The 57,671-nt window shown below is 45.7% G+C and carries 51 protein-coding genes and 1 other annotated feature (1 of these 52 running past the window's edge); of the genes, 50 read left to right on the top strand and 1 reads right to left on the bottom strand.

The window, feature by feature from the left end:
• The 36 genes from VN447_RS09565 to VN447_RS09390 all read left to right on the top strand — a co-directional run.
• A protein-coding gene (locus VN447_RS09565) for a FadR/GntR family transcriptional regulator (protein WP_325525026.1) crosses the window boundary here: on the top strand, positions 1-199 show its 3' end. The gene continues 587 nt to the left of window position 1, outside the view; 199 of the gene's 786 nt are visible here — the last part of the coding sequence; its start codon lies off the left edge, out of view; the stop codon is at positions 197-199.
• Between the two features lie 120 nt (positions 200-319).
• Complete coding sequence (locus VN447_RS09560; protein WP_325525024.1) at positions 320-529, top strand: twin-arginine translocase TatA/TatE family subunit; 210 nt, start codon at positions 320-322, stop codon at positions 527-529.
• Between the two features lie 9 nt (positions 530-538).
• Entirely contained in the window at positions 539-1,375 is an 837-nt protein-coding gene (gene tatC, locus VN447_RS09555) for a twin-arginine translocase subunit TatC (protein WP_325525022.1), read from the top strand.
• Between the two features lie 32 nt (positions 1,376-1,407).
• Positions 1,408-2,868 (top strand): menaquinone biosynthesis decarboxylase, encoded by a 1,461-nt coding sequence (locus VN447_RS09550; RefSeq protein ID WP_325525021.1) that lies wholly within the window; start codon positions 1,408-1,410, stop codon positions 2,866-2,868.
• Entirely contained in the window at positions 2,861-3,718 is an 858-nt protein-coding gene (locus VN447_RS09545) for a UbiA-like polyprenyltransferase (RefSeq protein WP_325525020.1), read from the top strand. The genes VN447_RS09550 and VN447_RS09545 overlap by 8 nt, the downstream gene beginning before the upstream one ends.
• Positions 3,719-4,004: 286 nt before the next feature.
• A complete protein-coding gene (locus VN447_RS09540) occupies positions 4,005-4,637 on the top strand; it encodes a cyclodeaminase/cyclohydrolase family protein (RefSeq protein WP_325525018.1) in 633 nt (210 codons plus the stop codon).
• A 15-nt stretch (positions 4,638-4,652) separates the two neighbouring features.
• Positions 4,653-5,516 (top strand): bifunctional 5,10-methylenetetrahydrofolate dehydrogenase/5,10-methenyltetrahydrofolate cyclohydrolase, encoded by an 864-nt coding sequence (locus tag VN447_RS09535; RefSeq protein ID WP_325525017.1) that lies wholly within the window; start codon positions 4,653-4,655, stop codon positions 5,514-5,516.
• A gap of 48 nt (positions 5,517-5,564) precedes the next feature.
• Positions 5,565-6,212: a DUF3786 domain-containing protein gene (locus VN447_RS09530; RefSeq protein WP_325525015.1), complete on the top strand. Its 648-nt coding sequence runs from the start codon at positions 5,565-5,567 to the stop codon at positions 6,210-6,212.
• A gap of 103 nt (positions 6,213-6,315) precedes the next feature.
• On the top strand, positions 6,316-7,080 hold the full coding sequence (locus VN447_RS09525; RefSeq protein ID WP_325525013.1) for a P-loop NTPase: 765 nt from the start codon (positions 6,316-6,318) through the stop codon (positions 7,078-7,080).
• 45 nt (positions 7,081-7,125) lie between these two features.
• Positions 7,126-8,799 carry a formate--tetrahydrofolate ligase gene (locus VN447_RS09520; protein WP_325525011.1) on the top strand — a complete coding sequence of 558 codons (1,674 nt, stop codon included), beginning with the start codon at positions 7,126-7,128 and terminating at the stop codon, positions 8,797-8,799.
• A gap of 192 nt (positions 8,800-8,991) precedes the next feature.
• A complete protein-coding gene (cooS, locus tag VN447_RS09515) occupies positions 8,992-10,929 on the top strand; it encodes an anaerobic carbon-monoxide dehydrogenase catalytic subunit (RefSeq protein WP_325525009.1) in 1,938 nt (645 codons plus the stop codon).
• A gap of 72 nt (positions 10,930-11,001) precedes the next feature.
• A complete protein-coding gene (gene acsB / locus VN447_RS09510) occupies positions 11,002-13,131 on the top strand; it encodes an acetyl-CoA decarbonylase/synthase complex subunit alpha/beta (protein ID WP_325525007.1) in 2,130 nt (709 codons plus the stop codon).
• 126 nt (positions 13,132-13,257) lie between these two features.
• Positions 13,258-14,604 (top strand): acetyl-CoA decarbonylase/synthase complex subunit gamma, encoded by a 1,347-nt coding sequence (gene acsC, locus VN447_RS09505; RefSeq protein WP_325525006.1) that lies wholly within the window; start codon positions 13,258-13,260, stop codon positions 14,602-14,604.
• Between the two features lie 71 nt (positions 14,605-14,675).
• Positions 14,676-16,646 (top strand): ASKHA domain-containing protein, encoded by a 1,971-nt coding sequence (locus VN447_RS09500; protein WP_325525004.1) that lies wholly within the window; start codon positions 14,676-14,678, stop codon positions 16,644-16,646.
• 46 nt (positions 16,647-16,692) lie between these two features.
• Positions 16,693-17,448: an AAA family ATPase gene (locus VN447_RS09495; protein WP_325525002.1), complete on the top strand. Its 756-nt coding sequence runs from the start codon at positions 16,693-16,695 to the stop codon at positions 17,446-17,448.
• A gap of 21 nt (positions 17,449-17,469) precedes the next feature.
• A complete protein-coding gene (cdhD, locus tag VN447_RS09490; RefSeq protein ID WP_325525000.1) occupies positions 17,470-18,438 on the top strand; it encodes a CO dehydrogenase/acetyl-CoA synthase subunit delta in 969 nt (322 codons plus the stop codon).
• A 100-nt stretch (positions 18,439-18,538) separates the two neighbouring features.
• Positions 18,539-19,330 (top strand): methyltetrahydrofolate cobalamin methyltransferase, encoded by a 792-nt coding sequence (locus VN447_RS09485; RefSeq protein ID WP_325524999.1) that lies wholly within the window; start codon positions 18,539-18,541, stop codon positions 19,328-19,330.
• A gap of 32 nt (positions 19,331-19,362) precedes the next feature.
• Positions 19,363-19,956, top strand: a complete 594-nt coding sequence (locus VN447_RS09480; protein WP_325524998.1) for a 4Fe-4S dicluster domain-containing protein — start codon at positions 19,363-19,365, stop codon at positions 19,954-19,956.
• Positions 19,953-20,816 (top strand): CoB--CoM heterodisulfide reductase iron-sulfur subunit B family protein, encoded by an 864-nt coding sequence (locus VN447_RS09475; protein WP_325524996.1) that lies wholly within the window; start codon positions 19,953-19,955, stop codon positions 20,814-20,816. Before VN447_RS09480 ends, VN447_RS09475 begins: the two co-directional genes overlap by 4 nt.
• A 118-nt stretch (positions 20,817-20,934) precedes the next feature.
• On the top strand, positions 20,935-23,778 hold the full coding sequence (locus tag VN447_RS09470) for an FAD-dependent oxidoreductase (RefSeq protein WP_325524994.1): 2,844 nt from the start codon (positions 20,935-20,937) through the stop codon (positions 23,776-23,778).
• Between the two features lie 2 nt (positions 23,779-23,780).
• Positions 23,781-24,188: a hydrogenase iron-sulfur subunit gene (locus VN447_RS09465; protein WP_325524992.1), complete on the top strand. Its 408-nt coding sequence runs from the start codon at positions 23,781-23,783 to the stop codon at positions 24,186-24,188.
• A 21-nt stretch (positions 24,189-24,209) separates the two neighbouring features.
• Complete coding sequence (locus tag VN447_RS09460; RefSeq protein ID WP_325524990.1) at positions 24,210-24,878, top strand: methylenetetrahydrofolate reductase C-terminal domain-containing protein; 669 nt, start codon at positions 24,210-24,212, stop codon at positions 24,876-24,878.
• Complete coding sequence (locus VN447_RS09455) at positions 24,875-25,831, top strand: methylenetetrahydrofolate reductase (protein WP_084576227.1); 957 nt, start codon at positions 24,875-24,877, stop codon at positions 25,829-25,831. Before VN447_RS09460 ends, VN447_RS09455 begins: the two co-directional genes overlap by 4 nt.
• Before the next feature lie 169 nt (positions 25,832-26,000).
• Positions 26,001-26,522: an NAD(P)H-dependent oxidoreductase subunit E gene (locus VN447_RS09450; protein WP_325524987.1), complete on the top strand. Its 522-nt coding sequence runs from the start codon at positions 26,001-26,003 to the stop codon at positions 26,520-26,522.
• Positions 26,510-27,811 (top strand): complex I 51 kDa subunit family protein, encoded by a 1,302-nt coding sequence (locus tag VN447_RS09445; protein ID WP_325524985.1) that lies wholly within the window; start codon positions 26,510-26,512, stop codon positions 27,809-27,811. Before VN447_RS09450 ends, VN447_RS09445 begins: the two co-directional genes overlap by 13 nt.
• Before the next feature lie 2 nt (positions 27,812-27,813).
• Positions 27,814-29,559, top strand: coding sequence for an NADH-dependent [FeFe] hydrogenase, group A6 (locus VN447_RS09440; protein WP_325524983.1), 1,746 nt, complete (start codon positions 27,814-27,816; stop codon positions 29,557-29,559).
• A 149-nt stretch (positions 29,560-29,708) separates the two neighbouring features.
• The gene (pabA, locus tag VN447_RS09435) at positions 29,709-30,311 is read left to right on the top strand and encodes an aminodeoxychorismate/anthranilate synthase component II (RefSeq protein ID WP_325524981.1); all 603 of its coding nucleotides are present in this window, start codon (positions 29,709-29,711) and stop codon (positions 30,309-30,311) included.
• Positions 30,312-31,718, top strand: a complete 1,407-nt coding sequence (pabB, locus tag VN447_RS09430) for an aminodeoxychorismate synthase component I (protein WP_325524979.1) — start codon at positions 30,312-30,314, stop codon at positions 31,716-31,718.
• Between the two features lie 17 nt (positions 31,719-31,735).
• Positions 31,736-32,581 (top strand): aminotransferase class IV, encoded by an 846-nt coding sequence (locus VN447_RS09425; protein WP_325524977.1) that lies wholly within the window; start codon positions 31,736-31,738, stop codon positions 32,579-32,581.
• Between the two features lie 63 nt (positions 32,582-32,644).
• Positions 32,645-33,385, top strand: coding sequence for a formate dehydrogenase accessory sulfurtransferase FdhD (gene fdhD, locus VN447_RS09420; RefSeq protein ID WP_325525035.1), 741 nt, complete (start codon positions 32,645-32,647; stop codon positions 33,383-33,385).
• A 274-nt stretch (positions 33,386-33,659) separates the two neighbouring features.
• Complete coding sequence (locus tag VN447_RS09415) at positions 33,660-33,986, top strand: 4Fe-4S dicluster domain-containing protein (RefSeq protein ID WP_325524975.1); 327 nt, start codon at positions 33,660-33,662, stop codon at positions 33,984-33,986.
• Positions 33,983-36,022, top strand: coding sequence for a formate dehydrogenase subunit alpha (gene fdhF, locus VN447_RS09410; protein WP_325524973.1), 2,040 nt, complete (start codon positions 33,983-33,985; stop codon positions 36,020-36,022). The genes VN447_RS09415 and fdhF (VN447_RS09410) overlap by 4 nt, the downstream gene beginning before the upstream one ends.
• 83 nt (positions 36,023-36,105) lie before the next feature.
• Positions 36,106-36,714, top strand: a complete 609-nt coding sequence (mobA, locus tag VN447_RS09405) for a molybdenum cofactor guanylyltransferase (RefSeq protein ID WP_325524971.1) — start codon at positions 36,106-36,108, stop codon at positions 36,712-36,714.
• Positions 36,715-36,730: 16 nt separating this feature from the next.
• Entirely contained in the window at positions 36,731-37,318 is a 588-nt protein-coding gene (locus VN447_RS09400; RefSeq protein ID WP_325524969.1) for a 4Fe-4S dicluster domain-containing protein, read from the top strand.
• A 38-nt stretch (positions 37,319-37,356) separates the two neighbouring features.
• A complete protein-coding gene (locus VN447_RS09395) occupies positions 37,357-38,739 on the top strand; it encodes a [FeFe] hydrogenase, group A (RefSeq protein ID WP_325524968.1) in 1,383 nt (460 codons plus the stop codon).
• Between the two features lie 5 nt (positions 38,740-38,744).
• Positions 38,745-39,326, top strand: a complete 582-nt coding sequence (locus VN447_RS09390) for a 4Fe-4S dicluster domain-containing protein (protein ID WP_325524966.1) — start codon at positions 38,745-38,747, stop codon at positions 39,324-39,326.
• 80 nt (positions 39,327-39,406) lie between these two features.
• Here VN447_RS09390 and fdhF (VN447_RS09385) read toward each other — a convergent pair whose 3' ends face one another.
• On the bottom strand, positions 39,407-42,091 hold the full coding sequence (fdhF, locus tag VN447_RS09385; RefSeq protein ID WP_325524964.1) for a formate dehydrogenase subunit alpha: 2,685 nt from the start codon (positions 42,089-42,091) through the stop codon (positions 39,407-39,409).
• A 303-nt stretch (positions 42,092-42,394) separates the two neighbouring features.
• Positions 42,395-42,621 (top strand) — a binding site (T-box leader).
• Between the two features lie 50 nt (positions 42,622-42,671).
• On the opposite strand from fdhF (VN447_RS09385), the gene VN447_RS09380 reads away from it, so the two are divergent.
• From VN447_RS09380 to VN447_RS09315, 14 genes are all read left to right on the top strand, one after another.
• Positions 42,672-45,332, top strand: coding sequence for a valine--tRNA ligase (locus VN447_RS09380; RefSeq protein ID WP_325524963.1), 2,661 nt, complete (start codon positions 42,672-42,674; stop codon positions 45,330-45,332).
• 61 nt (positions 45,333-45,393) lie between these two features.
• Positions 45,394-46,677 carry a folylpolyglutamate synthase/dihydrofolate synthase family protein gene (locus VN447_RS09375; RefSeq protein ID WP_325524961.1) on the top strand — a complete coding sequence of 428 codons (1,284 nt, stop codon included), beginning with the start codon at positions 45,394-45,396 and terminating at the stop codon, positions 46,675-46,677.
• Positions 46,678-46,992: 315 nt separating this feature from the next.
• Positions 46,993-48,078, top strand: coding sequence for an O-antigen ligase family protein (locus tag VN447_RS09370; protein ID WP_325524959.1), 1,086 nt, complete (start codon positions 46,993-46,995; stop codon positions 48,076-48,078).
• 243 nt (positions 48,079-48,321) lie between these two features.
• The gene (locus VN447_RS09365; protein ID WP_325524957.1) at positions 48,322-48,684 is read left to right on the top strand and encodes a DRTGG domain-containing protein; all 363 of its coding nucleotides are present in this window, start codon (positions 48,322-48,324) and stop codon (positions 48,682-48,684) included.
• The gene (locus tag VN447_RS09360) at positions 48,681-49,109 is read left to right on the top strand and encodes an anti-sigma regulatory factor (protein WP_325524955.1); all 429 of its coding nucleotides are present in this window, start codon (positions 48,681-48,683) and stop codon (positions 49,107-49,109) included. Before VN447_RS09365 ends, VN447_RS09360 begins: the two co-directional genes overlap by 4 nt.
• Positions 49,110-49,163: 54 nt before the next feature.
• Positions 49,164-50,489, top strand: a complete 1,326-nt coding sequence (locus VN447_RS09355; protein WP_325524953.1) for a [Fe-Fe] hydrogenase large subunit C-terminal domain-containing protein — start codon at positions 49,164-49,166, stop codon at positions 50,487-50,489.
• Between the two features lie 39 nt (positions 50,490-50,528).
• Positions 50,529-50,870 (top strand): DRTGG domain-containing protein, encoded by a 342-nt coding sequence (locus tag VN447_RS09350; RefSeq protein ID WP_325524952.1) that lies wholly within the window; start codon positions 50,529-50,531, stop codon positions 50,868-50,870.
• Complete coding sequence (locus VN447_RS09345) at positions 50,867-51,610, top strand: PHP domain-containing protein (RefSeq protein WP_325524950.1); 744 nt, start codon at positions 50,867-50,869, stop codon at positions 51,608-51,610. The genes VN447_RS09350 and VN447_RS09345 overlap by 4 nt, the downstream gene beginning before the upstream one ends.
• Positions 51,611-51,668: 58 nt before the next feature.
• The gene (nuoE, locus tag VN447_RS09340) at positions 51,669-52,178 is read left to right on the top strand and encodes an NADH-quinone oxidoreductase subunit NuoE (protein WP_325524948.1); all 510 of its coding nucleotides are present in this window, start codon (positions 51,669-51,671) and stop codon (positions 52,176-52,178) included.
• Positions 52,179-52,189: 11 nt separating this feature from the next.
• The gene (locus VN447_RS09335; protein ID WP_325524946.1) at positions 52,190-52,744 is read left to right on the top strand and encodes an ATP-binding protein; all 555 of its coding nucleotides are present in this window, start codon (positions 52,190-52,192) and stop codon (positions 52,742-52,744) included.
• A complete protein-coding gene (locus tag VN447_RS09330) occupies positions 52,741-53,106 on the top strand; it encodes a (2Fe-2S) ferredoxin domain-containing protein (protein WP_325524944.1) in 366 nt (121 codons plus the stop codon). Before VN447_RS09335 ends, VN447_RS09330 begins: the two co-directional genes overlap by 4 nt.
• A gap of 36 nt (positions 53,107-53,142) precedes the next feature.
• A complete protein-coding gene (gene nuoF / locus VN447_RS09325) occupies positions 53,143-54,933 on the top strand; it encodes an NADH-quinone oxidoreductase subunit NuoF (protein ID WP_325524942.1) in 1,791 nt (596 codons plus the stop codon).
• Positions 54,934-55,002: 69 nt separating this feature from the next.
• The gene (locus VN447_RS09320; protein ID WP_325524940.1) at positions 55,003-56,730 is read left to right on the top strand and encodes an NADH-dependent [FeFe] hydrogenase, group A6; all 1,728 of its coding nucleotides are present in this window, start codon (positions 55,003-55,005) and stop codon (positions 56,728-56,730) included.
• 206 nt (positions 56,731-56,936) lie between these two features.
• Positions 56,937-57,575: a redox-sensing transcriptional repressor Rex gene (locus VN447_RS09315; protein ID WP_325524939.1), complete on the top strand. Its 639-nt coding sequence runs from the start codon at positions 56,937-56,939 to the stop codon at positions 57,573-57,575.
• The last annotated feature ends 96 nt before the right edge of the window (positions 57,576-57,671 follow it).

Below are 57,671 nucleotides of genomic sequence, written 5' to 3'. Positions count from 1 at the left end.
TCAATCACATTATGAAATATATGAAGCGATTGCTGCCCGTAATCCACGTTTGGCTAAGCGGAAGATGCAGGAACACCTTAATTTGGTCGAAGATGTACTCATTAAAATTAAAACAGGTAAAATCCATACATTTAATAAAAAGAAAGGAACCAAAGAAATATTGCAGATTCCTAACGAAGATTACGGCTTTCCTTCGTAATATGTCATAACAGGACATAACAGGGGCAGCCGTATTTTGCTATTCATTTTGCTGCATTGTGTTTTTGTGGACTGACAGGTATAATATATCTGTGTAAATATGCAAAGGGGGATGGTATTGATGTTTAGTTTCAGCATGCCGGAATTAGTGTTAATATTGGTCATCGCACTCGTAGTTTTCGGTCCAGGGAAACTGCCTGAAGTCGGAAAAGCGATTGGCAAAGGAATTCAAGAATTTCGTCGGGCCAGCACCGATATTGTAAATACTAAAGAAGAACCGGCAAAAGTTGAGGCCACACCCGACAGCAAGCACTCTGACGAGAAAAAGTGAGGGTGTTTGATGCCAGAGAACACGCAAGATGAAAATAGTAAGTTAACAGAGCAGGAAACAAAAGAGACTACTGGCATAATATACAGCGATAAAGTCATCAGAGAAGATCAGAAAGAAAAGGAAGAACAGGAAGAAGCTCAGGAGGAGCAACCTCAGAGTGGGATGTCTCTAATAGGACATCTTGAGGAGCTTCGCCGCAGAATAATTGTGATGATTGCTGCCATTGCTGTTGGTAGTCTTATCTGCTACTTTTATGCTGCTGAAATTACTGGATTGATTACAGCGCCGGCAGGAAAACTTTATTATATGAATCCGGCTGAAGCTTTTTTCACCTATCTAAAAGTTTCGTTTTTTGCTGGATTTTTGTTAGCACTTCCCGTAGTTATGTATCAGTTGTGGGCATTTATTATGCCGGCTATGACCAACAACGAACGCACGGCAGGAATCTTTCTGGTGCCTGCCTCGATTGTCTTGTTTTTTATTGGGTTAGTGTTTTCCTATTATCTGGTTTTACCAGCAGGAATCAAATTCTTTATGGGATTTGCGACCGAAAACCTTCAACCAATGTTTTCGATTAGCCAGTACTTATCCTTTGTCATCTCCTTTTTATTACCCTTCGGATTTATCTTTGAATTACCGTTATTTATTTTAGTCATGGCCAGAGTGGGCATTATCGGTTCGGCCTTCTTGGCAGCAAAGCGAAAAATGGTGTTTGTTATGTCTTTTGTAATTGGGGCCGTTATTTCGCCAACGCCTGATGTTTTTTCTCAGACCATGGTGGCTGTACCTATGATTTTGTTATACGAGATAAGTCTCTTAATTGTAAAATACATACTCCGGAAATAGAGTCCCTATTTCTTGAAAGGAGCATTTAAACTTTGGCCTACAACGACCTGCGGGAATTTATCGCGGCGCTAGAGTCGCGCGGGTGGCTTAAACGTATCAGCCAACCTGTCGACTGTGAACTTGAAATTACTGAGATAACCGACCGTGTTTCGAAAATGCAAGGAGCTAAGAATGTTGCCCTGCTATTTGAGAATGTTAAAGGGTATGATGTACCTGTACTTATGAACGCTTTCGGCAGCATGGATCGTATGGCCTTGGCGCTGGGTGTTGATAGCATTGATGATATTGCCCAGGAAATACGGCAAATTCTGAAATTACCATATATCTCGCTGCAGAATAAGCTGGATTTGGTTAAGCTTATTCCATCTGCTAAGCGAGCTATTAACTTTCCCAAATACGTTAAAAATGCCCCTTGTAAAGAAGTAATTATTAAGGACAAGCCTTCGCTTGATAAGTTTCCTATCTTAAAATGCTGGCCAGGAGATGCCGGGCGCTTTATTACACTGCCGCTGGTATTTACTAAAAATCCGCTTAATGGTAAGCGCAATGTCGGTATGTATCGACTGCAGGTATTTGATAATCAGACTACCGGTATGCACTGGCATATACACAAAAACGGGGCCGAAAACTACCGGGCCCACCGGGAGCTAGGTAAAGATAAGATCGAAGTTGCCGTTGCCATTGGTGGCGATCCCGCGATAACTTATTCTGCTACTGCGCCGTTGCCCCGCGATATTGATGAAATGGTTTTTGCAGGTTTCTTGCGAAAGAAATCGGTTGAAATGGTTAAATGTGAAACCGTTGATGTTGAAGTGCCGGCCGGTTCAGAGATTGTGCTTGAGGGCTATGTGAATATGGATGAAATTAGGATGGAAGGACCATTCGGTGACCATACCGGCTATTATTCATTAGCTGATAACTATCCTGTTTTCCATATAACCTGTATCACGCATCGTAAAAATCCCATTTATCCAGCGACAATTGTCGGTAAACCGCCAATGGAAGACTGCTTTATGGCTAAAGCCACTGAACGCATTTTTCTGCCTGTATTGCAGACCCATTTACCGGAGATTGTTGACATCAACCTGCCGCTCGAAGGCGTTTTTCATAATTGTGCAGTGGTGTCAATTAAAAAAAGTTACCCTCAGCATGCCAAAAAAGTAATGCATGCTATGTGGGGTATGGGACAAATGATGTTTACCAAGATGATCATTGTTGTGGATGCTCATGTTAACGTTCAGGATATGAACGAGGTTTGGTGGCGGGTATTCAATAATATTGATGCCCGGCGCGATATAGTTATGGTGGATGGGCCGCTTGATGTTCTCGATCATTCTTCACCTATGCCCAATTGGGGAACCAAGGTAGGCATTGATGCGACCAAAACATGGCGGGAAGAAGGGCAAACCCGCGAGTGGCCAGATGAAATCGCTATGTCAGACGATGTAAAACAAATGGTTGACGCCAAATGGAAGGACTTAGGGCTTGAGTAAGTTAAAAGCCCATCTTGACAATATTGCTTTGTCCCACTCAGTGTTTGCTTTGCCATTTGCCTATATGGGGGCATTCTTAGCTGCTGGCGGCGTTCCCAGTGGTCATGACCTCTTATGGATTACGTTAGCCATGGTTGGAGCACGTAGCGCCGCTCTGGCACTAAATAATTTCATAGACTTAAAGTACGACCGGCTGCACCCACGTTTTACCCAAAGACCTATGGTCACCGGGGTAGTTAAGCCCTGGGAAGCCGTTCTCCTCATTGCGGGAAGTTTATTGCTATTTTTACTGGCTGCTGCTCAGCTCCATCCGCTGTGTTTGAAGCTCTGGCCAGTGGCTCTCATTCCACTAGTAGTTTATCCTTATATGAAACGGTTTTCCTGGGCATGCCACCTGGTTTTAGGATTAGCGCTATCGGCAGCGCCTGTCGGGGCTTGGATTGCCGTCAGGGGGGATGTGCCGCCTGCTGTTCTAATCTTGGGATTGGCAGTTGGAGTATGGATTGCAGCCTTTGATGTCATTTATGGTTGTCAGGATGTGGCGTTTGATAAGGCCCATGGCTTGAACTCTATGCCTGTCCGTTTTGGCTTAGAGGGAGCTCTTAGATTATCTAAGCTCATGCATGTAGTAAGCATTGCAGGATTTATCCTAGTAGGCAATTTTTTGAATTTGCATAGTGTTTATTATGTGGGAGTAGTGATGGCTGCAGCTGTTCTTATCTATCAGCATTCGATTGTGAGTCCAACAGATTTAAGCCGGGTAACGCAGCAATATTTTATGCGTAACGGATTAGTGGGAATTGTACTGTTCATCTTTACCGTTGTTGCCTTGCTTTCTCGTAATTATTAATATTTTTGAGGCTATAATTAAATAATTTATCCCAATAATTACTAGTCTTTCTGTGTTTAATACAGGAAGGCTAGTAATTATTTTTTATGCGGAATTTTCGACAAAATATGACAATAATATTTTTTTTGAATAATGAAAAACTAGCAGGAATTTCAGAATAAAAAGCGAATTTTTCCCATTGGAATGTATGTGAAATAACAAACTATTTACCTAGCTATGAGTGGCGTGTTATTTTACATAGTGATTTGTATAGCAAATTATGAAGCAGATGGGAGGATAAAAGATAATGAGTATGCTGGATAAGTCCTGCTCGGATTTTCTGGAAGTGCTGGCCTCCAAGGCTCCGGTACCAGGCGGCGGCGGCGCGGCAGCCCTTGGCGGTGCCATCGGAATGGCTCTTTCCAACATGGTAGGAAACCTGACCGTAGGCAAAAAGAAATATGCTGAAGTTGAGGATGAAGTCAAAGAGCTAATTGCTAAAGGGGATAAGGTAATCACCGAATTGAAAGATTTGGTGGATGAAGATGCCGCGGTTTTTGAACCTCTTTCCAAGGCCTATGGCTTGCCCAAAGACACTCCGGAACAGATCGCTTATAAAGAAGAAGTTATGGAAAAATGCTCCAAGGATGCCTGTGAAGGCCCTATGCAAATTATGCGTAAATGCTACGAAGGCATCAAAATTCATGAGCGCATGGGTCAGATTGGCACCAATTTGGCGATTTCGGATGTCGGTTGCGGGGTAGTATTCCTAAAATCTGCGCTGATCAGTGGGATGCTCAATGTTGTGATTAATCTTAATACCATTAAGGATCAGGAGTATGTCAGTAAAAACCGGGCGGAAATGGAACAGTTACTGGCTGATGGTTCCAAGATTGCCGACGCTACACTGGAATTGGTTCTGAACAAAATTAAGAAATAGGAGGGATTTTGGACAATGGCCGAAAGATTAGCCGGTAAAGCGGTTGCCGATGCCATGAAGGAGGAGCTTTCCCAAAAGGTAGAAGCAATTAAAGCCAAAGGGATTACCCCGAAATTAGGAATTATCCGGGTTGGAGCCCGTCCTGATGACCTTTTTTATGAAGGCGGTGCCAAGAAAACCTGTGAATCCATCGGAATGTCTTACCAAGTTTTCGAGTATCCTGCCGATATAGATCAGGCTACTTTTGAACAAGCGGTGACTGATGTTGGTGCTAATAAAGAGATCAATGGCATCCTGATGTTTGCTCCTTTGCCCAAGCAATTGGACGAGAAGAAAATCCGGAACCTGATCCCTGTGGAAAAAGACGTGGATTGCATGACCATTGGTAGTGCTGCGAAAGTGTATACTGATGATCCCACTGGCTTCCCACCCTGTACTCCAACTGCCTGTATGGACATCCTCAAATTCTATAATATCCCTTTAAAAGGCAAGAAAGCAGTTGTATTGGGCCGTTCCCAGGTAGTTGGCAAGCCTGTTGCGATGTTACTGCTTAGAGAACACGCTACTGTGACCATCTGTCATTCACGGACTGATAATTTGCCAGCGGTTTGTGCTGATGCTGACGTTCTTATCGCAGCGGTTGGACGGGCCAAGATGGTTAAGGCCAATTTTGTTAAACCAGGTCAAGTGGTCATCGACGTGGGAATCAACGAAGATCCCGACAATCCTGGTAAATACTGCGGTGATGTAGATTACGCCGAAGTCGAGTCAATTGTCGAAAAAATTACTCCGGTTCCTGGTGGTGTTGGCTCTGTAACTACTGTAGTTCTTTGCAAGCAGACCATTCAGGCCTGTGAAATGCAAAATGGATTAGCATAATCTATAGTACTCTTTAATTCTCACTTATTGCACTAGGAGGCACGTCTGATGCAAACTGATAACATTATTCCGCAGCATCTGCAGAACGGCTATCAGCTGGCTTATGAAAAAGCTTGTGCAGGCCTATCTGCTAAAAATCCGGAAGAAATGGCCGCAAACAGTGGCGCTGGATTTGATAGTGCCAAGAATCTTTTTACACTCAAATACATAAACGAAGTTTACACTGTAAGTTATCCGGGAGGGGAAGTAAGTTTCGCCGGTCGTCAGGATCAAGTTCCTATGGCCGTAAAAGTGGTTCTGCTGCACTATTTGCTTACCGCAGGCGGACAGCCTCTAACCGGACAATTGATATCTTTTAAAGAGATACCGGGAGGCATGATTTACCTACAGCCTTTTAATGGCCGGGTTCTCGGCGGTTTTAAAGCAGTATTTGGGAAAAAATCTAATCTCTTAGTCAAAGCTGGAGAAAAACTGGGCGGTCGGATTGCGAAATTTGGCGATGCTGCTGTTACGGTGGATGTTTTGCCTCAGATTCCCGTGACTTACGTTATCTGGGAAGGGGACGAAGAGTTTCCTGCCAATGCTACAGCGTTATTTGATGCTACGGCACAGTATTACTTACCTACCGAAGATTTAGTGGTAGCTGCCGCTGCGGGCGCCAGTTTGCTCAGTAAGACGGCCCGGACACTTAGCTAGGCTTAGAACAAAACTCCTGACTTGATTTTCCAGATAATTTAGGGAATATAAAATATTGTAGTTAATTTAATCCAAATTGTATTCTGGTAAAGGAGGTGAAATTGTGAAAATCGCAGTCTCCGGCAAAGGCGGCGTCGGGAAAACGTCTGTCTCTGCTAGTTTAGCCAAATTATTTGCCCGTGAAGGCCGCCGCGTATATGCAGTGGATGCTGATCCGGATGCAAGTTTAGGTCTTGCTCTGGGAATTTCTGATGATATCTTGGCTAAAGTAATTCCGCTAATTGACATGGAAGAAGTGATTAAGAAGAAAAGCGCCGGTGGTGGCCTATTCTATAGCCTTAATCCTGATGTCGATGACATTTTAGATGAGTATTCCATTAGCGTGGGTAACATCAGATTTTTAAGAATGGGTGCAGTGAAACCAGGTGGTTCGGCATGTTATTGCCGTGAAAACGCGTTTCTATTTTCAGTAGTAGATTCTTTAATCCTTGATAAAGATGACGTAGTTATTCTTGATATGGGAGCAGGAATCGAACACTTAACCCGTGGTACATCAAAGGGTGTAGACCTTATGATTGTAGTGACTGAACCTAGTAAGACCAGTGTTCAAACTGCAAGAGTGGTAATGCAACTGGCTAAAGATTTGGGCATTGAAGTTGCAAAAGTAATTGCTAATAAAATACGCTCTCCTAAAGAAGAAGCATTCATCCAGGAACAGTTTGCTGCTCATGAACTGTTAGGCGTCATTCGTTTTGATGACGAACTGCTGGATGTTGCTCTCGGAAACGGAGCGGACATACTTACCGGAGCCTTCAAAGTAACAATGGAGGAAATTTATGCGCGGATAGCCGCAAACTCCAAACCCTAGGTTTTAAAGAGCAAAAGCTCAAAGAATATTAGGAGGTAAGTCTGAATGTCTTTTAAAAGTGACGTAGAAATCGCTCAAGAAGCGAAGATGTCCAAAATCGTTGATGTTGCGAACGAACTCGAGATCCCTGCAGAAGAGCTTGAACTCTATGGTAGTTACAAAGCCAAAGTTTCCCTGAAAACCTGGGAACGTATTAAAGGCCGTCCGGATGCTAAGTTAATCCTGGTAACCGCCATCAACCCTACTCCTGCCGGCGAAGGCAAAACCACTACTACAGTTGGTCTTGGTGATGCTCTGCGGAAAAAAGGTAAGAAAGTAGTTATTGCTTTGCGCGAACCATCCCTCGGACCTTGCTTTGGCGTTAAAGGCGGCGCTGCAGGCGGCGGTTATGCCCAAGTAGTTCCAATGGAAGACATCAACCTTCACTTTACGGGCGATTTCCATGCGATTACCACTGCCCATAACCTCCTGGCAGCAATTATTGACAATCACCTGCACCATGGCAATGCTCTTGGTATCGATCCCCGCCGTGTAACTTGGCGCCGGGTGCTGGACCTCAACGAGCGTGCCCTCCGTTTCATCGTTTGCGGCCTTGGCGGCAAAGCCAACGGCGTGCCACGTGAAAACGGCTTTGATATTACAGTTGCTTCTGAAATGATGGCCATTCTGTGCTTGGCTAAAGACCTTGACGACATGAAAGAACGCATTGGCCGCATTATCGTAGCCTATACCCTTGACGGCAAACCTGTAACTCCAAACGACCTTAAAGTAACTGGCGCTCTTACTCTGCTGTTCAAAGACGCCATTAAACCGAATCTGGTTCAAACTCTCGAAAATACACCAGCATTCGTACATGGTGGCCCGTTTGCTAATATCGCTCACGGCTGTAACAGTGTATCTGCTACCAAATATGCCATGAAGCTTGCTGATGTTGTTGTAACTGAAGCCGGTTTCGGTGCCGACCTTGGCGCAGAAAAATTCCTTGATATCAAGTGTCGTTTTGCTGGCTTCAAGCCTGCAGCAGTAGTTATCGTTGCTACAGTTCGCGCTCTCAAGATGCATGGTGGAGTGCCTAAGACCGAGCTTGTTGGCGAAAACATGGCTGCACTTGAAAAAGGGCTTGCTAATCTTACTAAACACATTGAAAACATGCAAAAGTACGGTCTGCCAGCTGTTGTTGCTATCAACGCCTTCCCCACTGACACTGATAACGAACTCAAATTCGTTGAAGAAAAATGCAATGCTATGGGCGCAGAAGTTGCATTGTCTGAAGTTTGGGCTAAGGGCGGCGAGGGTGGCCTAGTGCTTGCAGATAAAGTTCTGGCAGCTTGCGAAAAACCCAGCAATTTTAAATTCATCTATGATGAAAAAGCTCCGATTAAAGACAAAATCGCTGCTATCGCTACAGAAATCTATGGCGCTGACGGCGTAAACTATACTCCTGCTGTTGAAAAGACCATTCAAGAGCTGACTGCCCTCGGCTATGACAAAACTCCGATTTGCATGGCTAAAACTCAGTACTCCCTGAGCGATGACATGTCTAAGCTTGGTCGCCCGTCTGGCTTTAGAATCACCGTTCGCGAACTGCGGGTTGCAGCTGGTGCTGGCTTCCTGGTGGCTATCACTGGTGAAATTATGACCATGCCTGGTCTGCCGAAGGCTCCTGCCGCAGAAAGAATGGATATAGATAACTCCGGCAAAATTGTTGGTTTGTTCTAATTCTACAAAAAATTACTAATATACGGAAAATTTTTCATAAAGCTTGCAGGTATTCGCCCGCCTAAGGGCGAATACCCGTAAATAGAGTTTGTGAAAAAATCCTCATATTATCATGACCCTGAGTAGCTAAGCTCCTTGGTAAGTGGACTCACTTGAAAAACAACTATGATGAACATAGGGAGGAAAAGAAGAATGTCCGACAAAAGAACAATCGACGTGGCAGCCACCCAGATGCTGGATAAAGCTAAAGAAATTGGCTTTTTAACAACATTTGATCGCGCCAAAGCTCAAGAGCCTCGTTGTACCTTCGGTAACACTGGTATTTGCTGCCGTATCTGTCTGCAAGGTCCTTGCCGTATTCTGCCCAAGAAACCGGGTGGTAACAAAGGTATTTGCGGCGCTATGGACTACACGATCGTTGCCCGTAATACCGTTCGTTATATCGCCGGTGGTTCAGCTGCTCACTCCGACCACGGCCGCCACATCGCTGAAACAGTTCTTCATGTTGCCGAAGGCAAACTGAAAGATTACCAAATAACTGACGCCGTGAAACTTATGGCTGTTGCTAAAAAAATCGGTGTTGAAACTGAAGGCCGCGACGTGATGGCAGTAGCTAAAGATGTTGCAACTGCTGCTCTGAACGAGTTTGGCCGCGTTAACGAAGATGAAATTACTTGGCTCACATGTAATTCCAACGAAAGCACTCTGGAAGTTCTCCGTAAAACCAACATTATGCCTAGCGGTATCAATCTGAGCCTTGCCCAATTACTGCATCAAACCCATGCTGGTAACGATGCCGACCCTATTAACATTATTTTCGGCGGTCTGAAGGCTGCACTGTGCGATTATGACGGTATGGCTCTAGCTACCGATTTGTCCGACATTCTGTTTGGTACCGGTGTACCTGTAGTAACCGAAGCAAACCTTGGTGCTATTAAAGCTGAGAAAATTAATATCGCTCTTCACGGCCATAACCCACTGCTGTCGCAAATGGTTGTTAAAGCCGCAAAAGAGATGCAAGAAGAGGCAAAAGCTGCTGGCGCCGCAGGCATCAACCTTGTTGGTATCTGCTGTACTGGTAACGAAGTCTTGACTCGTGAAGGTGTTGCTATAGCAACTAACTTTGCAACTCAAGAATTGGCTATCCTTACTGGAGCTATGGATGCAATGGTTGTCGACGTTCAGTGTATTATGCCTAGCTTGCGCAGCCTTGCTGAGTGCTATCACACCAAGATTATTACTACTATGCCCATCATGAAGATTCCTGGTTCCTACCATTTGGCTTTTGATGAGCACCGCGCCCTTGATAGCGCGAAAGAGATTATCCGTTTGGCTATCGATGCTTACAAAACTCGTGATGCTGCGAAAGTATGCATTCCAGACGTTAGAAACACTGTTGTTGCCGGTTTCACTCTGGAATCAATTCTCAACATCTTTAAGAAAATTAATGCCGATGCTCCTATAAAAGTTCTAACCGATGCCATCGAAGCTGGCGAAATTAAGGGTGTTGCGTTGTTCGCTGGTTGTAACAACCTTAAAGGCACCCATGATGAAAACCATTTCACCATAGCCACAGAGTTAGCTAAGAACGACGTATTCATTGTTGCTACTGGTTGCGCCGCTCAAGCATTTGCTAAAGAAGGCCTCTTGAATGGCGAAGGTGTTCAAAAATATGCAGGCGAAGGACTTAAGAAACTCTTTGCCCGCCTTAATGCAGCTGCTGGCCTAACCGCAGAACTGCCACTGGTATTTCATATGGGTTCTTGCGTTGATAACAGCCGCGCCCAAGACCTGGCCAACATGATGGCTAAAGAAATGGGTCTTGACAACCGTGATGTTCCTTATGTTGCATCAGCTCCTGAAGCTATGTCAGAAAAAGCTGTTGCTATCGGTTCCTGGAATGTTGCTCTTGGCAACCCTGTACATGTTGGTGTTGTTGCTCCGACAGTTGGCAGCCAACTTGTCAATGATGTTGTTACTAAGATTGCTGAAGACGTATTTGGCGGCTTCTTCTTCTGGGAAACTGATCCGGTTAAAGCATCTGCAAGACTGGTAGACATCCTTGAAGAGCGGAACTGGAAGAACGCTATGCGTAAAAAAGCTATCAAAGCAAAAGAAGAAGCTAACTAATAGTAATTTCTATGGATATAGCCACCTTTTGATATTGAGAAATTGACTCTATGAAGGAGGACGAAAAATAATATGTCAATGGAGCTTTTTAAAGGCGCCTACGAAGGTGCTGTTACAGCTACCAGCTACGCGGAAATTCTACTGGCAAAAGCCATTAAGGAATACGGTGCTGATTGCCCTGTTAAATATCCTGATACTGCCTACAGACTACCGGTAATTACTGCCCTTAGCGGTGAAGAAGTAAATACTATTGGTGATCTTGCTCCTATTCTTAACCGGGTTCGTACTACTAACATCCGGGAAGAACTGAATTTCGAAAACGCTAAACTGAACGGTGAAGCAACCCTTTATGCTGCTGAAGTTATTGAAGCTTTACGCTACCTTAAAGGTGCAAAACCTGATAAATTCCCATACTGCGGCTTCATCTCTGACCCTATCCTCCGTAAATTCGGCGTACCCTTGGTTGACCAAACCATCCCAGGTGTTGCCGTTATCGTTGGTAAGGGTAAAGACAGCAAATCAACTGCCAAACTGGTAAAAGACCTCCAGTCCAAAGGCATCATGATTTTCTTGGCCAACGAAGTCATTGAGCAATGTATTGAAGAAAACGTTAAAATCGGCGCTGACTTCATTACATTCCCTGTTGGTAACTTCACCCAAGTTATCCATGCTGTTAACTTTGCTTTCCGTGCCGGTCTTGCCTTCGGTGGTATCCCGGCCGGTCAACGTCAACGCGCTATTGAATATCAAGCAAAACGCGTTCTTGCGTTTGTTGTTCAGCTTGGACCTAATGACATTGTTAAATTTGCTGCCGAATTTGGCGCCATCTTCATGGGCTTCCCAATTGTTACCGATCAGCCGGTAGCCGAAGAAATTCCTGACTGGTATCAATCTGAGCCAGATTATGAAAAAATCGGCAAACTTGGTCTTGAGATGCGCGGCATTAAAATCAAGATCGTTGATATCCCTGTACCTATCACTATTGGACCTGCTTTCGAAGGCGAAACCATCCGTAAAAAAGATGCACACGTTGAGTTCGGCGGCGGTCGTTCCACTAGCTTCGAGCTTGTCCGTATGTGTGAAGCCGATGAGGTTGAAGACGGCAAAATCCAAGTTATTGGACCAGAAATTGATGAAATGCCAGAAGGCAGCGTCTTCCCGCTTGGCGTCATGGTTGATGTCTATGGCCGTAAGATGCAAGAAGACTTCGAAGGCGTGCTTGAGCGCCGTATCCACTACTTCGTTAACTATGGCGAAGGTCTGTGGCATGTAGCCCAGCGTAATATGATGTGGGTGCGTATTGGCAAAAATGCTAAAGAGCTAGGCTTCAAAATTAAAGACATTGGCGAGATTCTTATTGCCAAATTCAAATCTGACTATCCGGCTATTATTGACCGTGTACAAGTCACTCTTGTCACCGATAAAGACATCATTGAAGAAAAAATCAAACTGGCAACCGCCAAATACTCTGCCCGTGACGCCCGTCTCAAAGGCCTCACTGACGAAGCTGTTGATACCTGGTACACATGCACACTCTGCCAGTCCTTTGCACCTAACCATGTGTGTATTGTAACGCCAGAGCATGTAGGCTTGTGCGGTGCTGTTAGCTGGCTGGATGCCAAAGCCTCCAATGAAATTACCCCAACCGGCCCCAATCAGCCGGTTACAAAAGGCGAATGCATAGATCCTGTAAAAGGTCAGTGGCAAAACCTTAATGATTTCTTCTATTCAGGCTCCAACCGGACGATAGAAAAGGTTAATTTTTATACCATGATGGAAGATCCGATGACTTCCTGCGGATGTTTCGAAGCTATTATGGCGATACTACCGCTGTGTAATGGTGTCATGGTCACCACTCGTGAACACACTGGTGAAACCCCTTGCGGTATGACCTTCTCCGGTTTGGCCGGTACTTGCGGCGGCGGTGTTCAAACCCCAGGTTTCATGGGAATGGGCCGTCGTTACCTCTGCAGCGCTAAGTTTATTCCAGCAGACGGTGGCTTGGCACGTGTTGTCTGGATGCCGAAAGAACTCAAAGAATTCTTGGGTCAAGATCTGGTTGATGCTGCTGTAGCTGCAGGCCTTGGCGCTGACTTCGTTGAAAAAATTGCTGACGAAACTGTTGGCACCGATGAAGAAGCAATTCTCCCGTTCCTTGAAGAAAAACAACATCCGGCTCTCGCAATGGACCCAATGATGTAATTAACCCCAGTTACTTAATTTAAGGATGAATTCGGGACACATCTTGGGACTGTAAAAGCATAAGGTTCAGATGTGTCCCGGTTCTCATATTATTTGAAGTGCTTATATTCGAAAGGAGAAGAGAAAATGGCATTAACAGGTTTGGATATCTTCAAACAACTACCCAAAACAAACTGTAAAGACTGTGGTTCACCTACCTGCTTGGCTTTTGCAATGGCAATGGCCAATGGTAAAGCATCTCTCGACATGTGCCCACATGCAACTGAGGCTGCGAAAGAAAACCTCGGAGCAGCAACTGCACCGCCTGTACGTACTGTAAAAGTAGGCGTAGGCGAACAAGAAATCGTAATGGGTGATGAAACCGTACTCTTCCGTCATGATAAAACCTTCTATCATCCGACTGCTATCGCTATTCAAATTCCGGACACACTGTCTGGCGCCGAATTAGACGCTAAGATTGAAAAAGTAAATGGTCTGGTAATGGATCGTGTTGGTCAAAAAATCGCAATTGATATGATTGCAATTGTAAATGCTTCTGGCAATGCTGCTACCTTTAAGGCTACTGTTGAGGCTGTAGCTGCAAAAGCTAACTTTGCCCTCTTGCTGGCTGCAGACGTAGCTGGTCTGGAAGCTGCTGTTCCTGCTGTAGCTGCTAAAAAGCCGCTGCTTCATGCTGCAACTGCTGAAAACTGGGAAAAGGTTGTAGCTCTTGCTAAAGCTAATAACTGCCCAGTAGTAGTAAAAGGTAATGGACTTGATGACACTGCTGCTTTAGTAGAAAAAGTGGCTGCTCAATATAAAGAACTTGTTATCGACTTCGGCAATACCCAACAAGCTAAAACTTTAGCTGAAATGGTAAACGCCCGTCGCCTGGCTATCAAGAAGAAATTCCGTCCATTCGGCTATCCTATGCTCGCTTGCACTTTAGCTACCGATTCCAAAGAAGAAATCATTGAAGCTGCTACATATGTAGCTAAATATGCTAGCATCGTTTGCATGAAAGTTGATGAGAAGCCCCAATTACTGCCTCTCATGGCATGGCGCATGAACATCTATACCGACCCGCAAAAACCGATGACTGTTGAATCTAAAAATGTTTATGAAATCGGTGATGTTGGCCCGGATTCCCCTGTATACGTTTGCACAAACTTTGCTCTTACTTACTTTGCCGTTGAAGGCGAAGTTGTAGCTAGCAAGATTCCTGGCTACATCGTGGCTGTTGATACCGACGGCGCATCTGTTCTTACTGCTTGGGCCGCAGGTAAATTCGTTGCTGAACCTATCGCCGAATTCGTTAAGAACATCGGTATTATGGACAAAGTTAACCACAATACCATCGTTATCCCTGGTTATGTTGCCATTATCAGCGGCAAACTGAAAGAAAAATCCGGTTACGAAGTTGTCGTTGGACCGCAAGAGGCTGCAGGTATTCCGGCTTTCGCCAAAGCTCGTTACCCGCATCTCCTGAAGTAATCATCGTCTAATACTTGTTAGCTGAGATGAGAACTAACAGCCTTGCTCACGAATCAGGAGGGTAATTCAGGATGAACAAACGGTTCGTAACATTTCTTCCAGCAGGAGTTAAAGTCGAGGTAGAGTCAGGAACTGATTTACTTACCGCTGCAAGTCAAGCTAATATTGAGATAAAAGCCCCTTGCGGCGGTGACGGTACATGCGGTAAATGCGCTGTCCAGCTTAAAAGCGGCAAAGCAAAAGCCCGCAGAGACAGCCATTTGGCAACTAGGCTTGCGGAAAAGGGATTCGATTTAGCGTGCCAGACATTAGTTCAAGATGAGGATTTAGTGGTAGAGATACCTAAAACCTCGGCCATGAGTAAACATCAGGTGCTGGTTGATCGGAGTCCGGTAGGTGAAGGTATTTCTGAGGCTTTGAGCAACTATTTACTGCATGTATGGCAGCTTAAAGAATTGTTCCTGGAGAAGCAAGAAAGCCCGCTTCACGGTTATCCCCTAAATCCGCTCTGCCGTCGTATCAGACTGACCTTGCCTGCAGCTAACCTGCAGGATAACCGCGATGACCTGAATCGACTGACCATGGCTCTTAGGAAAGAAACCAAATGTACGGACATAAATGTTTCCCTCCCGATAATTCGTAATCTGGGAGAAACCCTCAGGGCTGATAATTTTAAAGTAACAGTACTGCTATCTGAGGTTGGTGGTAAGGCTGAAGTAATTGCTGTTGAGCCAGGCCATGGCCATCAGCCTCTATACGGTATAGCTGTTGATATTGGCACTACTACCGTAGTAGCCTACCTTCTCGACCTGGAAAAGGGTAGAGTTGTTGAAACTGCAGGGACTCATAACCGTCAGGCACGTTTTGGCGATGATGTTATTAGCCGTATTGTATATGCTGTTGATGAAACTGATGGGTTAACAACCATTCATCAAAGTATCATTGATACTATCAACACACTTATCATGGACTTACTGGTAAAACAAAGGCGTATTAAAGAAAGTGATATCCGTGTAATAATGACTGCTGGCAACACAACGATGGCACACTTGTTTCTGGGGATTAATCCCAAGTTCATCCGTCTTGAACCGTATATTCCGACAGCCAATTTCTTCCCCGTGGTTAGGGCTCAGGAATTAGGGCTGAGAGTTAATTCGGACGCGCTGGTATTTAGTTATCCCTCAGTGGCCAGTTATGTTGGTGGTGATATCGTTTCTGGAGCTTTGTTTACCGGTATGGGCAATACCGAAGCGCCGATAACTCTCCTGATTGATATCGGTACAAACGGTGAAATGGTGTTAGGGGCCGGTGATTGGCTGGTAACTTGTTCCTGTTCAGCTGGTCCGGCATTTGAAGGATCAGGGATAACCTTTGGTATGAGGGCTATGCACGGCGCAATTGAACGCATGGAAATAGATCCTCAAACCTATGAAGTGTCTTATACCACAATCAATAACGGCAAGCCGGTTGGCATCTGCGGCTCAGGTCTTATTGATTGCCTTGCTAAGCTTCGGCGCACCGGTATAATTGACCGGGCCGGAAAATTTCAGACCAGTCTCCCCACTGAGCGCATGCGTATTGGCGAAGCTGGACCGGAGTATGTCTTAGTTTGGCAGGAAGATACAGACATTAACCGCGATGTTACTATTAGTGAAGCCGATGTCAAAAACCTGCTTAGAGCCAAAGGCGCAGTTTTTGCCGGAATTCGCACGCTCCTAAGTGTAGTCGGTTTTGAACTTGAGAGTATCGAATACATTAATGTGGCTGGCGGTTTTGGTAATTACCTTAATATTCCTGATGCAATAGCTATTGGCTTGTTACCTGATATTCCTATTGAAAAGTATAAGTATGTAGGTAATACTTCGGCCAAAGGCGCCTGTATGGCGCTGTTATCTCAGGATGCTTGGGCTGAAGCCAACAATCTTGCAGGAAAAATGACTTACATCGAATTGTCGGTTGGCAACTTGTTTATGGATGAATTTATCTCATCATTGTTTATCCCACATACTGATTTGACGTTATTTCCCAATGTCAGTCTTTAATGCATTTGAAGCTGTTGTTTGGGCTTATTGAAAGGAGTTTCAAGACATGGCAAAACATATAGCAGTGGCAGGAAAGGGCGGTACCGGAAAAACTACATTTACGGCTTTACTCATTCGGTATCTTGTTAAAAACAATAAAGGCTCCATTCTAGCGGTTGACGCTGATGCCAACGCAAATCTGAATGAAGCATTGGGTATGGAAGTAGAACAAACCATATCCGAGATGATAACAAGTACAAAAAACCCGAAAAATATTCCTGCCGGTATGACCCAGGAAACATACATTGAATATAAACTCCAAGCGTCATTAGTTGAATCAGACAATGTTGATATGCTTGTGATGGGGGGACCGGAGGGTCCTGGTTGCTACTGTTTTCCTAATAACCTTCTCAAGGGTTACATGGATAAACTTGGCAAAAACTACAGCTATGTACTCATGGATAATGAGGCCGGTTTGGAGCATATCAGCCGCCGGGTAACTCAGGATATTGATTACATGTTTGTAGTTAGCGACGCTTCAGCCCGTAGTATACGTTCAGCCGGGCGTGTGCGACAACTTGTTGATACACTGAAATCTGACGTAAAAAATATCTATCTGATTGTTACCAAGACTCAAAGTGACGAGGATATCGCTGCTTTACAGGGTGAGATTGATAAAACTGGTCTTGAGTTAATCGGGGTAATCCCCAATGATCCTTTGGTAGCAAAATACGACTTATTAAGCCAACCGCTGTTTGATTTACCTGACAGCTCGGTGGCTGTACAGGCGATTAACGCCATTTGTAAAAAAGCACAAATCTAAAAGTTTGGAAGGAGCGTAACTATGGCAACTAATATGTTGAAAGAAAAATATTCCGGTAAAATCAATACCGTTACCCTTGGTGCAACCAAAGAACAGGGTGGCACTCGTACCACCACCGTAACCGTTGGTGGCGACGCTACTATGCCGTTCCTTCAGTTCGAAGGCGACATGCCCTTAAAGCCTGTAGTTGCAATGGAAATTCAGGACATTAATCCTGGTTGGCATCCTGTATTGAATCAGGTCTATGCCGAAGTTATCGACTGCCCTGTTGCTTGGGCCAAGAAATGCGTTGAATTTGGCGCTGATATGATTTATCTCAAGCTTGCCGGTGCTCATCCCGATAATGGTAACAAGAGCCCTGAAGAGTGTGCCAAAGTCGTTAAAGACGTACTCGCCGCTGTCGGCGTACCTCTAATTGTCGTTGGTTGTGGCGAGGACGAAAAAGACAATGCTGTTCTGCCTGTTGTTGCAGAAGCTGCTGCTGGCGAAAACCTGCTGATCGGCTTAGCTAAACAGGACAACTACAAGTCAGTTGCTGCCGCTGCAATGGTTCATAAGCATAAAGTACTTGCTGCTAGTCCGCTCGATATCAACATCTGCAAGCAGCTGAACATTCTTATCTCAGAACTCGGCTTGTCTGCTGAAAACGTACTTATCGACCCAAGTACTGCAGCTCTTGGCTACGGTATTGAATACACCTACTCTATCCTTGAACGCGGTCGTCTGGGCGCGCTCGCTGGCGACAAAATGCTGTCCCAACCGGTAATCTGCCAAGTTGGCTATGAAGCATGGCGCGCTAAAGAAGCTGTTGCTACTGAAGAAGACTTCCCCAACTGGGGTAACCAAGCAGACCGCGCTATCCTTTGGGAAGCAATGACTGCTACTGGTCTCTTACAGGGCGGCGCTCATATAATGGTTCTTCGCCATCCGGAAGCGGTTCGTCTTGTTAAGAAAAATGCTGAAGAATTAATGGTTAAGGCTGAAATTTAATTCTTAAGCAATTTTCGATAAATGCGGTATTCCGTTAAAACATCATCATTAACACAAGGTTTCCTTAAAAAAAAAATAATAATATCGAGGGGGATTACTAATGATTCTCATTGGCGAAAGAATTAATGGTATGTTCAAAGACATCGGTAAAGCAGTTCGGGAGCATGATCCCAAGCCTCTTCAAGAATGGGCCATCAAGCAGAAAGAGGGCGGTGCTCATTATCTTGACGTTAACACCGGACCTAACTCCGAAGATCAAACAGTAGATCTTCCTTGGATGGTAAAAACCGTTATGGAAGTTAGTGATTTGCCTCTCGCTATCGACACTACTGACTATGATGCTATGGAAGCAGCACTTATCGCCTATGGCAAGCCCGGCGCAATCATCAACTCCATTGGCTGCGAACAAGAAAAAATCGACCGCGTTTTCCCCATGGCAGCTAAATATGATGCCGACGTTGTTTGCCTCTGCATCAGCAAGTCCGGTATTCCCAAAAGCGCCGACGAACGCGTAGCGCTGGCTATGGAATTCGTAGCCAATGCTGAAGTTTACGGCCTCCAACCTGACGATCTATTCATTGACCCGATCATCCTCCCGGTTAACGTAGCCCAAGAGCATGCGGTTGAAGCATTAGAAACCATCCGCCAGATCAAATTACTTTCGAATCCAGCACCTCTGACTACTATTGGTCTTTCTAACGTTTCCCAAAAGACTCCGCATCGTCCGCTTCTCAACCGCACCTTTGCTGTTATGGCTATGACTGCTGGTCTTGATTCCGCTATCCTTGATGCTAATGATGATATGATGGTTGACGCTATCGCTTCGGCGCGCGTTATCCTGAACAAAGACATTTACTGCGACTCCTACGCTAAGGTGTTTAGACAGCGGTAATATCGCTGGGTTTACGCCAGGAAAGGAGGTCAATGATGTCAACGGTGAACCAACCCACTAAGGGAAAAGCTTCTTTCTGCCAGGAAATTGAGGAAAAATCGCATCAGCCGATCACTTCATGCTATCATTGCATGAAGTGCGCTGGTGGCTGTCCGATAAACTTTGTCATGGAACATAACAATTATGAGATTTTGCGGATGATTCAGCTGGGTGAAAAGGATAAGGTTTATAAGTCCAATACTCCATGGCTTTGCGTTGGGTGTAAAACTTGCGCAGTGCGTTGTCCGAACGGAATTGACACATCAAAGGTCATGGACACTATTAAGATGGAGACCATCGCTGAAGACAAAATTCCGGCAAGTCATTACAACGTTAAGTTGTTTTACGAATTGTTTCTTGATTCCATGAAAGGGTTTCCGGTAATCGGCGGCGAAGGCCGGGGATATGAACTTGGACTCATGGGACTTTACAAGTTGTGTACAGGAACTTATTTGGCAGACATGGATCTCGGCAAAGAAATGACAAAACGGGGCAAGATGCCATTCTTGCCACATAATGCCCTCAAGCGGCGCAAGGGCGAAGTCAAGAAAATATTCCAAAGAGCAAAGGAGAAAAAGGCGCGATGAAACTAGGCTATTATCCAGGATGTTCACTTCACTCCACTGCGGCTGAATACAATATGGCCACCGAGGCTGTATTTGATGCATTAGGGTTGGAGCTAGCTGAACTTCCAGAGTGGAATTGCTGTGGAGCTACCGCCGGTCACTCCACTGACAAATTTCTTGCACTTGCTTTGCCGCTGAGGAATCTTGTTATTGCTGAAGCCGAACAGCAAAAAGAACTTGTTTTACCATGTGCCGCCTGCTATAACCTTGTAAAAGGCGCTGACCATTATTGCCGCGAAGGTACTCCAGAAGCGAAGGATGCTAACGAAGAACTGAAAAGCATAATGGGATCGTCATACAATGGTACTGTTCATGTTACACACCCTCTGGAAGTTATCATGAGGAAAGAGTATTTAGGTAAGGTTGGCGAGAAGGTTAAAAAGCCTCTTAATGGCCTTAAGCTCGCCCCATATTATGGTTGTCTTCTCACAAGACCTACTTATGTAGCCTTTGACGATGTTGAACAACCGCAAGCTATGGATCAACTGATGAAGTTGGCCGGAGCTGATGTAAAACGGTGGTCATATAAAACTGACTGCTGTGGCGGTAGCTTGACAGTGCCACGCACTGATGTCGTTTATGAGATCACTAAGAATTTGGTAACTGCCGCTCAACGAGCAGGTGCCGATGCTATTGTGACAGCATGTCCATTGTGTCAGATGACTTTAGAAACCCGGCAGAAAGAAATACAAAAACCTATACCAATCTTTTTCTTCACCGAATTGCTGGGGATTAGTTTCGGACATCCTGAAGCAAGAAAATGGATGAAGAAACATATTATTGATCCCATACCGCTCTTGACATCATTGCAGTTGTTGTAACCGATTCAGAGAAACCGGCAGAACTATTATATAGCTATGTCCGGTTTCTCTGTGGTTATACCACTCTATTAGCAATGATGGTGAAGTAAAGATATTTTATCGAAAGGCAGTGAGAGCCATGCAAAAGGATGTGCTCGTTATTGGCGGTGGCATTGCCGGTCTGCAAGCGGCTCTGGAATTAGCTGGGGCAGGATACCCTGTTCATTTGGTAACAGATGAAGCAAATCTTGGCGGAAAATTGGTAGACTCTTCAGAGCAAAGCGGCCAAGCCGCATGTGTTTGGGGCGATCAAGTAAACATTTCTGCTTTGTATTTAGGTGGTAATCTCCATGCGTCCAGTACGGTATTGGGGTCACTCATTACCCGCGCCTGCAACAATCCGCTTGTTCATGTTTACACCAGCAGCAAGCTGGTTGAATTACAAGGGGATGTAGGTCACTTCCAGGCTACCATCAGCGATGTCGCAACAGGCAAGCGCACCCAAAAACTCGTCGTCGGAGCGGTTATTCTGGCAGCCGGTTTCAGTATGTATGACGTATCCCAAAAAGGCGAATACGGATATGGGTACTATAAAAATGTTATTACTAGCTTAGAATTTGAGCATTTATTATCCGAAAGTCGCTATCGCTCAGACTGCATCAGACGCCCGTCAGACGGAAAATGTGCGGAAAAAATCGCTTTTATACAATGTGTTGGTTCCCGGGATGTAGTATCCAAGGGCGAATATTGTTCGGCTATTTGCTGTATGTTTACTGCCAAAGAAGCCATATTGGCCAAAGAGTTTGCCCCGAAAACCGATGTCACTGTATACTACCTTGACCTAAGAGCGTGCGGCAAGAACTTTGATACCTTCTTAGCACGCGCTCAGGAATTAGGTACTAATTATGTACGTACCATGATTTCTGAGGTTAAAGAAGATCCTGTAACTGAGAAGTTATCTATCAATTATGCTGCTGCTAGTAAACCAGTTAAAGAAGACTTTGACTTGGTAGTACTCGCGGCAGGTATTCGTCCGTCTACCCGTTTAAAAGAAACTGCCGGAATTTTACAAATTCCTCTCAACCAATTTGGTTTTGTCCAGGTAGATCCGCTTGAGCCTGTAACTACCAAGCGACCAGGTATTTTCTCGGTTGGCGGTAGCCAAGGCCCTCTTGATGTTCCTGAGACCATGTCTCTGGCTAGTGCAGCGGCTGCAGCTACTACTCGTGCTTTGGGGAAACCGGAAGGTCGTCCAGGCCGAAAACCAACTCCTGAGCGTGATATTAGCCAAGAACCTGTACGGGTTGGCGTATTCCTTTGTAAAGGCGGTTTAGCCGCTATGGGGGCAGATGCCAATACAGTAATAGCCTCGGCTAAGAGTCAAGCAGGTGTAACTGTAGTTGAATGTGAACAAGCAGTTTGCCAACCTGAAGCAATTGCCAAGATTCAAAAGCTTATTGCTACTCAGGGGCTTAACCGTATTGTTGTTTCTCCCTGTGTTTTAAAGCATAACCTAAATCTATTTCAGGAAACAGCACAGGCGGCCGGTTTGAACCGGATGCTTGTCGAAATGGCTGATGTTCCAGCCAAGGTTTGGGACAACAATGCTGATAAGGCCACTAAGGCGGCTGTTGCTGTAACTGCCCGTGCTGTGAGTGATGTAAAAGCGTTTAAACCACTTAGATGGCACGCAGAGCCTGTGGTATCCCGTGCCCTTATTGTTGGTGGCGGTGTTAGTGGTATGGCTACCGCTTTGGCCTTAGCAGATCGTGGTTTTGGCTGTACTATTGTTGAAAAATCTTCTGTACTTGGCGGATATGTCCGCGATCTTACTGGCAGCTTAGAAACGCAAGATCTTAAGCAGACAGTTGAGAACCTGGAAAAGCAAGTACAGAAAAATGACAAAATTGAGATTCTGCTTAATTCGGAAGTTGCGGATTTTAGCGGCCGCCAAGGCCACTTTATAACTACCGTTGCTACCGGTCAGGGTCAAGTTAAGACCACCCAAAAGGTTGAACATGGTGTAGTCATTTTGGCAACTGGTACAACCACCTATGTTCCTTCAGAATATTTGTATGGTCAAGATCCAAGGGTGATTACGGGTGTTGAGGCTATGTACCGTCTGACAGATGGTCGCATACCGGCTAAGGGTGAGTCTACTTATGTCTTCGTGCAATGCGTTGGTTCACGTAATGAGGAACATAAGTATTGCAGCCGTACATGCTGTGGCGAAACAGTATATGCTGCTACGAAGATCAAAGAGCAAAATCCCGAGGCTAAGGTGTATGTACTATCACGCGATATTCGCACACCTGGCTATCTTGAACTTAAATACCGTGAAGCGCGTAAAGCTGGAGTAGTGTTTGTTCACTATGAAGAAGCTGACAAACCTGTGCTAGTAAAAGATAATGCCGGCAATCTGTCTATGGCAGTTGTTGACCCACAATCTGGTCTTACTTTGAATCTAAAACCTGACCAAGTGGTTTTGGCAGTTGCCCAGACAGCATCACTGGAAGCTAAGCAAATGGCTGACTTGTTCAAGATTCAGGTTAATGCAGACGGTTTCCTTTCAGAGACTCACTCCAACTTCGGTACAATTGCCTTCCCAGGCGGTGGTATTTTTATTGCCGGTTCGGCCCATGGTCCGAAATCGGTTGTGGATTGCCTGACTCAGGCCAAAGGTGTTGCAGGTCGCGCAGCCCGTATTTTGGCTCAGCCTGCGCTCATGATGGGCGGTATGGTGGCTGAGGTAGAATGGGAAAAATGCGCAGCTTGCTTGACTTGTGTACGGACTTGCCCTTACACCATTCCGCAGATTACACGGGATAAAAAGGAAATGGGCGCTGCCTATATTCCGCCTGCAGACTGCCGTGGTTGTGGGATGTGCGCGTCCGAATGTCCGAATAAGGCAATTTTTGTACACCATTACCAGGACGATGAAGTACTCGCACGGGTTGAGACCGCGTTGACGGAGGTGGGTTAAGAATGAGTGATGTTAAAGTAGTTGGATTTGTTTGTCGCTTGTGTGCGTTAATCAGCTCTGACCTTGGCCCTCCGGCCGATGTTAACGTTAAAATCGAGACTGTCGAGTTGCCTTGCGCTGGTAAAGTTGACGGCAGACTGCTGTTAGAGGCGTTTGAGAAAGGCGCTGACGCCGTATTTGTCGCTGGCTGTCCTGAGCACGAGTGCATGAACGTGAAAGGCAGTTCCCGTGCCCGGAAACGTTTAGAGCATATAAAGGAAATACTGGATCAAGTCGGAGTTGGCGGAGAGCGTTTAGTCATGTATAACGTATCCGGCACCCATGGTCCACGTTTCGCCCAGATCGCCCGGGATATGGCCGGACTGCTTGAGAAATTAGGTCCGAGTCCGCTTAAGGCCCGGAAGGCCTAGAAAGGAGACGAGTCAAGCGATATGATAGTTGCAGAAATCAAGCCGATTGAAGAAATTTCAGAGGCCATAAAAGGCGCAAAAAAAGTGCTGGTTGCCGGTTGTGGCGGTTGTGTTACCGTATGTCTGTCTGGCGGACAGAAGGAAACTGACATTATGGCTAGCGCTCTTCGGATGAAGATGGAAGTTGATGGTCAGCCTGTGCAGATTGAAACGGCTACCTATGAGCGTCAGTGTGACCCAGAATATGTTGTTAGATTTAAAGAACATCTCAAAGACGTTGATGCAGTTGTGTCCATGGCTTGTGGTGTTGGTGTGCAGTTCATGGCTGAGAACTATCCTGAGATTATCTTTGTACCTGGTCAAAATACTAAATTTGCCGGTGCTGCTATTGAACACGGTATCTGGGAAGAACGCTGTATGCTGTGTGGTGAGTGTGTACTTGCTAAAACAGGCGGCGTATGCCCGGTTATCCGCTGCTCCAAGAGCTTGATGAACGGCCCTTGCGGTGGTTCACAAGGTGGAGTGTGCGAAATCAGCAAAGATACTCCCTGTGCATGGCAGCTTATCTATGACCGCCTGAAAGGTCAGGGGCGCCTGGATATGATGACCGAAGTACTACCAGCCAAAAACTGGGCGAAGAACAGAGACGGCGGTCCCCGCAAAATTGTGAGGGAGGATGTGCGGTTATGAGCGAAGCAGTAGCTATTGATAAACAGGCTGTTTTAAAGACAGAAAGCAAACTAGAAAAACTGTACTCCTTAGGCCATTTTGTGGTAACAGGTGAACTTGGACCACCCCAACATTCTGACGGTCATGAATTAGAGCACCATGCCCATGAGCTTAAAGACATCGTTGATGGTTTTAACCTTACTGACAACCAAACCGCGATTGTACGGTTGTCTAGTATTGCTGCCGGTGTCCATGTACTCAAGGGCGGCGGCGTGCCGATTATTCAAATGACTTGCCGGGATCGTAACCGTATTGCCATGCAAAGTGATTTACTGGGTGCCTATAGCCTAGGAATTCGCGATGTGCTCTGCTTAAGCGGTGACCACCAGTCTTTTGGTAATCATCCGACAAGTAAAAATGTGTATGATGTTGACTCTGTTCAACTGATTGACATGGTCAGAAAAATGCGGGATGAAAAGAAACTTCTGTCTGATGCTGCTATAAAAACTAATGAGCCACGGTTTTTTATCGGCGCAGTAGAAAATCCTTTTGGCGACCCGTTTGAATTCAGGGCCATCCGCCTTGAAAAGAAAGTAAATGCCGGCGCTGACTTCATCCAAACTCAGGCAATATTCGATATCGAGAAATTTGCCCGTTTCATGGAAATGGTAGTTGCGCGTGGCATTCACGAAAGAACCAAAATTACTGCTGGTATCTTGCCGGTTCGCTCGGTGAAAGCACTGCAGTATATGAAGAAAGACGTCGCAGGCATGGAAATTCCTGACAGCCTCATTGAGCGCATGAAGAAAACTGAAGATCCGAAAAAAGAGGGTATTCAGATTGCTATCGAAATGTGCAACGAGCTCAAGAAAATCCCAGGTGTAGCCGGTATTCACATTATGCCTGTTGGCTGGGAAGCTGCACTGCCTGAGATTGTAAAAGGCGCAGGTTTCCTGCCACGTCCTAAAGTTTAATAAGTTATGACAATTCAAAATTTTCGGATTAAGTGGTAACTTGTCCGGAGTAAACACAGTGAGGTATGGGGTCAGCTGGAATACTGGCTGATCCTGTATTGCTTTGAGATTATAACAGCTTTATTCTCCGTAGCCTTAAGCGGTCATAGGAAAGGGTGAGATAAAAAGCATGTGTTCAAAAGTGACAAAAGATCAGGCATTAGAAATTATCGGAAAATACGAGCAAGTCTTAGGAATCATTAATAAATATGGTAAAGCGAAGGAACAATTGTTATCTATTCTCCTTGATATTCAATGTGTTTCCGGTGAAAATTACGTAGCTGAAGAATGGGCCGAGGTAGTAGCTTGCCAACTAGACCTGCCCATAAGTAAAGTACATGATGTTCTTACTTTCTATGCAATGTTCAATACTAAACCCCAAGGTAAATACGTCATTGAGATCTGCAAAAGTACACCCTGCCATGTAACAAAAGCTGACGCCGTAGTCAAAATGTTTGAAGAAGTATTGGGGATTAAACTTGGCGAAACCACTCCCGACAACCTTTTCACACTGATGCACACCAGTTGTGTCGGCGCCTGTGACATTGGTCCGGTAGCCAAAATCGGCGATGAAGTATATGGTAACCTGACAGCGGCTAAAGTAGCCGAGGTTGTTACTAGTTACCGGGGGGTGTCCTCATGTCAAAAATAAATAAACTTATTTCGAGTAATTGCGGCGTAATCAGGCCCGACTCTGTTGAAGACTATGTGAAAGCAGGCGGGTATGAAGGTCTGAAAAAGGCTTTGACTATGAAGCCGGAAGAAATTATTAGCGAAGTTAAAAAGGCTAAACTATTAGGTCGCGGTGGCGCTGCTTATCCGGCTGGTTCCAAATGGGAACAATTGCTGGAAATCCCTGAGTTCCCGAAATATATTGTAATTAATGCCGATGAAGGCGAGCCAGGTACGTTTAAAGATAAGTTGTTGTTAGGTCAAGATCCGCTTAGAGTAATTGAAGGTATGACCATTTCCGGTCATGTTTTTAATTCCCAAGACGGCTATATCTATATTCGCGGTGAATACCGTGCTATCCAAAAGGTTTTCCAGAGTGCCATTGATAACGCTGTAAAGGCTGGTTATCTTGGCAAAAACATTTTGGGTACTGATTTTGAATTCAATATTCATATTATGACTGGTGCTGGCGCCTATGTATGCGGCGAAAACTCTGCGCTTCTTAACTCTATTGAGGGTAAAGCCGGACGTCCGCGTATTAAACCGCCTCATTTAGCTGAAGTTGGCCTGTTCCTCATGCCGACACTGGTTAATAACGTTGAATCAATTTCCAATATCCCGACTATTGTTCTGGATGGCGGCGATAAATACCTGAGCTACGGCACCAAAGACAGCGGCGGCACAAAACTGATTTGCCTGTCAGGCAATGTTGTAAACCGCGGCGTATATGAAATTCCTTTTGGTGTAAGCCTGCGGGATGCCATTTATGACCCTGAAATGGGCGGTGGTATTCCTAATGGGAAAAAACTTAAATTTTTCCACCTGGGTGGTCAATCAGGCCCTATAGGTGCTGAAGCACAGCTTGACACCATGTATTGTTACAAGGCGCTTCGTAACGCCGGTTTGAGCGTTGGTTCAGGTGCAATCGTGGTTATGGACGAAGATGTCTGTGTAATAGATTACTTAAAAGGTGTCACCGAATTCTTTATCCACGAGTCCTGCGGTAAATGTACTCCTTGCCGGGAAGGTAACAAGCAAATTTATGCAATACTTTGCAAACTTTCCGAAGGCGAAGCGACCAAGGACGATATGGTTGTCCTTAAGCGCATGATTGACACCATGACCAATGCTTCGTTCTGCGGTTTGGGACAATCGGCGGCAGTCGCTTTGAATACCTGCTGGAAGCTCTTCAAAGCTGAATTTGAAGATCACCTGAATAAGAAGTGTCCGGCACAAGTTTGCTTTACTGAACAGGGAAGAGGTGAGTAGTGATGGGCCATCATGCTTCAGATCCTAACAAGATAGTAAATATTACAATTGACGGCATTCCTGTATCATGTCCAGAAACCACACTTATCCTGGATGCCGCAAAAATGGTTGGTATAGATATTCCTGTATTATGCTACCATCCTGACCTTAAAGTGCGTGCTACCTGCCGGGTATGCGTGGTAGAAATGAAAGGCCAGAAAAAACTTAAGACCGCCTGTGGTAACGAGGTTTGGGACGGTGCAGAGTTCATTACCAACAGTCCGTCTGTTCGCCAAGCCAGAAAAGATGTTCTTGAGCTTATCTTGGCTGAACATCCGCAGGATTGCTTAAAATGCATAAGAAGCACCAACTGCGAATTGCAGCAGTTAGCGCGTGACTTTGGCATCAGCAAGCCGCTGTTTGAAAACCAGCCTAAGCAAATCCCGATCGAAGATTCCAACGGTGTTATTGTTCGTGACATGTCAAAATGTGTGAAATGTGGTCGCTGTGTTGAGATGTGCCAAGAGGTTCAAACAGTAGGTGCAATCAATACTGCCCACCGTTCGGTTGAGTACGAAGTTACCACTGCGTTTGATCGGCCGCTCCAAGACACTACCTGCGTATATTGTGGTCAATGTATTTCGGTGTGTCCGGTAGGCGCATTATATGAAAAAGATGATAGCGAAAAAGTTTGGCAGGCTCTTGCTGATGCCGACAAACATGTAATTGTTCAAGTAGCTCCGGCTGTCCGCGTAGCTTTAGGCGAAGAATTCGGCATGGGCTCCGGCAGTATCGCTACAGGCAAAATGGTGGCTGCGCTCCGGCGTTTAGGCTTTGATAAAGTGTTTGACACCGACTTTGCTGCTGATGTAACCATCATGGAAGAAGGTAGCGAGCTGTTAGAAAGAATGGGCCATGGTGGTGCGTTGCCGCTCATTACCTCTTGCAGCCCAGGCTGGGTTAACTTTGTTGAAACTTTCTATCCCGACCTTTTACCTAACGTGTCAAGCTGCAAATCGCCGCAGCAAATGTTCGGCGCATTGGCTAAAACCTATTATCCGCAAAAGGTAGGCATAGATCCCAGCAAAATAGTATCTGTCTCCATCATGCCTTGTACAGCCAAGAAATATGAGAGTGCACGACCAGAAATGAACGGCAGCGGCTATCGCGATGTTGACGTTGTGTTGACCACTCGCGAACTGGCCCGTATGATTAAACAGTCTGGATTTGACTTCAATAAGCTAACTGATGAAGAATTTGACGCCCCGCTTGGTATGTCTACTGGTGCGGCTGTTATCTTCGGTACCTCAGGCGGCGTTATGGAAGCAGCACTTCGTACCGTATACGAAGTTGTGACAGGTAAAGAGCTTGCCAATGTCGACTTCGAAGGTGTACGCGGTTTGACAGGGGTTAAAGAAGCCGAAGTGGACCTTGAAGGCACAAAAGTCAAAGTAGCCATTGCCAACGGACTCAAAAACGCCCGCCAGATTCTTGATAAAATTAGAGCTGGCGAATGTGAATATCAATTTGTTGAAATTATGTGCTGCCCAGGTGGTTGCATTGGCGGTGGCGGTCAGCCGTGGGGTACAACCACAGCTACCAAAGAAGCTCGCATGGCTGGTCTCTATCAGGCCGACCGTGAAACCCCAATTCGTCAGTCGCATAAGAACCCGGCAGTTAAAGCACTGTATGAGGAATTCCTGGGTAAACCACTTAGTCATAAATCCCATGAACTTCTCCACACCCATTACCATCCGAAACACAAGTAATTACGTCAATGAGGACGGCTTCCCCAATAGCCGTCCTCATTTATTAGATATAAATAGAAATAGCCATTTGTCTAGAAATGGCAGGCTGTGATAAAATATAGGTGGCGTTTAGTGCCTGTTGGTCAGATAATGCCGAGGAGGAACTGAAGATGATATTAATGATAGACAACTACGATTCCTTTGTATATAACCTAGTCCAGTACCTTGGCGAAATGGGAGAAGATATTCGGGTTTTTCGTAATAATAAACTGACAGTTGCTCAAATCGAAGACATGCGTCCTGACCATATTATTATTTCGCCTGGTCCTTGTACCCCCAATGAAGCCGGCGTCAGCCTGGAGCTCATTAATTATTTTAAAGGTAAGATACCTATGCTTGGCGTTTGTCTGGGGCACCAGGCCATCGGTCAGGCATTTGGCGGTGAGGTTGTGCGTGCCTCACGCTTGATGCATGGGAAGACTTCGCTTGTATACCACGATGGTAAAGGTGTCTTTGCCGGTCTTAAAAGTCCATTGACTGCTACCAGGTATCATTCACTGATTGTTAAGAAAGAAACTCTGCCTGATTGTTTCATAATTACTGCTGAGACTGAGTTCGGCGAAATTATGGGTATCCGCCATAAAGAGTACTTGATTGAAGGCGTACAATTTCATCCTGAATCCATTCTTACTGAAGATGGACACGCCATGCTTAAGAATTTCCTTGCTATGAATCCTACATGGACAACCAAGAGGAAAGGGGCCAGCCGGTAAATGAGACCGACACCGATTATTCGCGAAATAACTATAGCGTTGCCTGCGGCTGAAGTTTTTGCGTTATTTGCCCAGCAACCGTACAGCGTTTTTTTAGATAGCGGCGTAGATACAAGCGGTATGGGACGCTATTCCTTCATTGCCCGTGACCCATTTTTGTTGTTTTCCAGCAAAGGCCAAACAATACATATTGAAGATAAGAGTGGTAGACGAACTTTTGACGGCAATCCTTTTGACGAGCTTAAGCGGCTACTCACTATATATAAAACCCAAAAACTACCTGGACTGCCTCCGTTAACTGGCGGTATTATCGGCTATTTCGGCTATGATATGGGATATCTTTTAGAGATAATTCCTGGTTTGAGTACAGATGATCTGAACAATCCTGACTGCTTCTTCGGCTTTTATGATACAGTGTTGATTTTTGATCATCATACCGGAACGGCATACATTGCCTCAACTGGCTTTCCAGAACAGAATGAACTGGCCCGGTGTAAACGGGCTGAAGCACGTATTGATGAACTGGCTGGTTTAATCGCTGAAGCGAAGCCATTGCCTGAGCCAAAACCGCAAATACCGGAAGGCGAGTATCAATCCAATTTTACGCGTGAGGGACATTGTGCGATGGTGCAGCAAGGCATAGATTACATTGCTGCCGGCGATATATTTCAGGTAAACCTGACGCAGCGGTTTAACGCTAAAGTGACTGTACCGCCGTATGAACTGTACCGCTATCTCCGGCATATCAATCCAGCGCCGTTTGCATCATACTTAAATTTTGGCGAAGTCATTGTTGCCAGCGCTTCGCCTGAACGCTATTTACTTGTAACAGACAAAATGGTGGAAACAAGGCCAATAAAAGGCACAAGACCACGTGGAAATGATCCTGAATCTGATAGGATGCTCAGAGAAGAACTACTCGCAAGTGAAAAGGATCGAGCTGAGTTAGTTATGATTATTGATCTTGAGCGCAACGATCTGGGTAGAGTTTGCGAGTTTGGCAGCGTCCGTGTGCCTGACCTAATCCGGTTGGAACAATATGCGACAGTATTTCATCTTGTGTCGACAGTGGTGGGAAAATTGGCAGAAGGTAAAGATATTATTGATCTAGTATCAGCTTCTTTTCCTGGTGGCTCGATTACCGGCGCCCCTAAAGTACGCGCAATGGAGATTATCGATGAGCTTGAGTCAGTACGGCGAAGTATCTATACCGGTTCTATCGGTTATATTGATTTCAACGGCGATGCTGACCTGAATATTGTTATCCGAACGTTTATTATTAAAGGAGATCGTGCTTATTATCAGGTGGGGGGCGGTATAATAGCCGACTCAGTACCAGAGCTTGAATACGAAGAGAGTTTAGATAAAGCACGGGCGCTTATGAGAGCTCTGGGCTACCAAGTGTAAGGGCGTTGTGGTGATCTATGGTTATTTATTTTAATGGCCGGCTTGTTTCTGCGGGCAACTGTATTGTTTCTCCGTTAGACCACGGTTTTCTATACGGACACGGTTTATTTGAAACCATGCGCGCTTATCGAGGCAGGGTATTTCGCCTTGAAGAACATCTAAAACGGCTTACAGAGGCAGCAGAGTATCTTTGCTGGCCTGAAATCCCCGGACAGGCAGAGCTCAGTGAGGCTATTAATAGTGTTCTATTGCAAAATCATTTGCAGGATGCCTCAATACGACTTACATTATCCCGGGGCATCGGGGCCGCACGCCCTGATCCTACCAGTTGCGGTCAACCAACAGTTGTAGTGTATGCTTCGCCACTGCCGCAGCCACTGCCGCCAGAGGGCTGGTGCGTAGCTACAGTCAAATTACGGCGTAATTTATCTTCGCCGCTTGTTAGAATAAAATCAGCCAATTACCTTGACAATATGTTAGCCAAAGCTGAGGCTAAGTGCCATAATGCCCAGGAGGCGATTATGCTCAATACTGACGGCTTTGTAGCTGAGGGCTCAATGAGCAATATATTTTTTGTTACAGGTGGCCGGCTGATTACCCCGGATGATGACAGCGGCATTTTGCCAGGTGTCACCAGACGTGTTACTATAGAATTGGCGCAAGCGACCGGGATACCTGTCGAGATGCGCCAAGTAACCCCAGGGGAGCTTGCGGGGGCTGATGAAATATTTTTAACAAGTTCCATTATGGAGATTATTCCGGTAACTGTATTTGATGGCAACCCTATTGGCGCTACACTAGCAGCAGGGACTATTACGGCGAAGCTGCAGGCGCTGTACCGGGAAATTGCCGAAAAGGAGTGAGATCACACGGACGCACTTACAGGAACAGCCAGATATCAGGTTGTTAAATTCCGGGGACAGGATATTGAAAAAACTGAAGAACCGGTCGTCGAAGAACTGCCGCTTACCATATACTTAAATGGTAAAGAGCTTGTCACAATGTTAGCTGCCGCCGGTGAAGAAGAATACCTGGTAACAGGCTTCTTGGCTACCGAAGGAATAATTCAAGACATTAAAGAAATTCAAACTCTTGATGTGGATGTGCAGCAAGGCATAATACATGTTACAACCGCATCAGGAGAAACGGTTGCCGAGAAGATGTTTTTGAAACGTTACCTGACTGCCTGCTGCGGCAAAGGGCGGAGCGCTTTTTATTTTGCCAATGATGTTTTAACAGCCAAAACTGTAAATACCGAGATCAAACTAACACCGCAGGAGGCTATGGCTTATTCTGAAATGCTGGAAGCAGCATCTGAGACGTTTCGACTAACAGGCGGAGTACATGGCGGCGCGTTGGCGGCAGAAGGCAAACTGGTCTGTTGGAGTCAGGACATCGGGCGCCATAATGTCTTCGATAAATTATACGGACGTTGTCTAATAGAAGGGATCAGCACTCATGATAAAGTGTTGGTTTTTTCCGGCCGGGTCTCATCAGAGATAATTCTGAAGGTCAGCAAAATGAACATACCGGTCATTATTGCCCGTTCGGCGCCGACAAGCTTAGCACTCGACATGGCTGAAGAACTTGGCGTGACAGTAATTGGATTTGCCAGAGATGAGCGTTTAAACGTATATACACATACAGAGCGGATTATAGGATGTTAACAATAATTCTTCCGGGCGTTCGTCCGGAAGAATTATTGTTTTACCAGCCAAAGTCAGTATTGGAAAAAAAGTCAGTAAATTTCACCTGAATGACCTAAACTGCAGCCTAAAATGCGAAAAATTCAGTCTAAACAGAAAAATTCCTGAATTTACCGTTTGTGAAAGCAGGAATTTGCATTATTTACTGGAATAACATATTAGAATAATTTTTCACAAACCTCATCGTACTTTTTAGTTGACAAGTGCTCTGATAGTCAGCGAAAGAGAGGTGTATATGGAAGACAGGTCCTTTTTGCTAGGCGATGGGGAAAAATGCAGGCAGTGTCTGGCTTGCCAAGCAGCTTGTCCCAGCGGCGATATAAATTTTGTGCCGTTTCAGCATAAGAACGGCAGGCTGAGTTGGAGAGAGCGTAATAGGATAGTCGAATATCCCGGACGCATGTGCAGTGTGTGTCTGGAACCAGGCAAGCGTCCGGCTTGTATTGAGGTATGTCCTGAACAAGCGCTCAGAATGGTTAACGTACGTCAAGAAAAACAGGCCAAAAACAAACAGGCAGTAAATTATTTATATAAATATTGGGGGGGAAGAAAGCGGGTATGAAAAGTGTTTTGACCACTTGTCCATACTGCGGGACAGGATGTACTTTTTATCTTAATGTCAAGGCTGGTGAAATTGTAAGCGTAACCCCGAATAAAGACAACCTCGTTAATGAGGGAAAGCTATGTTTAAAAGGTCATTTCGGGTTTGACTTTGTTCATCACCGTGACCGATTGACTCAGCCGCTTATTCGCAAAGACGGCAAGTTAACAGAAGCCACCTGGGATGAAGCCTTTGGGCTTATCGCCGAGCGGCTCGGCGAGATTAAGACGCAGCATGGTTCAGACAGCATTGCCGCCTTTAGTTCGGCACGATGTACTAATGAAGAAAACTATCTAATGCAAAAACTTATGCGCGCGGTGGTTGGCACTAATAATATAGATCACTGCGCCCGTCTTTGACACGCTCCAACTGTGGCTGGTCTAGCCACATCTTTTGGCAGCGGTGCCATGACAAACGCCATTAGTGAGATTAACAGGATGAACCAAAAAGACTTAATGTTTGCTATCGGCACTAATACGACTGAGTGTCACCCCATTATCGGCATTAAGATGCTTGAAGCCAAAGAACGCGGTGCTAAGCTGATAGTGGCTGACCCCCGTGAAATTGAACTGACTCGGTTTGCTGATATCTGGCTGCAGCAGAAGCCAGGCACAGATGTTGCTTTACTCAACGGTATGATGAACGTCATTTTAACTGAAGGCTTGGCTGACGCCAAGTTCATCGAGTCTCGTACTGAAAACTTTGATGCCTTAAAAGCAACCGTCATGAAATATACCCCGGAATATGCCGAGTCCATAACAACCGTTCCTGCAGAAAAAATCCGCCAGGCCGCCCGGTTGTTTGCTCAGGCCGAAAACGCCGCTACCTATTACACTATGGGTATTACCCAGCACACCAGCGGGGTTGATAATGTTTTGTCAGTAGCTAACCTAGCTATGCTAACAGGTAATCTTGGCAAACCCAAAGCGGGTGTAAATCCGCTTCGCGGTCAAAACAACGTGCAGGGCGCGTGTGATATGGGAGCATTGCCTAACGTTTATACTGCATATCAGCCGGTAACAGACGCAACAGTCAAAGAAAAATTTGAAAATGCTTGGAACACCAATTTGAGTGATAAGGTCGGTTTGACCATTCCCGGTGTGCTACATGCTATTGAAGAAGATAAAGTCAAGGCGCTGTATGTCTTTGGTGAGAACCCGATGCGCAGTGATCCTGACATCAATCATGTCAAGCATTGCCTGGAACATGTGGAGTTCCTGGTTGTTCAGGACATTTTTCTGACAGAGACGGCTGAAATGGCTGACGTTGTATTGCCAGGTGCCACCTTTGCTGAGAAAGACGGTACCTTCAGCAACACTGAACGCCGTGTCCAGCGTGTTAGAAAAGCTGTTGAGCCAAAAGGCAACAGCCGTCCTGACTGGCAAGTACTGGCAGGCGTTATCAAAGCTATGGGTTATCCGGCTGATTATGCCTCAGCCCAGGAAATATATGATGAAATGCGGAAACTGACCCCTAGCTATGCAGGTATAAGCTACGATCGTTTGGAAAAAGGCGGCATTCAATGGCCTTGTCCCAACGAAGATCATCCTGGTACACCGGTGTTGCATGTTGGTAAGTTTAGTAGGGGTCTAGGCAGGTTTGCTGGTGTCGAATATCGCGACCCAGCTGAATTGCCAGATGAAGAGTATCCACTTATCCTGACTACAGGTCGTGTTACTGCTCATTATCATACAGGTACCATGACCCGGCGCAGTTGGGGGTTAAATGGGGCTCATCCCGAAGAATCATTGGAGATTAACCCAGTTGACGCAACTAAACTGGGGTTAGTTGACGGTGAAAGTATTCGGGTGTCTACCCGCAGGGGCAGCCTGATAACGAAAGCCCAGGTTACCACCAGGGTATCACCAGGATTGACGTTTATTACGTTCCACTTTACTGAAACTCCGGGTAATATACTTACAAACAGCGCTGCTGACCCGGTATCTAAAACACCGGAATTTAAGGTATGTGCCGTGAAAGTGGAAAAAGTAAGTTAATCAATGCCTTGGGATTAAGGAATGTGGCAAAAGATTTAATTCTAACTATAATTTGACAACAAATAATCTGGCTGGAGTGAAATATGACGAGCAGCAAACTAAACAGCATTACCCCGGTTATTCTGGCTGGGGGGAAAAGCAGTAGAATGGGCCGCAATAAATCGTTTGTAACTTTAGCCGGAAAACCACTCATTGAGATAGTTATAGACACTGTTACTAGCATTTTTCCTCAGCCGCCGGTGATTGTTACTAATTCGCCTGGCCTGTATGAATATCTAGGGTTAACCATGGCTGGTGATATTTATCAAGAGAAAGGTCCGCTAGCTGGAATTCATACCGGACTTATTCATTCATCTACTGCCTATAGCTTTGTTTTCGGTTGTGACATGCCGTTTTTGGATACTGAGTTCATAAAATTTATGGTTTCGCGCTTGCATGACGAACAAGTATTAATACCGCGCAACGGCAAGTGGGTTGAGCCGCTGCATGCCCTATATGCCCAAAACTGCCTGCCATATATTGAAGTTAAACTTAATCATGACATCTGTAGAATTCAATCATTTTTCTCTGAGGTGTATATTGGTTATGTAGATGTAAACGAGTATGGACATAACCTAAAATGTTTTGCCAACATCAATTCTCAGGCTGATCTTGCGGCGGCTGAAACGATCTATGAGAAGTCCAATAAGTAGAGAGGAGGCCGATTTAATGAGTACTAAAATCAATTCTTTCGTAGTCGCAGACCCGGCCAAATGTATTGGCTGTAAAGTCTGTGAAGTGGCTTGTGCTGTGGCCCACACTAATTATGGGGTGGTAACCGCCGGCACCATGGAGGATCCGGTAATTCCCCGCCTATACCTGGTAAAAACAGCTGAAGTGACAATGCCTGTACAGTGCCGCCATTGTGAAGATGCTCCGTGTGCTAATTCTTGTCCAGTAGGCGCTATTAGTCAGGAGGGTAACGTAATTATTGTAAGTGAGGCCGATTGTGTTGGCTGTAAAACCTGTATGTTGGCCTGTCCTTTTGGGGCGATCGACTTAGTCCCTAAATATGTTAAGGGTGAGGAAGTAACCCAGCGCATTCTGAAGTCTGAAACAGAGGACGGCTTAGTAGAAAAAGCGGTAGCATATGCCAGTAAGTGCGACCTTTGCGTAACCCGTCCTGATGGTCCGGCTTGCGTTGATAACTGCCCGGAAAAAGCTCTCGAAGTTGTCAAACCGGCAGCGCTCAAAAAAGAACGCAACCGGGATGCCGCGCTTAGCCTTTTAGAATCGGTTAAAAAATTTATTGGGTAAAGTGACTTTAGTGGGGATGGAAGGAGAGGAGGCCAATTATGTCAGATACTGCTGTTGGCATCGTATATATTGATAAAGAACTATGCACCGGCTGCAGACGTTGTGCAGAGGTGTGTCCTGTAGATGCTATTGAGGGTGCTGCAGGTGAACCGCAAGCAATTGATACTGAAAAATGCTGTTATTGTGGTCAATGTGTGCAGGTATGTAGCGCATATGCCTCAATTTTTGATGAGGAAATTACGCCACGTGAACAAAAAATGGCTGAGCGTGGTTTGCTCGACAGCGTAAAAGAACCGCTGTTTGCCGCCTATAATATTGGTCATAACAAAGAGGTCAAAAAAGGCCTGGCTGACGCCAGTCTGTTTAAAATGGTACAATGCGCACCGGCTGTCCGCGTAGCCATCGCTGAAGAATTTGGCATGAAGCTTGGCAGTCTGACACCTGGGAAGATGGCGGCCGCACTGCGACGTCTAGGCTTTGACCGTGTATATGATACCAACTTTACTGCTGACGTTACCATTATGGAAGAAGGCAGCGAATTAATTGAGCGGGTTACTGAAAATGGTACGCTGCCTATGTTTACGTCCTGCTGCCCGGCCTGGGTTAAGTATGTTGAGCAGGAATACCCCGAACTTCTTTCTCATTTGTCAAGCTGCAAGTCGCCGCAGCAAATGGCTGGTGCGCTGTTTAAAACTTATGGTGCTAAAATCGATAATATTGAAGCAGCAAAAGTGTTTAGTATATCAGTAATGCCCTGCACTTGCAAAAAGTTTGAGTGTGACCGCCCTGAACTAACTGACAGCGGTTTTAAAGATGTTGACTATGTCATTACTACCCGCGAGCTTGCCCAGCTTATCAAAGATGCAGGCATCGACTTCAAAAACCTCCCCGAAGAAGATTTTGACAAGCCGCTTGGTACTTATACCGGCGCTGGCACCATCTTTGGCGCAACCGGCGGTGTTATGGAGGCAGCCCTCCGTACTGGTTATGAGCTCATTACTAAGCAAGCTATTCCTGACGTCAAACTCGACTTTGTCCGTGGCGGCGAAGGTGTGAGAAGAGCCACTGTCAAAGTCGGTGATCTTGATCTCAAAGTCGTTGTAGTATCAGGGTTGAAAAATGTTAAGCCACTAATGGAACAAATAAAGGCAGGCACTGCAGATTTTCACTTCATGGAAGTAATGACCTGTCCGGTAGGCTGCGTCAGTGGCGGCGGTCAACCTAAAGTGCTATTGCCCAAGCTTAAGGAAAAAGCTCACGAAAACCGCACTTGCTCTACGTATGTTCATGATGATACTCTGCCTCTTAGAAAATCACACGATAATCCCGACGTGCAAAAATTGTATGATGAGTTCCTCCTTAAGCCGCTCGGACATGAGTCTCATCATTTGCTGCATACCAAGTATACTCCGAGGAGGTAGCTGGTATGAACATAAACACCTTTGTTGTCGCAAACCCTCATAAATGCATCGGCTGCAAGGCCTGTGAAATAGCCTGCGCAGTAGCTCATCTGGACACAAGTGTTGCTACTGCCGGCGCACTTGAAGCCCCATTTTTGCCGCGGCTTAGTCTGGTAAGAACGCCGATGGTTACGATGCCAATTCAGTGCCGCCAGTGTGATGATGCCCCTTGCGCCAATGTTTGTCTCGTTGATGCGATCACTCACCAGGACAACAAAATTATAGTCGATGCTGACAAATGTATCGGTTGTAAGACCTGCATGCTGGCCTGCCCGCTGGGTGCTATGGATATGGCACCTGAAATGGAAAACGGCCAGCCAGTGTACCAGGAAGGACTGCAGTTTGACGCTGAAGGACAGCCAGCCAAAGAAAAAATAGTTGCTCATAAATGCGATCTCTGTGCTGGTCGCGAAAACGGGCCTGCCTGTGTAGAAGTTTGTCCGGCTGCTGCATTTATTGTAGTGAAACCGGAAGATATGAAGAAATCGGTTAAAAATCGCCGCGTTGCCAGTGCTGCTGAAGTAGCTGGCATTAAGAAAGCTAACTAACGTAAAAACCCAGCACCGGGTGACGGATGCTGGGTTTTTACGTTATATGTTATGAGTGGGAGCGCATGATTAAGGGTACTTTATTCAGTAATTTTTTCAACCTTAACAGCACATACTTTAAGCTCAGGTATTTTAGCAATGGGGTCGGTAACAGAGTTGGTCAACTTGTTAATGGCCACCGCCGGATAGTGAAAGGATGTAAATACCAAACCTGGAGTAACTTTATCAGTCACTTTAACCGCTACTTCCACACTGCCGCGTCTGGAGGATAACCGTATCATTTCCCCGTCACAAATACCATAATTTTTAGCATCTGCGGGGTTCATTTCCAAGTGCTCCGTGCCGTATGCTACCTCAATGGTGCCGGTCCGTGCTGACATAGTGCTGGTATGGTAATGCTGGAGGCGGCGTCCTGTGCTCAATATCAACGGATATTCCGCGTCTTGTTGTTCGGCAGCAGGTACGTGTTCTACAGCATGGAATTTACCCAGTCCTCTGTTGAACCTGTCCTTATGCAAGTAAGGAGTTCCAGGGTGCTCAGCAGTTGGGCAGGGCCACTGCAGCCCGCCCTTATCCAGACGTTCATGACTCAAACCGCCATAAGAGGGGGTAACTTTAACCATTTCTGCAAAGATCTCGGCGGCTGATTCATACTTCATGGAATAACCCATAGCCTCAGCTACCATGCAAATAATTTCCCAATCAAGTTTGGAACTACCCACTGGCTCGATCGCTTTGCGCACCCGCTGTACACGACGCTCGGTATTAGAAAAAGTTCCTTCTTTCTCAGCAAAGCTGACTGCCGGCAGTACCACATCAGCCAGTTGGGCGGTTTCCGTCAGGAAGATATCCTGTACAACCAGGAAATCCAGTTCTTCCAGGGCTTCTACTACATGGTTGGCATCAGCATCGGCTAGTACTGGGTTTTCACCCATGATATACATACCCTTGACATGGCCATGACTAGCAGCTGTCATCATTTCGCCGACCGTCAGACCGGGTTTGTCCGGAAGTTCGCTAACACCCCAGGCGGTGGCAAACTTAGCCCGGTTTTCTTCAGAACTGATGGGCTGATAGCCTGGATAAACATTCGGCAAGGCTCCCATATCGCAGGCCCCTTGAACGTTGTTTTGCCCCCTGAGCGGGTTTACACCACTGAATTCTTTGCCAATTTGGCCGCAAAGCATCGATAAGTTGGCAACGGCGAAAACGTTGTGTGTGCCACAGACGTGCTGGGTAATACCCATCGTATATAATATAGAGGCAGTATTTGCTTTGGCATAAGCCCTAGCTACTTTTCTAATGATTTCAGGAGACACACCGGTAACTTCCTCAACGGATTCCGGGGTATACTTAGCCAACGTAGCCTTAAGAGCCTCGAAATCTTCAGTGCGTTCCTCAACAAACTTCTTATCCCACAGATCTTCGGCAATAATCACATTAGCCAAACTATTTAGCAGCGCAATATCGGAACCAGGCTTAATTTGCAGGTGGTAATTAGCCAGTGCAGCAAGTTCTGTTTTGCGAGGATCAGCTACTACCAAGGTGGCGCCATTCCGCACGGCCTGCTTAATCTTTTGGCCGATAATTGGGTGTGCTTCAGTGGTATTGGTACCAATGGCAAAGATTAAGTCCGTTTTGGCAATTTCTTTAATGGTATTGGTCATTGCCCCAGAACCAAATGATGCGGCCAGACCGGCCACAGTGGGGGCGTGTCAGAGACGGGCACAGTGGTCAATATTGTTGGTACCAATTACCGCCCGGGCATATTTGTTCATAAGGTAGTTATCTTCATTGCTACACCGGGCAGAGGAAAGCAAGGCAATGGAATCCGCACCGTGTGCGTTCTTAATAGACCCTAATTTTTCGGACACAAGGCCAATGGCCTCAGACCAGGATGCCTCAACGAACTTTCCGTCTTTTTTTATTAAGGGGGTAGTTAGCCGATCAGGATGATGAATAAATCCATAGCCAAAACGGCCCTTTACACATAGAGAGCGGCCATTGACTTCCCCATCAGTGGACGTTACCCCTATAACCTTGCCGTCTTTGACATTGAGTTCAAAAGTGCAGCCAGTTCCACAATAGGGGCAGGTTGTTTTGACCTTTTTGTCCGGCCTTCCAAAATTCTGCATCGGTTTTTCGGTTAACGCACCAACCGGACAAGCTGATACACAATTGCCGCAGAATACACAGTCTGATTGGTCTGTCGGTGTATCAAACGCAGTCGTTATTTTGCTGTCAAAACCGCGATCAGTCCATTCAAGTACGTCACAACACTGCACTTCTTTGCAGGTTCTGACACAGCGGCCACACAGAACACATTTGTTATTATCGCGAATGATAAAAGGATTGCTATCGTCAATGGCGTACTGGCGCTTTTCGCCGTCGAAACGCACTTGGCGAATACCAAGGTCAGTAGATAAACGCTGCAGTTCGCAGTCTAGATTGCGCTGACAATGCAGACAATCCTGCGGATGGCTGGCTAAAAGCAGCTCAACAACGGTTCTTCTGGCTTCACGAATGGCTGCAGATTGGGTGCGGACCACCATGCCGTCGGCGACTGGATAAGTGCAGGCCGTAACTAAAGTACGGGCACCTTCGACTTCGACCACGCAGATGCGGCAGGAGCCTTCTGGCGTTAGATCAGCAAGGTAGCACAGAGTCGGAATAGTAACTCCAGCCAAGCGAGCTGCCTCAAGTATTGTTGAATCGGAAGGAATTTGGACTTGTTTGTTGTCAATAGTAATTGTAAAAGTTGCCATATTCACTCTCCTTTGTTTGTGAGTTTGGTTTTCTACAAGAAAATGACGAGAAACACTCATAGTCTTTTTCCCACTTTAAATAACACTATCTCAGAAACCTGAGTGCTTATTACTTATTATAAATGCTTAAATAATTAATTGCTAGTTAATTATTCTGAATGGAATGAATATTACGCTCAAATGCTAAAGAAGAGTAGTTGTTTAAATATATTGAAACTTCCGATAGCATTAGCCAGCCACAACAGCCTGCCAAAACTTGACACTATCCATCTGAGCCAGTATAATGAAAACAACTGTATACAATCAGTAGCAATGAAGAGAAGAGTACGTTGACACGCCTGTTCAGAGAAGGGGCCCTAGGCTGCGAGGCCTTTCAGTATGCGCATTAACGGAAAGTCATCTCTGAGCTGCTGTGCTGAAGTTTAGTAGGCGCAGCCGGTGTGTCACGTTACGGCATTTCAAGCGTCTGGCGCGAGTGTGCGCCGGAAATCAAGGTGGTACCGCGGAAGTTAAGCTCTTTCGTCCTTACAGGGATGAGAGGGCTTTTTATTATGTTACACTACATATTCAAGGAGGCTATATGGAACAAGAACAGACGAATACTATTTCCACTGTGTATGACCCGCAGGCAGTTGAAGCCAAGTGGTATAAATATTGGGAAGAAAACCATTTATTTCATGCTGAGGTAAATAAGGACAAACCGCCATTCAGCATTGTCATTCCGCCTCCTAATGTAACCGGGCAGCTCCATATGGGACATGCCTTAGATAATACCCTGCAGGATATCCTTATCCGTTTTAAGCGTTTGCAGGGATATGACACGTTGTGGATGCCTGGCACTGACCATGCCGGGATTGCAACTCAAATCAAGGTGGAAGAAGTTCTTGCCCAAGATGGTAAAACCCGTTACGATCTGGGGCGTGAAAAATTTATTGATCGTGTCTGGGACTGGAAAGCCCAGTACGGCAGCCGTATAATCAATCAGCTCAAACGCCTTGGCGCCTCCTGTGATTGGGAACGTGAACGCTTTACTATGGATGAAGGCTGCTCTCAAGCCGTGCGTGAAGTGTTTGTCAGCTTATATGAACAAGGACTTATTTATCAGGGCAACCGTATCACTAACTGGTGCCCGCGCTGCAATACCGCACTTAGCGACATCGAAGTTGAACATGAGGAAAAGCCGGGCAACTTGTATCATGTCCGTTATCCGGTAGAAGGCGCGGCTGGTGAGTATGTAACAGTCGCAACAACCCGTCCGGAAACCATTCTGGGCGATAGCGGCGTAGCCGTACATCCGGAAGACATCCGATATAAGCATTTTATTGGAAAATATCTTATTCTGCCTATGGTTGGGCGTCGTCTGCCCATAGTGGCTGACGAATATGTTGACCCGTCATTTGGAACAGGCGCCGTAAAGGTTACCCCCGCCCATGACCCCAATGATTTTGACATGGGCCAAAGGCATAAACTTCCTGAAATAGTTGTCATGAATCCTGATGGTACCATGGCTGCCGACACCGGTAAATATGCCGGAATGGATCGCTATGAATGCCGCAAAGCCTTGGTTAATGACCTCAAAGACCAGGGATATCTTGTCAAAATTGACGAGCATAGTCATGCTGTTGGCCATTGCCAGCGTTGCAGTACTGTTGTTGAACCCCTGGTGTCTAAGCAGTGGTTTGTTAAGATGGAACCACTGGCTAAACCAGCTATTGAAGCGGTTACCTCTGGTAAAATTCAATTTGTGCCTGAACGGTTTACCAAAACTTATACTAACTGGCTGGATAATATCCGTGACTGGTGCATTTCCCGCCAAATCTGGTGGGGTCACCGTATCCCGGCTTGGTACTGCCAGTGTGGTGAAGTTACTGTGTCGCGTGAAGACATTACAGTTTGTCCTAAGTGCGGCGGTAACATTGAACAAGACCCTGATGTTCTTGACACTTGGTTTAGCTCGGCGCTGTGGCCGTTTTCCACTATGGGCTGGCCTAAAGATACAGCTGAACTTAAACAGTTTTACCCGACAAGTGTGCTAGTTACCGGCTATGATATCATCTTCTTCTGGGTAGCACGGATGATTATGATGGGGCTTAAATTTCAAGAGGATATTCCGTTCGGCCATGTATTTATTCACGGCCTGGTGCGCGACAGCCAAGGGCGAAAGATGAGTAAATCGCTGGGGAACGGTATTGACCCGTTGGAAGTTATTGACAAATACGGTGCGGACACACTGCGATTTATGCTGGTTACTGGCAACACACCCGGTAATGATATGCGTTTTTATTGGGAGCGGGTAGAGTCCAGCCGGAATTTCGCTAATAAGATTTGGAATGCTTCACGCTTTGTGCTGATGAATCTTGAAGGTTTTGATGCGGACTTTATGCCTGAGGCTAACTCATTTACTCTGGCCGACCGTTGGATTTTGAGCCGGTATAACACTACGGTTATTGAGGTAACCCGCAATCTTGAACGCTTCGAGCTCGGAGAAGCTGCCCGGATGGTGTATGAATTTATTTGGGACGAGTTTTGTGACTGGTACATTGAACTGGCAAAAGGTCGTCTGTACAATAAAGAAGATGCTGAAAGCCGGAAAGTGGCCCAATATGTTCTTAATTATGTTCTAAGTAATACTCTTAAGCTGCTGCATCCCTTTATGCCATTTATTACCGAGGCTATATGGCAAAGCCTGCCGCATCAGGGCGTAAGTATTATGACTGCCGGTTGGCCGATTGCAGATGCTAAAATGGAGAGCGTCCAAGATGAGCAATTGATGTGCGTTATTATGGAAACAATTAAGTCGGTGCGCAACATGCGGGCTGAAGTTAATGTACACCCAGGCAAAAAGAGCGAAGTACTCTTAAAATTTGCATCAGGTGAACTTAAAGCGCAGATTGAGGCCAATATTACCTATATTAGGACGTTGGCTGCTGCTGAGCCGGTAACTATTCTTGCGGCTGAGGCAGACACGCCTGAAAACGCTATGACTGCCGTTGCCAGTGGTGTGGAAATTTACCTGCCGCTTAAAGGGCTCATTGACATAGACAAAGAAACAGCCCGGCTAACCAAAGAACTTGACAGTTTGGATAAAGAAGTGTCCCGCATTGCAGGAAAACTCAATAACCCCGGATTTACCGCCAAGGCTCCGGCTGATGTCATTGAGAAAGAGAAAGCCAAACAAGCCGAGTATTTGGAAAAGCAGACAGCTATTAGAGAACGTCTGGAATATTTAGCCCGCCTGTAATAAGTTGCTTGAATGTAGCAATACCATCTCTGGTACTTAAATTATGTGGAGGTGCAGCAATATGACTTATGAACAAACGTTGGCATACCTCGAAAACCTAAGTAAGTTCGGGATTAACCTGGGTATGGCCCGCATTGAACGGCTGCTGGAACTCATGCAGCAGCCACAGCGCCGCTTTAAATCCATCCATGTCACTGGTACGAATGGTAAAGGGTCAACAACAGCCATGTTGTCAGCTATTCTGACAGCCAGCGGAATAAAAACCGGCATGTATACCTCGCCACATCTGGTTGACTACCCCGAACGTATGGTTGTTAATGGGCAAGAGATTACGAAAGAAGAATTTGCCCAGGCAATCCATTATACCAGCCAGTTTGTGGAGCAAATGCTGGCAGCAGGGTTTGAGCAGCCGACAGAGTTTGAAGTCATCACCGCTGCCGCCTTCTATTACTTCGCAGCCGTGGGCGTAGAATATGCTGTTATCGAAGTGGGACTGGGTGGATTGTTAGATTCGACCAATGTCATTATTCCTGAAATTTCGGTGATTACTAATGTTACGCTTGAGCACACCGATCGCTGCGGCTCTACTATTGCTGATATTGCTTATCACAAAGCCGGTATAATTAAAGACGGCGTGCCAGTAGTAACTGCTGCCAAAGGTGAGGCTCTTGACTTCATTAAGCGGACGGCCGCAGAGAAAAGTGCTTCAGTCTACGTTAGAGACGAGCATTTTTTCAGCCAATTTAAAGGTCTTGAAAACGGCAAACAGCAAGTGGCCATTGATGCAGGTGCCTTGGGTCAGTTTGAGACTGCCCTTAATCTTATTGGTTTACATCAGGTGGAAAACAGCGCAGTTGCTGTTACTACCGCACTTGTTCTGGGGGAAAATGATACTCGCATTACTCCCGCGGCAATCAAAAAGGCACTCGACATAGTACGCTGGCCGGGCCGGTTTGAAATAATAGCTGGTGAACCAGTCATTATTATCGACGGTGCTCATAATCCAGATGGTGCCCGGGTGCTTCGCCAGAACCTTGATCAGGTATTCCCGGGACGGGAAATAACCTTTGCCTTAGGTATTTTGCGTGACAAAGATGTATCAGGAATTATCCGTGAACTTATTCGTCCTAATGATACTGTTGTTACTGTACAACCCTTATCATACCGGGCGGCGACGCCTGAAGAGATCGCTCGGGAAATACAGGCTCATCATGTGGAAGCAGCGTCTGCCATCGATAGTGGTATTGATCGGGCCAAGGAATTGGCCGGCCCTCAAGGAGTTGTATGTGTAGCCGGTTCGTTATATTTAATTGGCGAAGCTCGCCAGATTATCCTCAATAAGTAGACAAATTAATTGTAATTGTATATAATAAATACTGGCGCTTGGGGTCTAATTCAAGCGCCAGTACTGTTTTGTTGCTTTGACTATGAAAACATATCATTAAATCGCAATATTCAAATAAACTACTAAGTAGAACTAGCAAAATCTTGAACCGTAGGTGAAACCGTGCATATTGCATACACATGTAGGAGCCAGCCCCAATTTCGACTTGATTATTTAATCGAACACTGCATTTTGGCTGTGGCCTTTTTTTTACCCCTGTCGCTAGATATCGCTACATTGTTTTTAGGGGTAGGCACAGTATTATGGGCAGGTAAGATGGTGCTATTAAAAAAACTTCTCTTAAAACGAACGCCATTTGATGAAATTATTGCTTTACTTGTCATTCTGTCGGCAGCATCGATTGGGGTATCGCCTGACAGAGACTTCAGTTTTTACAATTACTATCATCTAATGGGACGCTACATACTGATTTACTATCTTGTTATTAATAACCTAAACACGCTACAACAGCTCAAAAGGCTGGTATGGTCTGTACTGGCTTCAGCAGTAGTGGTCACTCTCTATGGCTTTTATCAGTATGTTCATGGTGTGGATATATCAGCTTTTCAGTGGGTGGATGGTGAACAGTTTCCTGAACTTAAAGTCAGAATTTTCTCTACGCTACAGAACCCTAATTTGTTGGCTGGCTTCTTAGTAGTCGTTATGTCGCTGGCTGTTGGACTAGGGCTGCATACAGAAAATATACAGGGAAAACTCCTGCTTTTTGCCCTTGTTGCCGTGCTGGGCACCTGTTTAGTACTTACCTATTCGCGCGGCGCATGGCTTAGTATTGTGGCAGTAACCGCACTATGCGGGCGTTTATACAATCGTAAGGTACTATGGGTGTTTTTAGTTATACCGGTCATTGCGCTCTTTTGTCATGACGGGGTGATAGAGCGCTTAATGTCAATTTTTAACCCGACAGATACTTCATCAACACTCAGGATAGCACTTTGGGAAAGTACAATTGCTATGATCTTAGACAAGCCGCTATTAGGTATTGGCTGGGGCTCATATTGGCTAGTGTACCCGGAGTACGACTTTTTTCTAAACAACCCTGCCACTACTATTGTTCACGCTCATAATATGTATCTGCATATTGCGGCTGAAATAGGGATTCCGGGGCTGCTTGTATTTTTAGCCATTATCTATGGTCATATCAAGAAAGCGACTGAGGTTTTGTCTCAGACAAAAAATCGCTGGGTAGCCGGAGCGATGCTTGGAGTGGTTGCTGCAGTACTCGGCTTAGCGGTAAACGGGTTTACTGACTATGTTATGTTTAATGTGCAGATGTCTATGCTGTTTTGGCTCTTGAACGCCGTAATTATAGCTGTTTGGGAGGCTAGTTACCGTTACAATTAGGTTAATGACAATGTAACTCTCATATGAGTGGCGCTAAAAATTCTTGGTGCCACTCAAATTATCTGTATTTTAATGGTAAATTCAAATTAATTACATTTTTCAGAAGGATTTATTGCAAATAACGCGAATATACCAACAATATTACTAATTATGATTTTCATAGGGGAATTAGCCCCTTAATTTTTTATAAGAAATATTGTGAAATTTCGCACAAACATTACATTTTTCTTGGAGGTATCCTAAGTGAAACTGGCCGAAATACGAAAGCTATTGGATGCCGAGGTACTCTGCGGAATGGAGTGGCTTGACCGGGAAGCAAAAAGCGCTTGCGGCTCAGACCTTATGAGTGATGTCTTGGCCTTTACAAAGGAACGGGCTATCTTACTGACCGGCCTGACAAATATTCAGGTTATTCGTACCGCTGAAATGAGCGATTTGGCTGGCATAATATTTGTGCGTGGTAAACGCCCTGGACCGGAGGTAATTGTAATGGCTCGGGAAATGGGAATACCACTGCTACTGACTAATAGGCAGATGTATGAAGCTTGCGGTGTGCTGTTTAAAGACGGGCTGGCTGGATCATCAACAAAGGAGGAAGCCCTTTGACGCACGAACAAGGCATAACACTGGAATTCGCACTGGAAGGCGCGGATTTTAACAGCGCTGGGGAGGCTTCAAGCAAAATTAAGCGCACTCTGCAGCAACTTGGTATTCGTCCTGATATTATCAGGCGAATTGCTATCAGTGCCTATGAAGCCGAAATGAATGTTATTATTCATGCGTATCGCGGCACTATCAGGGCCGATATTCATCCTGACCGCACAGAGGTGACTGTGACTGACGAAGGTCCTGGGATTCCTGATATTGAACTTGCCATGAAAGAGGGTTTTTCAACGGCACCTGATTACATCAGGGAGATGGGGTTTGGGGCCGGAATGGGTCTGCCCAATATGGCCCGTTGTACAGATAAATTTGACATTAAAACTGAGACTGGAATAGGAACGAAACTTAGTATGGTTATCTATCACTAACCCCTAAGTTTAGTTTTGAGACTAAGACTATGTATAGTTTGGTGGTGAAAAGTAGTGCAAGAACGGTATCATTCGGTTCGCTTGATCGATGAGAAGTGCCAGGGGTGCGTGAACTGCACGAAACGCTGCCCTACTGAAGCTATCCGCATCCGGGGCGGCAAGGCGCAAATAACCTCCTCCCGGTGTATTGACTGTGGCGAATGTATTCGCCATTGTCCAGGACACGCTAAGACGGCAGTGACAGATGAACTCGCCGATCTTAAAAAATTTAAGTACAATATTGCGCTCCCAGCACCCACTCTCTATGGCCAGTTTAACGTGGACATCCCCGTCAGGGCTATCTTGTCAGGCTTGCTAAAGTTGGGTTTTAACGAAGTATTTGAAGTGGCTCATGGGGCTGAGATTGTGTCACTCGCTATCAGAGATTACTTAAAGCGTACAGATATCGTTCGGCCGGCTATTTCCTCGGCCTGTCCGGCTGTTGTCCGGTTTATTCAGGTCAAATTTCCTGAACTTATTGACCATTTGGCGCCGTTTGATGCCCCGGTTGAAGTTGCCGCACGGTTAGCCCGGGCTGAGGCCGAAGGCATACTTGGCCTTGCGCCGGAGAACATTGGCGTATGGTTTATCACGCCGTGTCCGGCGAAGATGACTGCGGTATATCAGCCGCTTGGGGCGGAAAAGTCTGATATTACCGGTGCCATTGCCATTAGTAAAATTTATCCTGATTTATTAAAAGTAGTAACCGCCGAGATTCAAGACGCCAGACGCCAAGCGTCCTGGGTAGGAGTCGGATGGGCGGTTCCAGGCGGTGAGACGACCGCTGTTGGAGCAGATAATGTACTGGTGGTACATGATATTCATCATGTGGCTAATGTATTAGAACAAGTTGCCTTAGGCAAACTCAAGGACGTTGATTACATTGAGGTGCTGGCTTGCGCCAGTGGCTGTATTGGCGGCGCGTTAACTGTTGAAAACCGGCATATCGCCGAACACCGGATGAAACAGCGTATTGCAAAGAAAAAAGTGGAGGATCCTAAATTTGGCAGGCTACCACGAACCGATTACTCTGAATTTGAACTGGGAGTAGCTGGACGGCGGGCGATTGAGCCTAAACCGGTGTTGCGCCTTGATGCTGATATTTCCAAGGCCATGACCAAAATCGAGTTTATGGATAGGACCTTAAAAAGTCTGCCCGGGCTCGATTGCGGCTCCTGCGGTTCTCCAAATTGTAAAGCTTTGGCTGAAGACATTGCTCAGGGGCTAGCCAGTATGACTGACTGCGTATTTATCTTGCGTAAAAAGGTACGGGATTTGGCTTATGAAATGGTCGATCTGGCTGACAAGTTACCTCCGCCGCTTGATAAAAACCAAGAGTAATGAACCCAAAAGATAAATCAATGTTGGGAGGATTTAATTGTGACTGTTGAAGAATTAATGGCATCTTTTCCGCTGGAAGTGGTGTCAGGTCAGTCCAAGCTCGGTAAAGAAATTAGCGGCGGTTATGTTTCTGATTTGCTGAGCAATGTCATGGGGCAGGCACGTGCCGGCAACGTCTGGGTTACTATGCAGGGACACCAGAATATTGTGGCCGTAGCTTCACTGGCCGGTCTTTCCGCCGTTATTATTGCAGGCGGTGTTACACCTGATAAAGATGCTGTTCGCAAGGCAGAAACAGAAGAAATCGTCATCCTTACAACTCAACTTTCGTCTTTTGAAGTGGCTGGACGGTTATACCAACTGGGTATTGCCGGGGAATGATGCGCCGGTTTGTGGCTGATCTTCATGTGCATACCCTGTTGTCACCCTGTGCGGCTGTCGAAATGACGCCGCGAAATATTGTGTGGCATGCGGTAGAACATAAGATTGATATAATTGCCATTACTGATCACAATGCTTGCGATAATATTCCTGCTGCCTTGGAGGCGGCTAAAGGCACCGATCTTACTATACTGCTTGGTATGGAAGTTGAAAGTAAAGAGGAAGTTCATCTTATCATCTTGTTTGATAAAATGAGTCAAATGAAAGAATGGGAACAATTTACCAAGAATCATATGTCAGGACGGCTCAATGATGTGGCTCGGTTTGGCGCTCAGTTCATTGTGGACGCTGATGATAATCTTATTGCAGAAAAACCAGAACTCTTACTAGCGTCCCTGACTGCTGGTGTTGCAGAAATCTCTGAACAAGTAAAACGCCTGGGAGGAATATGTATTGCCAGTCACATTGACAGGCCTATATACAGTATTATCTCGCAACTGGGGTTTATCCCGCCTGATGTTGAGTTGGCAGCTGTCGAAGTATCAAGGCATATGAGTGTGGAACATGCACCTATGCGTATTCCTGCTATTGGCTGCCTTCCTGTAATAACTGCCTCGGATGCCCATGTAATGGAGGATTTTGTAAATGGCCCCAAAACTGCCTTTTACCTTGAGCAACCAACATTAGGCGAAATCCGGCAGGCATTATTATCTCAAAATTTGCGAAAGGTGGTGGTTTAAGCCACTGTTAACTAGTTTTACCAGTAGAATCGTGATTTTTTCATAAGGAGGATGTAACATGAACAGTGACAAGGACAATAAATGCTGCTGCTGTGGCGGCGGCGAAGCAGGCAAGCTGGCTCTCGACCAACTGGACGCAATACTTGCAAAATACCAGGGGGTTAAAGGGGCTCTCATCCCAGTTCTCCAGGAAGCACAACATGCTTATGGCTACTTGCCTAAAGAAGTAATTCAGTGTATTGCTGTGAAGATGGCGATTCCTGTTAGTCAAATCTATGGCGTAGTAACTTTCTATTCCCAATTTCACCTAAACCCCAGAGGTAAACATATTATCCGTGTTTGCCAGGGTACTGCTTGCCATGTACGTGGCGCCAAAGCAATTCTCACCACTATAGAAGACAGTCTAAAAGTCAAAGCTGGCGGTACTACTCCTGATCTTAAGTTCACGTTAGAAACCGTAGCCTGTATAGGAGCCTGCGGGTTGGCTCCAGTACTAATGGTCAATGATGATACCCATGGCCGGTTAACTCCTGAATTAATTCCTGAGATTTTGGCTAAATACGCCTAAATTGAACTGATATGCGTGAACTATCACTTCATATCCTGGACTTGGTGCAAAACTCGCTTGAAGCCGGGGCAATGATTGTAAAACTTGAGGTTATAGAAGATTTAGCTGCAGATGTTATGCTTATCCGAGTTTCTGATAACGGACGGGGTATGGATGAAAAGCTTCGCCAACTAGTAATCGACCCCTTTGTTACCACCCGGATTACTCGGCGCATAGGGCTGGGCTTGCCGTTAATGGACATGTCTAGCAAACGCTGTGATGGATATTTAAAAATTGATTCTACACCAGGTCAAGGTACAATAATAGAAGCCAAGTATCGCCATAGTCACTTAGACCGGCCGCCACTGGGCAACATGGTAGAAACCATTAAGGCAATACTTGTTGCTAACCCAACACTGGACTTTTCGTATCATCATACTGTCAATGACAGAAGTTATACGGTTTCTTCCCGGGAGTTAGCTGATATTTTAGATGGTGTTTCGCTAACTCAACCAGATATACTAGTCTGGCTCCACGAATACTTGTCAGATAATATAGCCAATTTGTACGGAGGTGTCGAAAAGTGAAAACAATAGAGGATTTAAAACGCCTACGGGAACAGCTTAAGACCAAAAACACTGTGCGCCACGAAGGTGGAACACAAATCATTGTAGGTATGGGTACTTGTGGTATTGCCGCTGGGGCTCGTCAAGTTATGACCGCTATTTTAGATGAGATTGCTAAGCAAAATCTTCAGACTGTTAAGATAAGCCAGACTGGCTGTATCGGCATGTGCGAAAAAGAAGTTCTTGTCGATGTTGTTCGTCCTAATGAGCCGAGGATAACTTACGGCAGAGTTACGGCGGCAGACATCCCCAAAATTATCACCGAGCATGTCGTTAACGGTCGGATTGTAGCAGAGCTTGCTATCGGCAAATTCACTGATTAAATATACAACTTTGGTAGATTAACGGGAGGGGATAGTATGGAACATATAAGAGCGCATGTGCTCATTTGCGCCGGAACTGGCTGCGTGTCTTCAGGCTCGAAAAAAGTTGAAGCAGCTTTCCAGCAAGAACTGGTCAAAAAAGGCTTGGATAAAGAGGTAAAAATTATAGAAACCGGCTGCCATGGCTTCTGCGAAATGGGTCCGCTGGTAATTATTTATCCTGAAGGAACCTTCTATGTTCGCGTTCAGGAAACAGACGTGCCTGAACTGGTTGAAAACCATCTCTTTAAAGGTCGTATTGTAGAACGGCTGTTATATAAAGAGCCAATTACTCATGAAAAAATTCCTAGCTATAATGATATTGTTTTTTATAAGAAACAAATGCGGTTTGTGCTGGCCAATTGCGGTCACATCGATCCTGAAGATATAAACGAATACATTGCTGAGGGCGGCTACGAAGGCCTTGGTAAGGTACTCACTGAAATGAAGCCGGAAGATGTTGTGGCTGAAGTCAAGAAAGCTGGTCTCAGGGGACGGGGAGGCGGTGGTTTCCCAACAGGTATGAAATGGGAATTCACCCGTAATGCTCCAGGAACTAAAAAATATATAGTCTGTAATGCTGACGAAGGTGACCCCGGCGCATTCATGGATCGCAGTGTGCTTGAAGGCGACCCTCACCGCATCATTGAAGGTATGGCGATCTGCGGCTATGCCATTGGCGCAGATGAAGGCTATGTGTATGTACGGGCCGAATACCCTCTAGCAATTAAGCGGCTTAAAATTGCTATTGAGCAAGCGATGGAAATGGGCCTGTTGGGTGACAACATCTTAGGCTCAGGCTTTAACTTCAAACTAAAAATTAAAGAAGGCGCCGGCGCCTTTGTGTGCGGCGAAGAAACTGCCCTGCTCGCGTCAATTGAAGGGAAGCGCGGTATGCCGCGTCCACGCCCGCCATTCCCGGCTATTTCCGGTCTGTGGGGCAAGCCTACCAACATTAATAACGTAGAAACTTTCGGCAACGTGCCGCACATTATTACAAAAGGCGCTGACTGGTATGCCTCAATTGGTACCGAGCGCAGCAAAGGCACCAAAGTATTTGCGCTTACCGGCCGCATTAATAATACCGGTTTGGCCGAAGTTCCCATGGGTATTAGCATGCGTGAAATTATTTACGAAATTGGCGGCGGCATACCTAACGGCAAAAAGTTTAAGGCTGTACAAATCGGCGGTCCGTCCGGCGGCTGTCTGCCTGAACATATGCTTGATTTGCCGGTAGATTATGACTCCCTTATTCAGGCCGGCGCTATGATGGGATCAGGCGGTCTGGTTGTTATGGACGAAACCACTTGTATGGTTGACGTTGCTAAATTCTTCCTCAACTTCACCCAATCCGAGTCCTGCGGCAAATGTACGCCTTGCCGTGAAGGCACCAAGCGTATGCTTGAGATCCTTACCCGCATTACCGACGGGCAAGGACGCCCCGGAGATATTGCGCTCTTAGAGTCTATGGCAAAAAATATTAAGACTACCGCGTTGTGCGGTCTTGGTCAGACTGCCCCCAATCCGGTACTTTCAACTTTACGCTATTTCCGCGATGAATACGAAGCCCACATCAACGACAAACGCTGTCCGGCCGGCGCCTGCAGCAATCTGCTACAGTATAGCATTACCGAGACGTGCAAAGGCTGCGGTCTGTGCAAAAAGGTATGCCCGGTTGAAGCCATCAGCGGCGAAGTTAAGGCTCTGCACGAAATTGATTTGGTCAAGTGTATCAAATGTGGTGCCTGCTTTGGTAAATGTCCGTTCAAATCAATCGTTAAAGGCTAATGCTGGTTAACATACTGTGAATACCCAAATGAGTAGAGAATGTTTGGGAGAAGAGAGGGTGACACGACGATGGAAATGGTTAATATAACAATCGATGGACAAAAGGTAGCTGTGCCTAAAGCATCGACTGTTTTGGAAGCTGCAATTTCACTTGGAATAAAAGTTCCGACTTTGTGCTATCATCCTGAGCTGCGTGTAGAAGGGGCCTGCCGGGTGTGCATGGTGGAAGTGGAAGGCGCCCGCAGTTTGGTAGCATCTTGTGTATATCCGGTAAATGAGGGCATGGTTGTTCGCACGAATACTGCGAATGTACGTGAAGCCCGCAAAATGGTAGTTGAGCTTTTATTGGCCAACCACCCCACTGACTGCTTATCATGCCAACGCAACTTAAACTGCGAACTGCAAAATATTGCAGCTGATCTTGGTGTTAGGGAAATCCGGTTTGATGGTGAAAAGAAAAACTATCCGCTTGATGATAATAATCCCTCATTGGTTCGCGATCAAAGCAAATGTATTCTGTGTGGCCGCTGCATCCGTGCTTGCAGCGAACGGCAAGGGGTACATGTGTACAGTTTTGCCAACAGGGGCTTTAATACAACTGTTGTTCCAGCCTTTAACTTAGGCTTAGACGAAGTAGCCTGTACCTACTGCGGCCAATGCGCTGCTGTATGCCCGACTGGCGCTATTGTCGAAAAAGATAATACAGAGGAAGTATGGCAAGCCATCAGCGATCCGTCTAAGCATGTAATTGTTCAGACTGCTCCTGCTGTGCGCGTAGCTTTAGGTGAAGCGCTTGGCCTGCCGCATGGTTCAATTGTTACCGGTAAGATGGTGTCTGCTTTAAAACGGTTAGGCTTTAATAAAGTTTTTGACACAGATTTTTCTGCTGACCTTACCATCTGGGAAGAAGGTTCAGAGTTTATTGACCGCCTGAGTAATGGCGGGAAACTGCCAATGATTACCTCCTGCAGTCCTGGCTGGGTTAACTTCATTGAATTGAAATACCCTGACCTCTTAGACCATCTATCATCTGCTAAGTCACCGCAACAAATGTTTGGCGCTTTGGCTAAGACCTACTATGCAGAAAAAGCAGGTATTGATCCTAAGGATATCGTTTCTGTGTCCATCATGCCGTGTACTGCCAAAAAAGCGGAAGCCGCGCGTCCAGAGATGAATTCCAGCGGTTATCAGGATGTTGACTATGTTCTGACAACCCGTGAATTGGCCCGCATGATCCGCGAGGCTGGCTTAACGTTCGGAAGCCTGGAAGAAGCCGAGTTTGATGCTCCCCTTGGTATTGGCTCAGGCGCTGGCGTAATCTTCGGTGCTACCGGTGGTGTAATGGAAGCAGCTCTCCGGACGGTTGTCAAACTAGTTACCGGCAATGAACTTAACAATATCGAGTTCCACGCTATTCGTGGCATGACTGGCATTAAAGAAGCCGAAGTACCTGTAAAAGAAGGCTTAACTGCCAAAGTTGCGGTAGCTCATACCTTAGCTAACGCCCGGGTGCTTTTAGACAAAATCCGCGCTGGCGAAGCCGATTATCACTTTATTGAAATAATGGCTTGCCCTGGCGGCTGCTCTGGTGGCGGCGGACAGCCTATCATTACTTCTGCCGAACACCGGCAAAAACGTATTGACGCTATCTATGAGTGTGATAAATGCTCCACACTGCGGAAGTCTCATGATAACCAGGCTGTTGCCGAACTGTACGAAACTTGGTTAGGTAAACCGCTGGGCGAAAAGTCGCACCACCTACTGCATACTCATTATCATCCGCAAAATAAATGTTAAATTCCCGAAGGGATGTCCGCTGGACATCCCTTTTTTATTATGTTTTAGCATAATTAATTGATATATGTGAAAATATATCTCAATTAATAGCTATTTTAAATAGACGTAGCAGGAATTTACAGGTATGAGTGAGAATAAATTACAAACAATAAAAGAACATAAGCTGCTGATATGAGCGCTGACTACTGCTAGGGAGAGTTGTTTCAATGAAAGAACACAAAGAGAATGCTGTAATCTCTAAAGCAACGATTGATAGGCTGCCACTTTATTACCGTACCCTTAAACTAAGTCAGGAAGAGGGTATTGAAATTATATCTTCTGACGAATTGGGTCGGAAAATTGGGGTTACACCGGAACAAATACGCAAAGATTTATCTGCTTTCGGTGAGTTTGGGAAAAAGGGTGTTGGCTATTATGTACGCGAACTTATGCGTAATATTGGCGAAATTCTCGGGCTTAATCGTAAGTGGAATATTGCTATTACAGGTGTGGGGCACTTAGGCTGGGCCTTGGCTAATTATGCTAACTTTTCACCTCAAGGATTTCAACTTCAGGCTATTTTTGATGTTGACACTGACAAAATAGGACGGTATATTAATGAAGTGGAAATTTTCCACATCGACCGGATGGCGGAAATAGTGGCTGACAAGGATATTCAGATCGGGATTATAACCGTACCTGCCGAATATGCTCAGGATATTGCTACACGCTATGTCGAGGCTGGGATTAAAGGCATCTGGAATTTTGCCCCCATTAAGCTAGATGTACCTACCAGCATTCATGTAGTAAGCGAAGACTTGTCTATAGGTCTAAGCAGCATGTCGTATTATCTTTCACGCCAATAACGACAAATTCCTACAAAAAAATATAAATTTTTTTAAAAATTTGGGTTAAAGTAGCAGGATTTTGATTTTTATCGTAGAATACCTATAGTATAAAAC

Origin of the sequence: Sporomusa sp., from assembly GCF_035561155.1 — a bacterium.
Lineage (GTDB): Bacteria > Bacillota > Negativicutes > Sporomusales > Sporomusaceae > Sporomusa.
This window is presented reverse-complemented; position numbering and strand designations above follow the sequence as displayed.

What these genes read in the sequence shown, in the direction of transcription:
- VN447_RS09475 (WP_325524996.1), top strand. Translation starts at nt 19,953, where the DNA reads ATGAAACTAGGCTATTATCCAGGATGTTCACTTCACTCCACTGCGGCT.
- VN447_RS09345 (WP_325524950.1), top strand. Translation starts at nt 50,867, where the DNA reads ATGATGCGCCGGTTTGTGGCTGATCTTCATGTGCATACCCTGTTGTCA.
- VN447_RS09495 (WP_325525002.1), top strand. Translation starts at nt 16,693, where the DNA reads ATGGCAAAACATATAGCAGTGGCAGGAAAGGGCGGTACCGGAAAAACT.
- VN447_RS09370 (WP_325524959.1), top strand. Translation starts at nt 46,993, where the DNA reads ATGGTGCTATTAAAAAAACTTCTCTTAAAACGAACGCCATTTGATGAA.
- VN447_RS09400 (WP_325524969.1), top strand. Translation starts at nt 36,731, where the DNA reads ATGAGTACTAAAATCAATTCTTTCGTAGTCGCAGACCCGGCCAAATGT.
- acsC (WP_325525006.1), top strand. Translation starts at nt 13,258, where the DNA reads ATGGCATTAACAGGTTTGGATATCTTCAAACAACTACCCAAAACAAAC.
- VN447_RS09470 (WP_325524994.1), top strand. Translation starts at nt 20,935, where the DNA reads ATGCAAAAGGATGTGCTCGTTATTGGCGGTGGCATTGCCGGTCTGCAA.
- VN447_RS09540 (WP_325525018.1), top strand. Translation starts at nt 4,005, where the DNA reads ATGAGTATGCTGGATAAGTCCTGCTCGGATTTTCTGGAAGTGCTGGCC.
- VN447_RS09480 (WP_325524998.1), top strand. Translation starts at nt 19,363, where the DNA reads ATGATGTCAACGGTGAACCAACCCACTAAGGGAAAAGCTTCTTTCTGC.
- VN447_RS09560 (WP_325525024.1), top strand. Translation starts at nt 320, where the DNA reads ATGTTTAGTTTCAGCATGCCGGAATTAGTGTTAATATTGGTCATCGCA.
- VN447_RS09520 (WP_325525011.1), top strand. Translation starts at nt 7,126, where the DNA reads ATGTCTTTTAAAAGTGACGTAGAAATCGCTCAAGAAGCGAAGATGTCC.
- VN447_RS09465 (WP_325524992.1), top strand. Translation starts at nt 23,781, where the DNA reads ATGAGTGATGTTAAAGTAGTTGGATTTGTTTGTCGCTTGTGTGCGTTA.
- VN447_RS09445 (WP_325524985.1), top strand. Translation starts at nt 26,510, where the DNA reads ATGTCAAAAATAAATAAACTTATTTCGAGTAATTGCGGCGTAATCAGG.
- VN447_RS09440 (WP_325524983.1), top strand. Translation starts at nt 27,814, where the DNA reads ATGGGCCATCATGCTTCAGATCCTAACAAGATAGTAAATATTACAATT.
- VN447_RS09450 (WP_325524987.1), top strand. Translation starts at nt 26,001, where the DNA reads ATGTGTTCAAAAGTGACAAAAGATCAGGCATTAGAAATTATCGGAAAA.
- pabB (WP_325524979.1), top strand. Translation starts at nt 30,312, where the DNA reads ATGAGACCGACACCGATTATTCGCGAAATAACTATAGCGTTGCCTGCG.
- cdhD (WP_325525000.1), top strand. Translation starts at nt 17,470, where the DNA reads ATGGCAACTAATATGTTGAAAGAAAAATATTCCGGTAAAATCAATACC.
- VN447_RS09380 (WP_325524963.1), top strand. Translation starts at nt 42,672, where the DNA reads ATGGAACAAGAACAGACGAATACTATTTCCACTGTGTATGACCCGCAG.
- VN447_RS09425 (WP_325524977.1), top strand. Translation starts at nt 31,736, where the DNA reads ATGGTTATTTATTTTAATGGCCGGCTTGTTTCTGCGGGCAACTGTATT.
- VN447_RS09335 (WP_325524946.1), top strand. Translation starts at nt 52,190, where the DNA reads ATGCGTGAACTATCACTTCATATCCTGGACTTGGTGCAAAACTCGCTT.
- VN447_RS09535 (WP_325525017.1), top strand. Translation starts at nt 4,653, where the DNA reads ATGGCCGAAAGATTAGCCGGTAAAGCGGTTGCCGATGCCATGAAGGAG.
- VN447_RS09390 (WP_325524966.1), top strand. Translation starts at nt 38,745, where the DNA reads ATGAACATAAACACCTTTGTTGTCGCAAACCCTCATAAATGCATCGGC.
- VN447_RS09415 (WP_325524975.1), top strand. Translation starts at nt 33,660, where the DNA reads ATGGAAGACAGGTCCTTTTTGCTAGGCGATGGGGAAAAATGCAGGCAG.
- VN447_RS09530 (WP_325525015.1), top strand. Translation starts at nt 5,565, where the DNA reads ATGCAAACTGATAACATTATTCCGCAGCATCTGCAGAACGGCTATCAG.
- VN447_RS09315 (WP_325524939.1), top strand. Translation starts at nt 56,937, where the DNA reads ATGAAAGAACACAAAGAGAATGCTGTAATCTCTAAAGCAACGATTGAT.
- pabA (WP_325524981.1), top strand. Translation starts at nt 29,709, where the DNA reads ATGATATTAATGATAGACAACTACGATTCCTTTGTATATAACCTAGTC.
- VN447_RS09455 (WP_084576227.1), top strand. Translation starts at nt 24,875, where the DNA reads ATGAGCGAAGCAGTAGCTATTGATAAACAGGCTGTTTTAAAGACAGAA.
- mobA (WP_325524971.1), top strand. Translation starts at nt 36,106, where the DNA reads ATGACGAGCAGCAAACTAAACAGCATTACCCCGGTTATTCTGGCTGGG.
- nuoE (WP_325524948.1), top strand. Translation starts at nt 51,669, where the DNA reads ATGAACAGTGACAAGGACAATAAATGCTGCTGCTGTGGCGGCGGCGAA.
- VN447_RS09460 (WP_325524990.1), top strand. Translation starts at nt 24,210, where the DNA reads ATGATAGTTGCAGAAATCAAGCCGATTGAAGAAATTTCAGAGGCCATA.
- cooS (WP_325525009.1), top strand. Translation starts at nt 8,992, where the DNA reads ATGTCCGACAAAAGAACAATCGACGTGGCAGCCACCCAGATGCTGGAT.
- VN447_RS09375 (WP_325524961.1), top strand. Translation starts at nt 45,394, where the DNA reads ATGACTTATGAACAAACGTTGGCATACCTCGAAAACCTAAGTAAGTTC.
- VN447_RS09395 (WP_325524968.1), top strand. Translation starts at nt 37,357, where the DNA reads ATGTCAGATACTGCTGTTGGCATCGTATATATTGATAAAGAACTATGC.
- VN447_RS09485 (WP_325524999.1), top strand. Translation starts at nt 18,539, where the DNA reads ATGATTCTCATTGGCGAAAGAATTAATGGTATGTTCAAAGACATCGGT.
- tatC (WP_325525022.1), top strand. Translation starts at nt 539, where the DNA reads ATGCCAGAGAACACGCAAGATGAAAATAGTAAGTTAACAGAGCAGGAA.
- VN447_RS09500 (WP_325525004.1), top strand. Translation starts at nt 14,676, where the DNA reads ATGAACAAACGGTTCGTAACATTTCTTCCAGCAGGAGTTAAAGTCGAG.
- acsB (WP_325525007.1), top strand. Translation starts at nt 11,002, where the DNA reads ATGTCAATGGAGCTTTTTAAAGGCGCCTACGAAGGTGCTGTTACAGCT.
- nuoF (WP_325524942.1), top strand. Translation starts at nt 53,143, where the DNA reads ATGGAACATATAAGAGCGCATGTGCTCATTTGCGCCGGAACTGGCTGC.
- VN447_RS09320 (WP_325524940.1), top strand. Translation starts at nt 55,003, where the DNA reads ATGGAAATGGTTAATATAACAATCGATGGACAAAAGGTAGCTGTGCCT.